The organism is Phreatobacter stygius (assembly GCF_005144885.1).
Taxonomy (GTDB): Bacteria; Pseudomonadota; Alphaproteobacteria; order Rhizobiales; family Phreatobacteraceae; genus Phreatobacter; species Phreatobacter stygius.
This window is the reverse complement of record NZ_CP039690.1, coordinates 618,576-674,912: the sequence shown is the minus strand read 5'-3', so window position 1 is coordinate 674,912 and position 56,337 is coordinate 618,576. Positions and strand designations below refer to the sequence as shown.

Sequence of the window (56,337 nt, the reverse complement as noted above, 5' to 3'; positions counted from 1 at the left end):
AAGACCAGCAGCGCGGTTTCACGCGCTATTTCTGGAAGGCAGCGCCGGCCGGCGCGGCCCAGAGCTAGAGGAGAGGCACCATGGCTACTGGCATTCGTGACAAGGTCGCAATCCTCGGCATGGGCTGCTCCAAGTTCGGAGAGCGCTGGGATTGCAACGCCGAAGACCTGATGGTCGAGGCTTATGAGGAAGCGCTCGGCGACGCCGGCATCGAGACCAAGCAGATCGAGGCCGCCTGGTTCGCCACCGGCATCGAGGAGCAGCATGTCGGCAAGTCCGGCGTGCCGCTCGCGGTGGCGCTCAGGCTCGGCTACATCCCGGTGACGCGGGTCGAGAACTATTGCGCCTCCGGTTCGGAAGCCTTCCGCGGCGCGGCCTACGCGGTGGCCTCGGGGGCCTGCGACATCGCGCTGGCGCTCGGCTGCGAGAAGCTGAAGGACACCGGTTATGGCGGCCTGCCGCAGCGCGGCCGCGGCGTGGTCAATTCGATGTATTGGCCGAACCTGTCGGCACCCGGCGTGTTCGCCCAGCTCGGTGCCGCCTATCGCGCCAAGCACGGCGTCGATGCCGGCGACTTCAAGCGGGCGCTGGCCCATATCTCGGTGAAGAGCCACGACAACGGCTCGCGCAATCCGAAGGCGCATCTGCGCAACAAGATCACCGAGGACACGGTGATGAATGCGCCGATGGTGGCCGAGCCGCTCGGGCTGTTCGACTGCTGCGGCGTGTCGGATGGGGCAGCCTGCGCCATCGTCACCACGCCGGAAATCGCCCGCAGCCTCGGCAAGCACGACCTCGTCACCATCAAGGCGCTGCAATTGTCCGTGTCGAACGGCACCGAGGCCCAGCACAATTCCTGGGACAGCACCTATTTCGCCACCACCCGGATCGCTTCGAAGCGGGCCTATGCCGAAGCCGGCATCACCAATCCGCGCGAGCAGATCTCGCTGGTCGAGGTGCATGACTGCTTCTCGGTCACCGAGTTCGTCACCATGGAAGACCTGCACATCTCGCCCGAGGGCGGGGCGCTGCGCGACGTCATGGACGGCTTCTTCGACGCCGACGGCAAGGTGCCCTGCCAGATCGACGGCGGCCTGAAATGTTTCGGTCACCCGATCGGCGCGTCAGGCTTGCGGATGATCTACGAGATGTACCTGCAGATGCAGGGCCGCGCCGGCGAGCGCCAGCGCAAGACCCAGCCGGTGTTCGGCGTCACCCATAATCTCGGTGGCTTCCCGCACCAGAACGTCTGTTCGGTGGTGGTCGTCGGTCTCGACGGCGCCTGATCCGGCGCTTCAGCGATCGATGCCCCGAGCCTGCCCCCTCCCTCCCGAGGGGGCAGGCCTTTTTGTGAGTGGGGTGGCGGGAGCGGTAGGCTTGGCAGGCGTGAGGCTGATGGTTTCGCGTTGATGCGGGAACCATCCGTCACCCCCGGCGAGCGAAGCGAGGGAAGGGGGTCCAGGAGTTGCAGAGCGGGATCCTCGACACGATGAAATCACGTCACCGACATGCACGGCAAGCGCCGATGAGGCGGCCCTGGACCCCCTTCCCCTCGCTGCGCTCGGCCGGGGGTGACGTCGGCGTTTCCCGCGCAGGCTGGCGCTGCATCGGCACCGCGCGATTACCTTCTCATCACGCGAAAATCGCCGACGCGCTCATCGCGGTCACCCCGCCTGGCCCGACCGCCTTCAGCTCCGCCCCAGCCTCACCAGCCGCCCGCCCGACGACTTCGAAGGGCGCCGTGACGAACAGCGGCGCTTCGGCGCGGAACTTGAAGAAGCTCAAGGGCCGGCCAGCCTCCACCCTCAGGAGGTCGGCGAGGCAGACCGCGATCAGCGGGCCGTGCACCACCAGGTCGGGATAATGCTCGACCTCGGTCGCATAGGGCCGGTCGTAATGGATGCGGTGGCTGTTGAAGGTCAGCGCGGAAAAGCGGAACAGCAGCACCGGATCCGGGTTGATCCGGCGTGACCATGACGCGCCGAAGGACGGGGTGGCTCCGGCCTCGCCGCCGGCGGCTTGCGGCCGGCCGGCGTCCTTGTAGACGATCGACTGGCGTTCGGTCAGGCAATGCCGGCCATCCTGGTGGAACTCGTAATCGACGGTGACGAAGACCAGCGGGCCGCTCTTGCCGGTCTTCGGCGTGACGTCACGGATAATGCCGCGCCGCTCGGCCGGGAGGCCGAAGCGCAGGGGTGCATGCACCGTGATCTCCGCGCCCGCGAACATGCGCTGGGGCAGCTCGACTGGCGGCAGGAAGCCGCCACGCTTCGGGTGGCCGTCCGGCCCGATCTCGCCCTGTGGCGCCGCAGGCAAAAAATACAGCCATTGCCAGCAGACCGGCACGGCGTCGCCGGTTTCGAACCGCGCCTGCCGGTCGTCGAGCGTCGCCGCCAGCAGGCGCGCCGGGGTCAGGCCCAGGCTGTCCCGGATCGTCTCTTCGCGGCCGATCCAGGCCTTCACATGATCATTGGCATCGCTCATCGGATAAGCCTTTCAGCGGGACCTTGCCTTGCCGGCGGCGAGGCCGACGAGATCGCCGAGATCGGTGCGAAAGTCCATCCCCCGGAGGACCGGGAGGGCGCGGTGTTCCGGCTCAGGCATGGGCCTCCTTTCAGAAATCAATTCCGCATATCCGTCGAACGACTGATGGCGATGCCGGCCGCTTGGCTGGTCTGCGCCGCCTGCGTGCTGGCCTGGCCGAAAGGAGGTGCTATTTTCGCGCTGCGGAAATATATTTCATGAAGCGCGAGTGGATCAGGCTCGCCGCTTTCGGGTCATCCAAGGGGTTTCGCAGTGTTGGCGCAGGCAGGTCGGGCTCATTCGACGGCAGAACGGCAAGGCATCGACCAGGGCGCATTGGCCGCCAGCGGCTGCGTCGCGCCGGCGCAGGTCGCCGCTGGCCTGTTCTCGGTCAGGCTGCCGGTCCCCTTCTCGCCCTGGCATGTCAATGCCTGGCTGGTCGAGGACGGCGCGGGCTGGACCATCATCGATACCGGCACCGGCGATGCCGCCAGCAAGACCCTGTGGGAACAGGTCTTCGCCGATCACCTGGCCGGACGGCCGGTGACCCGGGTGATCGTCACCCATTTTCATCTCGACCATGTCGGCCTTGCCGGCTGGCTCTGCGCGCGGTTCGGCGCGCCGCTCTGGATGGCCAGGACCGAATGGCTGCAGGCCCGCGCCGCGCTCAGCGAGGATGCCGGGCTGGCGCTCACGCAGCAGCAGAGGCTGCATCGCATGGCCGGCTGCTCCGACGGGTTCCTGGCCTATCTCGCCCAGACCCAGGCTTTCTACACCAGTGCGGTCAAGCCTCTGCCGGCCTGCTTCGTCCGGCTGCGCGACGGCGACGACGTGGTGATCGGCGACACGCGCTGGCAGGTGCTGGCCGCCGCCGGCCATGCACCCGAGCAGATCTGCCTGTTCGACGCCGGGCGCAATCTGTTGATCGCGGCCGACCACGTGCTGGAGACCATCTCGCCTTATATCGGCGTGGTCGCCGCCGAGCCGGAGGGCGATCCGCTCGGCGATTATCTTGCAGCACTCGACCGCTTCAAGGCGCTGCCGCCGGAAACCCTGGTGCTGCCCTCGCATGGCGCGCCGTTCCATGGGCTGCACGAACGCATCGACGCCCTGCTCGCCGGCCACGCGCGGCGGCTCGACCAGATCATCGGCATTTGCGACCAGCCGCGCACGGCGGCCGACATCGCCAGCCGGCTGTTCCGGCGCGCGCTGGAACATCGCCAGATGAAATTTGCGGTCGGCGAGACGCTCGCCCATCTCAATCTGCTGATCCGGCAAAAGCGGGTGGTGCGGAACGGGCTGGGCGAGGCCGCGCATCTCTACGCGGTGGTGTGAGCTGGAGAGGCTCGCCGGGCGAAAAGCGCAACTGAATCAACCCTCTCCCGATTGGAGAGGGTTGATCGCGTTGAGCTTTTTGCTTTCAGGACGGTCCACGGAACCATTCTCCGCTGCGTCGATCCGGATCCTTCACTCCCCTCAATCCGGGTTCTCCAGGCTGAACATGCCGGCCGCCTGGTCGAAGGCCAAGGCCTCGGCATAACGCGCCCAGGAGGTGACACCGCCGAGCGTCTGTTCGGCGAAATTCTCCGACATGTGGTCTTCCAGCTCGTCGCGGAAGCGGGCGGCCGGCGCGCGGTGGCTCGGCCGCTCGTCGAGCACGCGCCGGATATGGGCGGCGAGCGGCACATAGGCGATGAGGTGCTGGGCGAACAGGTTCTTGCGGGCGTCGACCTCGCTCGCGGCAAAACGCCGGCCTTCCTCGGTCAGCCTGACCGTGCCGGCGTCGAGTTCGGCGAAACGCAGCAGCTGCAGGGTCTCGGCGATCGGGAAGAGTTCGTCGACCTCGAGCTGCAGTTCCGAGGCGAGCGCCTGCAGCGCCGCCCGGCCGTGATGCGGCGGCCCCAGGACCGCCTCCATCAGGCCGGCCAGTTCATTGGTCGAGACCTGCGGCAGCACCATGCCGATGCCCGAGCCGAGGAACGTTCCGCCGCGCTGGGCCGGTGACGTCGCCTTGGCGGTCATGCGGGCATAGATGTCGTCGACGATCTGGCGGAACGCCGGATCCAGGCGGTTGCGCGGTTGCGGCAGTTCGACCTTGATCTCGGCGATGACCCGGCCGGGATTGGACGAGAACACCAGGATGCGGTCGGACATCAGCACCGCCTCCTCGATATTGTGGGTGACCAGCAGGATCGAGCGGATCGGCATGCGGCCTTCGCCCCAGAGATCGAGCAGGTCGGTGCGCAGGGTCTCGGCGGTCAAGACGTCGAGCGCCGAGAACGGTTCGTCCATCAGCAGGACCTGCGGGTGGACGACCAGCGCACGGGCCAACCCGACCCGCTGGCGCATGCCGCCGGAAAGCTCCTTCGGATAGGCGCTCTCGAAGCCGTCGAGGCCGATCAGGTCGATGGCGGCAAGCGCCCGCTTGCGCCGCTCGGCCGGCGCGACGCCCTGGGCTTCCAGGCCGATCTCGACATTGTCCAGGACGGTCAGCCAGGGAAACAGGGCAAAGGACTGGAACACCATGGCGACCTGGCGTGCCGGTCCGGCGACCGGCTCGCCGTCAATGGTGATCGAGCCGGCGCTTGCCGGCATCAGGCCGGCAATGATGCGCAACAGCGTCGATTTGCCCGAGCCGGAACGGCCGAGCAGCGAGACGATCTCGTTGTCGCGCAGCGCGAGCTGGACGTCGTCGAGCACCAGGAGGTCGCTCGCCGAGCCCTTCTGGTAGAGGTGGCGCAGGTTTTTCACCTGGACCAGGGCTTTCTGGCTGGTGGCGGCGGGCGCCGGCGGGGCATTCACGGTGTGGCTCATCATCGGTGCCTCCGTCAGTTCAGGGTGAGACGACGCTCGGCGAAGCGATAAAGCGGCCGCCAGAGCACCTGGTTGAAGATCACGACGAACAGCGACATGACCGCGACGCCGAGCACCACGCGGGGATAGTCGCCCGATGTGGTCGCCTCGGCGATATAGGAGCCGAGGCCGGCCGCCCGGAGCTTGGTGTCGCCCCAGCTCGCCACCTCGGCGACGATGCTGGCGTTCCAGGAGCCGCCCGAGGCGGTCAGCGCGCCGGTGACGTAATAGGGGAAGATGCCGGGCAGGATGACCCGCCGCCACCATTGCTGGGTCTTCAGCCGGAACAGGGTCGAGACCTCGCGCAGGTCGGTCGGAAAGGCGCTGGCGCCGGCGATGACGTTGAACAGGATGTACCACTGGGTGCCGAGCACCATCAGCGGCGACAGCCAGATATCCGGGTCGAGCCTGAACGAGACGATCAGCACGACGGCGAAAGGAAACAGCACATTGGCCGGAAAGGCGGCGAGGAACTGGGCGATCGGCTGGACCTTCTGGGCCACCGCCGGCCGGAGCCCGATCCAGACGCCGATCGGCACCCAGACGAGCGAGGCGAGCGCGATCAGCACGAGCACCCGGACGAGCGTGATCAGCCCATAACCGACCGCCGTGACGACATCGGCCGGCGCGAGAGTTGCCGAGAGATAGGCGACGATCTGCCAGAGCCCGTAGGCGACCGCGGCGCCGACCAGGACGAACCAGGCGGCGCCGGCGATCGGCCCGGCGAGGCGCGGCAGGGCGACCGGCGCCCGGCTATTGGTCCTGGCCGCCAGCCGGCCGATCAGGCCGACGACCCAGCCGAATGGCTGGACCAGGCCCTTGATCAGCCGGGTCTTGCGCAGGAGGTCGAAGACCCAGGATTGCGGCCGCTGCTGGGCGGCCGTCGTCTCGAAGCGGAACTTGTCGGCCCAGGCGACGATCGGGCGGAACACGAGCTGGTCATAGATCAGGATGGTGACGGCAATGGCGGCCACCGCCAGCGCCACGCCGGTCATGTTGCGCTGCTCGATGGCGAGCGCCAGCCAGGAGCCGATGCCGGGCAGGGCGATGGTGACGTCGCCGACCGAGATCGCTTCCGAAGCGACGACGAAGAACCAGGCGCCCGACATGGACATCATGGCGTTCCAGACGAGGCCCGGCACGGCGAAAGGCGCCTCCAGCCGCCAGAAGCGCAGCCAGGGCGAGAACTGGAACTGCCGGCTGACCTCGGCGAGGTCGCCGGGCACGGTGCGCAGCGACTGATAGAAGGAAAAGGCCATGTTCCAGGCCTGAGCGGTGAAAATGGCGAAGATCGCCGCGCATTCGGCGCCGAGCTGGCTGCCCGGGAACAGCCGCAGGAAGAACATCACGGTGAAGGTGAGGAAGCCGAGCACCGGCACCGACTGGAGAATGTCCAGCATCGGGATGATCACCATGGCGGCCCGGCGGCTCTTGGCGGCGAGCGTCGCGACGATGAAGGTGAAGACCAGCGAGGCGGCCATGGCGGCGAACAGCCTGAGCGCCGTGCGGGCGGCATATTCCGGCAGCAGCCAGGGGTCGAGACGCACCGGCGCGATGTCGAGGGCGGCGAGCGGCGCCCGCATGTCCTCGATCGAATGGGCGATCAGGCTCAGGACGCCGATCACCAGGATGAAGGCGACGAGATCGAACAGATTGGGGGCATAGGCGCCGAGGCGCAGGCCGAGCGGCGCCTGCCGCATGGCCCCGAAGATCGGGCGGGAATTCATGGCTCACCTTTTGGGCGTGATCGTCGGCCGCGACGATCACGGGTGAGCCGATCTCTGAGAGATCAGGCCGGCACGCGCGCCGTCAACGGCTTGGACAATCGACTGCTACTGTCGCTGGGCATTGTCGTTGAGGTCTCATCAGATCCGGCGGCGAGCAGGCTCGACCGCCGTTGCGGGCCCAATGCTCCCGCCGGGCGCTCAAGTCAAATAAAAAAGCGATAAGGACAAAGGGCGGCAGTCCCGCGCCGGGCGGCCGGCGCGTCAGGCGCGCCGCCGCTTCAGGATCGAGGCCTCGACAAAGCCGATCAGCGCCAGGGCGAAGGCCTCCGGGCCGACATTGCGTTTCCGGTATTTGGCGCGTTTGACATACCAGTCCTGGATCATCGGCTTGATCAGGGCGGCGGTCATTTCGATGTTGTCGACCCGGAAACGGCCCTTGGCCTGGCCAGCCTCCAGCACGGCCGAGATCATCGCCTCGGTGCGCTGTTCGCTGGCCGTCGCCTTCCGGCGCTCTCTCGGCGGAAAGGCCTTGGCTTCCATATAGGAGAAGACGAACCAGGGCAGCATGGTCTCCGACAGGAAGACATGGGTGCGGATGAACCAGGCGAGCCGCGCCACGGGCTCGTCGGCGACCTCGGCCGGTGGCTGGTCCAGCACCTCGGTGACGACGCCGGAGACGGTGTCGAGGATCATCGCCAAGAGCGTGTCCTTGGTGTCGAAATAGGCATAGAGCGCGCCCATGCTGAGACCGGTTTCGCCAACCAGGTCGCGCACCGTCATCGAATGGAACGAGGTGCGGTTCGCGAGCTTCAGCGTCGCATCGATGATGCGGGCGAGATTGGCGGTGGCGACATGCGGCTTCTTGACCCGGATGGCCTCGCGGTGACGCGCCAGGATGCGGGCGCAGAGCGCTTCGGTCGTCAGGTCGTGCTGCGCCTGAAAGGTCGAGAGCCGGTCCATGCCAATCCTTGCGCTGCGAGATTGTCAGCATGTTCAAGAGTCTTGCACTGCGGTTGGCCGTACCGCAGGACCTGCCATTCGTACCATTGCCTCACAGCAAATGCCAATTTATAAAGCGAGCGCTCGCTCGTATTTTTAAGCTGGAGGTTGGCTGATGGATTTCACGATTTCGCCTGAACTCGATGACCTGCGTGCCCGCATCGCGGCCTTCGTCGACACCGAGATCCTGCCGCTGGAGGCCGATCCCGCCGCCTATGATGCGCATGAGAATATCGAGCTCGGCCTGCTCGACCGGATGCGAGCCAAGGCCCGCGCCCAGGGGCTCTGGTGCCTGCAGCTGCAGCCGGATACCGGCGGCCTCGGCGTCGGCCGCATGGGCATGGCGGTCTGCTACGAGGCGATGAACCGCTCGATCTTCGGGCCGGCGGTGTTCAATTCGGCGGCCCCCGACGACGGCAACATGATGGTGCTGGAGGCGATCGCCACGCCCGACCAGAAGCGGCGCTGGCTCGAGCCGATCGTCCAGGGCAAGGTGCGCTCGGCCTTCGCCATGACCGAGCCGAGCCCGGGCGGCGGCTCCGACCCGTCGATGATCCAGACCACGGCGGACAAGCAGCCCGACGGCTCCTATCGCATCCACGGCCGCAAATGGTTCATCACCGGCGCCGAGACCGCCGCCCATTTCATCCTGGTGGCGCGCACCTCGGACAATCCGCGCAGCGGGCTGACCGCCTTCCTGTTCCATCGCGACCAGCCCGGCTGGCGCATCGTCCGGCGCATCGGCATCATGGGCCCGGAAGAACATGGCGGCCATTGCGAGATCGATTTCGACGGCCTGACCGTGCAGCCCGAGGATGTCCTGATGGGCGAAGGGCAGGGCATGAAAATCACCCAGATCCGGCTCGGACCGGCGCGGCTGACCCATTGCATGCGCTGGCTCGGTCTTGCCAAACGGTGTGTCGAGATCGCCAATGACTATGCCGCGGTGCGCCACGGCTTCGGCGTCAGGCTGGCCGACCGGGAAAGCGTCCAGCTGATGCTCGGCGGGCTCGCCATGAATATCGAGATCGGCCGGCTCCTGGTGATGAAGGCGGCCTGGGAGCTCGACCGTGGCAATTTCGCCCGCAAGGAGGTTTCGATGGCCAAGATCCAGGCGGCCAATACCTTGCACCAGGCAGCCGACGTGGCGATCCAGATCAATGGCGCGCGTGGCTATTCCAAGGATACGGTGCTCGAATGGATCTATCGTTATGCCCGCCAGGCGCGGCTCGTCGACGGCGCCGACGAGGTGCATCGCATGGTGCTGCACCGGGCGCTGAGCGGCGAGGGATCCGATTTCTGGCGCTGGCCGGTGGCGCAGGCGTGAGGGCAGGCCATGACGGATGACAAGACGGTCGAGTTCGACACTGCCAGGCTCGATGCCTATCTCAGGCAGGCGCTGGGCCTGTCCGGCGGGCGCCCGGAGATCGCCAGGATCTCCGGTGGACAGTCGAACCCGACCTTCTTCGTGTCGTATGACACGCGGCGCCTGGTGCTGCGCAAGCAGCCGCCGGGCGAACTCCTGCCCTCGGCCCATGCGATCGACCGGGAATACCGGGTCATCTCGGCGCTGGCGGGCACCGATGTGCCGGTGCCGCCGGCGCTGCTCTATTGCGACGACCGAAACCTGATCGGCACGCCCTTTTATGTCATGGAGCGGCTCGACGGCCGGGTGTTCCACGACTGCGCCCTGGACGGCGTCGCGCCGGACCAGCGCCGGGCCATGTACCGCTCGATGGCGGAGACCCTGGCGGCCCTGCACAATATCGACCCGGCGGCGCGCGGGCTTGGTGATTTCGGCCGCCCCGGCGACTATTTCGCCCGCCAGATCGGCCGCTGGACCAAACAATTGCAGGCGGCCCGCACCCGCGACGATGCCAATTTCGATCGGCTCATCGCCTGGCTGCCGGCCCATATCCCTCGGGATGATCTCTCGGCGATCGCCCATGGCGATTATCGCATCGGCAATCTGATGTTCCACCAGACCGAACCGCGGGTCATCGCCATTCTCGACTGGGAATTGTCGACGCTTGGCCATCCGCTCGGCGATCTCAGCCACAGCTGCATGGCCTGGCACAGCGCGCCGGACGAATATGGCGGCCTGGTCGGCCTGGATCTGGCGGCGCTGGGCATCCCCAGCCGCGCCGCCTATGAAGCGGACTATTACGCCATGGCCGATCATCCGGCGCGGCTCACGCCCTTCCACATGGCTTATGCCATGTTCCGCTGGGCGGCGATCTTCGAGGGCATCGCGGTGCGCGCCAAAGCCGGCACCGCCGCGGCCGACAATGCCGAGGCGGTCGGCCGGCTCGCCGCCGTCTTCGCCAGGCGGGCGGCCGAACTGACCTGATCGCCGCGCGGCCAGGCACCGCCGCCTTGCGCGCCGCCGCCGGCGGCCGAAACGAAAACGGGCCGCCCGAAGGCGGCCCGTCCGTCACGATCCCGAGGGGATCGGGAAGCTATCAGTAGCGAGCCACGGCGCCCGGGCCGGTCGAGAACAGGTAGTTCACGCCGACCTTGAACAGGTGGGCGTTGTTGTTGTTGACCCGGAACCGGTAGTTGAAGCCGTCCGAAGCCGCCGCGTTGATCGTCTGGTTGCCGAAGCTGACATAGTTGTACTCAGCCTTGACGGTCCAGTTCTGATAAGCCGCGTATTCGATACCGGCACCGATGGTCCAGCCGACATTCGACGAGCGCGAGCCCGAAGCCGTCAGAGGACCGCAAGGGGCCACGGTGCAGCTGTCGATGACGCGCGAGTTGCCGCCGCCGAGCGCGAGACCGCCCTTGACGTAGAACAGGGCGCGATCGAGCGTGAAGCCGGCGCGGGCCGTAACCAGGCCGTAGACGCTGTCATTGATCCGGCCGGAGGTGTCGAGACCAGCCGAGGCCGGGTCAGCGCGGCGAGCGCCGCCGAGATAGCCGACTTCGCCTTCGACGCCGAGCAGGAAGTTCGGCGTGATCTGCCAGTTGTAGCCGAGCGTCAGACCGCCGAGGAAGCTGGTCTTGTTGACGTTCCACGTGCCGGGGGTGTTGTAGCCGTCGATGTCGTTGAAGCGCGACTGACGCGAGGCGCCGCCGACGTAACCACCGATATAGAAGCCGGTCCAGTTGAAGGCCGGGGAAACGATGGCGGCCGGGACGGCGACGCGCTGGACGCCGAGGTCGGCGGCCTGGGCGCCGGACGCCAAAGCGGCGAGCGCAATGCCTGCGAGGAGAAATTTCTTCATGACGATGCCTTTCCTAATCCTGTTTGGACCGTACGCAATGCAGGCGGCCAGTGATCCAAACATGTCGCCGTCCAATGGTCCTTTGAGCGAACCCTCGGCGCCGAATATTGGGCTGCCCGATGTCGTTGTCAGGCCTGAGATACCCGACCGATCCGGGGCGTCAATCGGCCGGGCCGTGCAGGAGCGGCCTTTTCCGGCGCGGCCGCGGCGTTCGATGTCGCGCTGTGCCCCGGCCGACACATGTTTTGGCCGGAAACGGACGAGATTGTGGTGGATGTGCGGCGGGCGGCCCCCGTCCGGCTCTCCCCAACCGGCGTCTGCCGCCGGCGCAAGCCGAGGCGTGTCGGGCGATTCACCTGATCGTTGCGCCGCGGGTTTCGTCGGCGACGAGATGAGCCCATTCGGCCTGGGATGCGGCAAAAGCCTGTTCCAGCCGCTGGACGAACAGCGCGGCCGCCGCGGAGAGGGCGCGGCGGGCCGGATGGATCAGGTAGAATTCGAGATCGACCGGCGGGTCGGTGCGCCGGGCCGCCAGCTCGCCGCGCTCGAGTTCTTTCAGGATCGAGGTGATCGACAGGAGCGTCACCCAGTCGCTGCGCTTCACCACTTCCAGGATGCCATGCAGGCTGTCGATCTCGATCAGCCGGTCGATCGGCAGGTTCACCGCATGGATGTAGCGGTCGAGCATGGTGCGCAGGCCGTTGCGCGGCGAGGGCAGGACCAGCTTCAAGGGAGGCATGGCCGCGAGCGGGCCGGATGACGCGGCGGCCAGGCCGTCGGGCGCCGAGATCAGGAAGATCGGATCCGGGGCGAGCCGCCGGATCACCAGCCGCCGGTCGGCCGGCGGGACCGCCACCACGGCGAAATCGACGTCGCCCGACAGCGTCCATTCGGCGAGCGGACCGGAAAAAGCCTCGGCGATACGCAATTGGACATCGGGATAATCGGCGAGATAGCCGGCGATGAACCGCGGCATCAGGCCTTTGGCAACCGTCGGGGCGAGCCCGATATGGACCGGGCCGGCAACCCGGTCGACGCCGCTCATCACCGATTTGCGCGCGGCATCGACCTCGGCCAGCACGCGCAGGCAATGTTTGTAGAAGGTGTCGCCGGCACTTGTCGGGCGCGCGCCGCGCGCCAGGCGTTCGAACAAGGGGCCGCCGATCTCGGTCTCCAGGTCGCGCAGGATGCCGCTGACGCTCGGTTGCGCCAGGTTCAGCCGCTGGGCCGCGCGGTTGATGCTGCCCTCCTCGTAAGCCGCGACAAAAGCCGTGATGTGACGGAGGTCCACGAGCTATATCTCCAGCCTATAACTGACATCGTCTCTTATCGCATTCTCTAAGGAAGCGGAACCTCTAGCCTTGGATTGTCGCGTCGGTTTCGCCGGGCCTTGTCCGGGACCGCGCCGCGGCGGGAGGCTGCCATGGGATATGCCGTTTTGAGGGACGAGGGGCGCGCCCAGCCATTGGACCAGCGGGCCTTTCGCGATGCGCTCGGCCGTTTCGCCACCGGCGTGACGGTGGTGACCAGCCGCACCCGCAGCGGGCGCATCTGCGGGGTCACGGTCAATTCGTTCAGTTCGCTGTCGCTCGATCCGCCACTCGTGCTCTGGAGCCTGGCGGCGAGCTCATCGAGCCATGCCGCCTTCGACGAGGCGAGCCATTTCGTCGTTCATGTCCTGGCTGAAGGACAGGACGGCCTCGCGCGCCAGTTCGCCCGTTCCGGCATCGATCGTTTCGCCGGCATCGAGACCGAGGAGGGGCCGCAGGGCATTCCCATGCTGCCCGGGGTCGCCGCGCGGTTCGAATGCCGCATGCTCTACCGCTATTGGGGCGGCGATCACGTGATCTTCGTCGGCCGGGTCGACGGTTTCACCCAGGCCCCCGAGTGCGCGCCGCTGGTGTTTCATGCCGGCGCCATGCGGCGGCTGGAGGCGGACGAGCGCCTATAGCTCCAACCGATAACAGCCATAGCCTCACCCTTGATCTCAGGCGGGGAGGGGCGGGCTAAGGTTCTCTCAAAAATACCACGAAAGGGAGGCTCGCATGGCGCGGCCGAAGGTCATTCTCCAGCTTTATCCGATGTTTCCGAGCGACGGTTTCGACGACCGCGTGAAGAAGCGGCCGATGGGCGTCGATCGCGACCTGTATCAGGAGATCGTCCATGAATGGACCGATGTGGTGCTGGCCGCCGAAGCCATGGGCGTCTGGGGCGCCTCGACCATCGAGCACCATTTCCATTCCGAAGGTTATGAGGTCGGGCCCAATCCGGGCATCCTGAACGCCTATTGGGCGGCCAAGACCTCGACCATCAATGTCGGCGCCATCGGTTATGTCATGGCGACCCAGGATCCGATCCGGGTCGCCGAAGAAACCGCCATTCTCGACCACCTGGCCAAGGGCCGCTACTGGGTTGGCCTTGCCCGCGGCTACCAGTCGCGCTGGGCCAATGTGCTGGGGCAATGGGCCGGTTCGGTCGCCACCGTTTCGGACGGCAGCGCCTCCGACCAGAAGAACCGCGACGTGTTCGAGGAGCGGGTCGACCAGTTGATCGCCTGCTGGACCAAGGACGCGGTGGTGCTGGATGGACCGACCTACAAGGCGCCCTATCCGATCACCGGCATCGAGGGCTATCCGGCGGCCCATACCGCGCGCGCCGCCGGCGTCGAGGGCGAGGTCGACGACCAGGGCCGCGTCGCCAAGATCGCCGTCGTGCCGAAACCCTATCAGCGGCCGCATCCGCCCCTGTTCGTCGCCACCACCAAGAGCCGCGAGAGCGTCGAGTTCTGCGCCCGCCGCGGCTTCCACCCGACCTATTTCTCGCCGCTCGCCCAGGTCGCCGAGGGGGTCAGGCTCTATCACGACGTCGCGCGCCGCTCGGGCTTCGATTTCCAGCTCGGCGAGCGGCAGAACATCGTGCGTTTTCCCCACGTGACCAGCTCGCGTGCCCAGTTCGACGAGCGCCTGAGGCAATACGACCTGGACATCTACCGGAATTTCTACGGGCCGTTCTTCCCGCAATTGCCGCAGGGCGACGACGCCACCCTGGTCGAGGGCATGAAGAAGAGCGAACTGTTCATCGGCGGCACGGTGCAGGACAACCGCGACGTCTGGAGCCGCATCTACGACCAGGCGCCATGCGAATATATCACCCTGATCTGGCATTGGGCGCAGTGCCCGAAAGAGGTCATGCTCGAGGAGCTCGACCTGTTCATGCGCGAGGTGCTGCCGCAGCTCGAGACGCCGGAATATCGCGCCGCCGCCGAGTGACCCCGCCGTGAGGCATCGCGGCCGGGCCGTCGCTGGTCCGGCCCCGCATGGCATCCATACGCAAGCCGACGAGGGTTCCGCATCCCTTTAGCCCATAATCCGTGACCGACACCATCAGACGCTCAACGCGGCCAAAGACGCCGCGGCGTTTTCCCCGGGAGGAAACCATGACAAGACTCATTCAGACGCGGCGCGGCGTCATGCTCGGCGCGGCCGGCGCGCTGGCGCTCGCCAAGGCGCCTTTCCCGGCCCATGCCCAGTCGGCCGAGCCGATCAAGATCGGCGCGGTCCTGTGCCTGACCGGTCCGGGCGCCGGCCTCGGCCAGGCCGAGCGCTCGGCCATGCAGCTCGCCGAAAAGGTGCTGAACGAGGCCGGCGGCATCGGCGGCCGGCCGATCAAAGTGCTGATCGAGGACGACGGCTCGAAACCCGACATCGCCAAGAGCAAGGCCGAGGCGCTGATCTTCAACGAGAAGGTCGCCGTCATGATCGGCGGCTCGCTGACCGCCAGCACCGGCGCGATCGCGGCGCTGGCCGATGGCGAGAAAATGGCTCAGGTGGCGCTGACCGGCCTCGGCCCGGCGATCGAGCTGACCTACAAGTCGCTCTACCACGTGCTGCCGCCACAGCCGCTGAACGCCAAGGCCATGCTCGAATATACCAAGGCGCAAGGCTTCAAGAAGATCGGCGTGCTGCACGATTCCGGTTATGGCCAGCTGGTGTTCAACAGCCTGCGCACCATGGCGCGCGACTATGGCGTCGAATTCGTCTCGGTCGAGAAATTCGAGGTCGGCGCGACCGATGTCTCGACCCAGGCCGCCAAGGTGCGCGCCGCCAATCCGGAGGCGGTCTATGTGGTGGCGACCTCGCCGGTGCCGTTCCGCGGCGCCCGCCAGGTCAAGATCACCCAGCCGATCATTTCCGCCATCGGTTCCTCGCCCTATGACTATGTCCGCGGCATGGGCGAATTCGCCGACGACATCGTGTTCCCGGAATTCCTGGTCGGCGAAGACCCGGAGCCGCATCAGAAGGCTTTCGTCGAGCTCTATCAGAAGGCCTATGGCTCGCTGCCGAAGAACTATGAGGCCGCCGGCTGGGACGCCGTGCATATCGTCGCCGACGCGCTCAAGCGGGCCGGGCCGACCGACAGGGCGGCGATCGCCCAGGCCATGCGCCAGCCGTTCAAGGGCGTCATGGCGAGTTATGATTTCTCGCGCGACGACCTGACCGGCATCGACCTGTCCAGCTATGTCTATTCGAAGCTGGTCAAGCAGCAGTTCACCCGGCTGCCGTTCAAGGTGGCGCGCTGACCTTCGGCGCGCCGACCTTCGACACAGCGTTCCTTGGCGGGCGCCCGAGCGCGCCCGTCTCCTGCCATTGTCTGCCGCGAACGGGCCAATGACGACAACCCTGCTGATCCAATCGCTGTTGTCAGGTGTGACCAACGGCTTCGTCTACGGCCTGATCGGCCTGGGCATTTCGGTGATCTATCGCGGCACCCGCGTGGTCAACGCCATGCAGGGCGATTTCGCCCTGGTCGCCGGCATCGTCTCCTATCTCGCCATCGAACGGCTGGGCGCGCCCGTCCTGGTGGCCTTTCTCGGCGGCACCCTTGCCGGCGGAGCGGTCGGCTGGGCGGTCGAGCTCATGTTCGTCCGCCCGACCAAGCGGCGCGGCGGCACCGAGGATTCCTTCCTCCTGGTGACGCTCGGCGGGGCTTTCGCCGTCTCGGCTTCGACGCTGTTGTTCTTCGGTCGCGATTCCCACCCCGTGCGCGGCCTCGGCGGCAATGGTTCGCTCGACGTGTTCGACGCGGCGATCCGCGTTCATGCGGTCTGGCTGATCGTGTTCAGCGTGCTGGTCGTCGTCGCGCTCCGCCTGTTCTACACGCGCACCTTCATCGGCAGGTCGATCATGGCGGCGTCCATCGATGCCGACGGCGCGGCGACCATCGGCATCAATGTGCCGATGATGCGCACGCTCACCTTCGTGCTCGGCGGCGCGGTCGGCGGCATTGCCGGCGTGCTGGTCTCGCCCCTGATCACCATCCATTACGAGATGGGCCTGCTCTTGACGCTGAAGGGCTTCACCGCCGCGATCATCGGCACGCTCGGCAACCCCTTCGGCGCGGTGCTCGGCGGGCTGATGCTCGGCCTCGTGGAGGCGCTCGCCATCGTCTTCGTCTCGTCCGGCTACAAGGACGTCATCGCCATGGCCTTCCTGATCCTGATCATGATCGCCATTCCCAACGGCATTCTCGGCCGCAAGGGGCGGGCTGGCGGATGAGCATCGAACAGATCCCGATCACCCGGATCGCCGTCGCTCCGGCCCGCTCGCGCACGGCAGTCATTGCCATCCTGGCGGTCATTGGCCTGGTCGCCTGGGCCGCGGTGCCGCTCGTCGCCTCGCGCGGCATGGTCGATCTTCTGGTGTTCACCGCGCTCTATGCCATTGCCGGGCTGGGTGTCGCCTTCCTGCTCGGCCAGTGCGGCATCATCTCGCTGGCGCAGAGCGTGTTCTATGGCATCGGCGCCTATGCCACCGCCTATGGCGCGACCGCGCTCGGCTGGCACTGGCTGGTCGGGCTCGGCGCCGGCATGCTGGTCAGTGGCGCAACCGCTTTCCTGCTCGGCTGGCCGATCCTGCGCCTGTCCGGCCATTTCCTGGCGCTGGCGACACTCGCGCTGGCGACCATTGGCCATGTCCTGTTCCTGGAATGGGACTGGCTCACCGGCGGCACGCTCGGTATTGGCGGCGTGCCGCGCATCACCCTGTTCGGCCTGTCGCTGAACACGCCGCAGCGCTTCTATTATTTCGTCTGGCCGGTGGCGGGCCTGGTGTTCTGGCTGCATTACAACCTTTTGAAGTCGCGGGCCGGTTATGCCATGCGGGCGATGCGCGATGCGCCTCAGGCGGCCATGGTGCTGGGCATCGACGTGCACCGGCTGAAGGTGCAGGTCTTCGTGCTGAGCGCCATGGTCGGTTCGCTCGCCGGCAGCCTGTTCGCCAATTATGTCTCCTTCGTCAGCGTCGACAGTTTCGGCATCGACAAGGCGGTCAGCTTCCTGCTGCTGGCGGTCATTGGCGGCGTCCAGACGGTTGCCGGGGCGGTGTTCGGCGCGGCCTTCGTCACCATTGCGCCGAACCTCTTGAGCAAGCTCGGCGACGTCCATCCGCTCTTGTTCGCCGGCGCCCTGGTACTGGCGGTGATCTTCCTGCCGCAGGGCATTGGCGGGCTGGTCCGGGATGTCGCGAGGCGCCTGCTGCCGCCGGCCGGGGAGCGCACGCCATGACCGCGGTCGACATCGACACAAACGCCATGCTGCAGCTTCGTCGTATCTCCAAGGGCTTTTTCGGCCTGTCGGTGCTGCGCGACGTCACGCTCGACATTGGCAAGGGCGGGATCACCGGGTTGATCGGACCGAACGGCGCGGGAAAGAGCACGCTGTTCAACATCGTCTCGGGCTTCCTGACGCCTGATCAAGGCGACGTGCTCTATCACGGCGCCAGCATCGCGCGCGCATCCGTCGCCGAGCGCAGCCGCGAGGGCCTGGTCAGGACCTTCCAGACGCCGCAGGTCTTCGCCCACCTGAGCGTGCGGGACAACCTGATCGCCGGCTGCCACAAGCTCGGCACCTCCGGTTTCCTCGCCAATCTCTTCGGCCTGCCGTCGTCGCGCGCCGAGCGTCGCCGCATGGCGGCCCTGGCCGACGCGACCCTTGCCCGTTTCGGCCTCGGCGACATCGCGCAGATCCGGGCGGGCGACCTTCCCGTCGGCCAGCAAAGGCTGATCGAGCTCGCCCGCGCCGCCGTCGGCGAACCCGATATCCTGTGCCTCGACGAGCCCTCCTCGGGGCTCAATGCCGAGGAGACCGAGCAGTTGCGCCAGATGCTCGTCCGGCTCAACCGCGAGGGCATGACCATCTTCCTGGTCTCGCACGACATGGACCTGATGGGTGTCTCCTCTGATGTCAATGTGCTGTGCTTCGGCGAGATCATCGCGCGCGGCGATTTCGCCGCCATCCAGGCCGACCCGCGCGTGCGGGAAGCCTATCTGGGAGCCTGAGCGCCATGTTGTCGGTCGAGACCATCACGGCGGGTTATGGCGCGATCACCGTGCTGCGCGACGTCAGCCTGACGGTTGGCGCCAATGAGGGCGTCGCGGTGATCGGACCGAACGGCGCCGGCAAGAGCACGCTGGTGCGCGCGCTCTGCGGGCTCAATCCGGTCCGCTCCGGGCGCATCGTCAAGGACAACAGGGAGATCCATGGCCTGCCGGCGCATCGCCGGACGGCGGCCGGCATCGGCGTGGTGCTGGAGAACCGGCGCCTGTTCGGCGAGCTCACCGTGCGCACCAATCTCGATCTCGCCGCGCGCGAGGGCGACAAGCGCGGCAGCGCCGGGCGGCGCTTCTCGCTCGACAGCATCCTGGCGCTGTTTCCGTTCATCGAGCAGCGGCTCGACGCTCCCGTCGAACTTCTGAGCGGCGGCGAGCAGCAGATGGTGGCGATCGGCCGCGCCCTGCTGCTGCAGCCGGATTTGCTGGTCCTGGACGAACCCTCGACCGGCCTCGCGCCCAAGATCGTCAAGAGCCTGGTCGGCATCATCGCCAGGATCCGCGGCGAAGGCGTCAGCGTCCTCCTGATCGAGCAGAACGTCCAACTGGCGAGCGAAGCCGCCGACCGAGCCTATGTCATGAAGCTCGGCCGGGTGGTCGACGAGATCGGCCCGGAGAACTGGCGCGGCGCGGTCAAGGACGAGAGCCTGACACGGGCTTATCTCGGGGCGTGAGGGGGCGGGGCCAGGGTCGTCCTCAACGCGAAAAGCTCAACCAAACCAACCCTCTCCCAAAGGGAGAGGGTGCCCGCGTCAGCGGGCGGGTGAGGGGTTGTCCATTTCCGGATAGAGCTGCACGCAGCGTGAGCATCGGGATCAATTCTGAGCGCTTACGCCCCTCACCCGCCGGCTACGCCGGCACCCTCTCCCAATGGGAGAGGGTTGGTTCGGTTGAGCTTATTGCCCTTAAGCGTGCCCTTTGTCTGAGTTCCAACTCACCCGCCAACCGGCGTCTGGTGCTGGCGGGCGATGAGCTGCAGGCTGTTCAGCGTGATGGTGGCGGCGAGCAAGGCCGACATGCCGCCGACATCGTGCGGCGGGCTCACCGTGTTGATGTTGACGCCGACCAGGTTCAAGCCGCCGCAGGCCTCGAGCACGGCGAGGCCTTCGCGGGCCGAGGCGCCGCCCCAGGTCGGCGTGCAGACGCCGGGCGCGACCGAGGGATCGAAGAAGTCCATGTCGTAGGAGAGATAGACCGGCCGGTCGCCGATCGCTTCGCGGATCTCGGCGAACACCGCCTCGATGCCGCGCGCTAGGAGTTCGGCCATCGGCACGACGTTGTAGCCGAGCGACAGCCCGTGGCCGTGCACGCCCGGCACCATGGTCGAGCCGCGCATGCCGACCTGGTAGGAGCGCTTGACGTCGACCAGGCCTTCCTCGACGGCGCGCGAGAAGGCGGTCGCGGTGTTGTAGCCGGGGATCGGATAGGCGTCGGTATGGGCGTCGATATGGACGGTGACCAGATCCGGGTAGACCCGGTGCAGCGCCCGCATTTCGGGCAGCGCGATGGCGCCGTCGCCGCCGAGCGAGACGACCACGGCGCGCTTCGACGCAATGGTCTCGACCGCGTTTTCGATCGCGGCATAAGACGGCTCGATCTCGCCCGAGGTCACCCGGGCATCGCCGATATCGATGACGCCGAGCGCTTCCAGCGGATTGATGCCGGTTGTCCAGTCATAGGCGCGCAGGAGCTGCGACTGTTCGCGGATCGAGGCGGGCCCGAGCCTCGAGCCGATGCGGTGCGGGTGCGTGCCGCAATCGAAGGGCAGGCCCAGGATCACCGCCTTGGCGTCGCCGATCTCGGTGCGGTGGGGCACGCCCATGAAGGTGGGGGCGAACGCGAAAGGAGACGCGGTCATGAAACGGTCCTGCTGCCTGGAATGAGGATGCGCAGGCCGGCGACCAGCGCCGGCCCGCCTGTCGTGAGACCGTGATCAGGAGGCGATCACGTCCATGTAGCGGTTGAGGGCGGAAGCGTAGTGTTCGGCATACCAGTCGCTGTCGACCGCCACCTGCTTGGCGAAGTTTTCCGGCGAGCCGCAGTCGAGCGCCTTCATCTCGGCTGGCACCAGGGCTGCGGCGGCCGGATTGATCGGGCCATTGCCGACCCGCTTGAACAGTTCCACCTGGCTCTGCGGGTCCTGGGCCGCGGCGATGAAGTTCCAGGCGAGTTTGCCGGCCGGATTGCCCTTCGGCACGATCCAGGCGCCGGCGAACAATACGCCCTGGTCGAAGGTGAACTGGATGCGGTCGCCGACCTCTTTCGCCAGCAGCATGGAACGGGTGTGCCAGAGATTGCCCATCACCACCTCCTTGTTGCGGAACAGCTGCTGGCTCTCCGCGCCGGTGGTCCAGAAGATGGTGTGCTGCTTGATCTGCTTGATCTTGTCCAAGGCGCGGTCGACATTGATCGGATAGATCTTGTCCGGGGCCACGCCATCGGCCATCAGGGCGGCTTCCAGCATGCCCTCGATATTGTTGCGCAGGGTCCGCTTGCCGGGGAAATCCTTGACGTTCCAGAAATCGGCCCAGGTCTTGGGCTGGGCGCCCTTCAGGGCCTGGCGGTCATAGGTCAGCGCGAAGGAATAGAGATAGGCGCCGACGCCCCAGTCCGAGCGATGCGCCCGGCGCAGCTTGTTGTGCGCGACAATGGTCCAGTCGACCGCTTCGAGCAGGCCCTGGCGGCCGAGCTCGACGGAAGCCGGCATGGTCCGGTCGCAGACGTCCCAGGTCACCGCGCGGCTCTCGACCATGGCCTTGATCTTGCCGGAGGTCGGACCGGCGCCGTTGATCACGGCCTTGACGCCGGCATTGGCCGCGTTGAACGGCTTGGCCCAGATCTCGTCATAGGCCGGCACCGCGTCGCCGCCCCAGTTGACCACCACCAGCTCGCGGTCGGCGGCATGGGCCGGGGTGAAACGCAGCGCCGTCGGGATGACGCCGAGGGCTGCGATCGCCTGCAGGAACCGGCGGCGATGGACCCGCTTGCCTTCGGTCTCGGCGCGCAGGATGGCCAGGCAGTCTTCGCGGAATTCCTGATGTTCGGTCTTCGACATGCGTCTCTCCTCTGTCTGGTGGCTGGCCCGTTTTTCAGGCCTTGGCCGGTTGTGTTCTGACCGTCTTGACGGTGACGATGGCGATGGTCACCAGGATCATCAGCGTGCCCATGGCGGCGATCGCCGGGTCGATATTGTCGGCAAGCCCTTCCCAGATCCGGCGCGGCAAGGTGGCGACGCGCCGGCTGGTGACGAAGAGCGCGACCACGGTCTCGTCCCAGGAGGTGATGAAGGCGAAGGCGGCGCCCGAGATCACGCCGGTCATGATCTGCGGCAGGATCACCCAGCGCATCGCCTGCGAGGGCGTCGCGCCGAGGCTGCGGGCGGCCTGTTCCAGCTTGTGGTCGAGATTGGCGAGCGCGCCGGCAACCGTGAGCACGACGAAGGGCAGCCCCTTCATGGTGTGGATCAGGACGAGGCCGAGATAGCTGTCGAGCAGGCCGATGACCGCCCAGGCCTTGTAGAAGGCGATGGCATGGACGATCGGCGGCACGATGATCGGCGCCAGCATCAACAGCCGCAATCGCCTGGCGAGCGGCACGCCGAGCCGCCAGGCTCCGACCGCGAAGGCGGTGCCGAGCGACACCGCCAGCACGGTCGCGCCGATTGCGACCATCAGGCTGTCGACAATGCTCTTCGACCAGCGGGGATCGTTGGCGAGGCTGGCATAATGGCGCAGCGACAGGCTGCCCGACGGCAGCGACAGGTAGCGCTCGGGCGTGAACGAAATCGGGATCACCACCAGGATCGGCAGGATCAGAAAACAGGCGGTCGCCCAGGCGAGGATTTTCGCGAAGGACAGGCCGCGCGGACGTTCATCTTGCAAAGCCATGGCGCCCTCCCGTCACTTCTTCAACGCCGCTTCGACATCCATGAAGCGGCTGAGCCAGAAGACCAGCAGCAGGACGCTGGCGAGCAGGGTCGAGGCGAGCATGGCGGCGAGGCCCCAGCGCAGCGTCTCGGAGATCTGCACGCTGACATATTCGGCGACCATGATGGTCTTGCCGCCGCCGAGAATGGCCGGGGTGATGTAGAAGCCGAGCGAGAAGATCAGCACGATGACGCCGGCGCCGATCAGGCCCGGCAGGCTCATCGGCACGAAGACCCAGCGGAAGGCCTGGAACGGGGTCGCGCCGAGCGCGCGCGCCGCCGGCACCAGGCTTTTGTCGATGCCGCTCATATTGGCGTAGAGCGGCAGGATGGCGTAGGGCAGCATGTAGTGGACCATGCCGATCATCACGCCGAGCTCGTTGCGCACCAGCTGCAGCGGGCTGTCGATCAGGCCGAGCCCGATCAGGGTATTGTTGATCAGGCCCTGGGACTGCAGGATCGCCACCCAGGCAAAGGCGCGGATGAGCGCGCTGATCCAGAAGCTCGCCAGCACGATGGCGAGCAGGATCTGCCGCTCGCGCGGCCCGCATTGGACCAGCGCATAGGCCACCGCATAACCGAGCGCCAAGGTGATCGCCGTGGTGATCGCGCCGATCCTGACCGTGGTGATCAGCACCCGCTGGACCGCGCCATTGCTGGCGAGCTCGGCATAATTGGCGAAACCCGCCTTCGGCACGGTGACGCTCATGACCAGCACGTTGACCACCGGCACCACGTAGAACAGGCCGAGGAAGACGCAGGGCAGGATCAGCAGCAGCCAATAGAGCCGCTCGCCGCTCGCCCCCGGGCCCGCGGGTTTCAGGTCATTGGCCGCGAGCGCGGTCATCGGACCGGCTCCGGTTTCGGCTCGACCAGGATCGCCGCGTCGGGCGCCCAGGAGGCGACGATCTCGTCGCCTTCGGCCAGTGCGATGGCGCCGGCCGGCATGGTGGCGGTCAGTTTTGTGCCGGCACCGACCACGAGTTCGACCTCGACGGTGGAGCCGAGATAGGTGAGCTCGGTGACCCGGCCGCGCGCCGAGCAGGCATCGCCCGCGGGCTCGGTCCGGTGCAGCCGGATCTTTTCCGGCCGGAGCGCGGCGACCGCCTGGTCGCCCTCGGCCAGCGCTGCCTGCCGGCCGAGCGACGCCCAGCTCGACAGGTCGCTCGCGTCGAGTTCGGCGAGGCCGTCGGCTCGCCTGGTGATCCGGCCGCGCAGGAAATTGCTCTTGCCCAGGAAGCCCGCGACGAATTCGGTCGCCGGGCGCTCATAAAGCTCGCTCGGCGGCGCGCTCTGCAGGATCCGGCCCTTGTCCAGGATGACGATGCGGTCCGACATGGTCAGCGCCTCCTCCTGGTCATGGGTGACATAGATGAAGGTGGTGCCGACCTTGCGGTGGATCGCCTTGAACTCGGACTGGAAATCCTTGCGCAGCGAGCGGTCGAGCGCGCTCAGGGGCTCGTCGAGCAGCAGGAGTTCCGGCCCGAACACCAGCGAGCGGGCGAGCGCCACGCGCTGCTGCTGGCCGCCGGACAATTGCCTGGGAAAACGTTTGGCGAAGGCACCGAGCTGCGCCATCTCCAGCGCCGCCTCGATCTTCGGCCGGGCCTGATCGCCGCGCATGCCGCGGGCGCGCAGGGGAAAGCCGACATTGTCGTGGACGGTCAGGTGCGGGAACAGCGCATAACCCTGGAACACCACGCCGAAATTGCGCTGCTCGGGGGGCAGGCCGGTGACATCCTGGCCGTCGAGGAGGATGCGCCCGGCGGACGGCGCGACGAAACCGGCAATGCTCATCAGAATGGTGGTCTTGCCCGAGCCCGAGGGGCCAAGCAGGGTGACGAACTCGCCGGCCTTGATGTCCAGGTTGGTCTCGTGCAGCGCGACGAAATCGCCATAGCGCTTTTCCAGACCCGACAAGACCAGATTGTGTTTCACGGCACCGTCCCGTTCCCCATGCCCTTGGCGGGCAACTTGGCGAAAGTGTTGGTCAGCCGGCTCTGGAGGTCAAAACGAAATATGTGCGAAAGATATAATGATGGATTATAGGTTGGTGGACGGAGACGCCGAGTTGTCGTCATTTCGGCTCGAGAATGAACCTGGGGTTCGAGCTGTGTCTTCACCTCTCCCCGGCGGGGAGAGGTAAAGGCGGAGGTCCCCTGCGCGAACCCGAAGGATATCGCGCTGAACACCATTTCACTCCCTCCCACCCCCCGTAAACCCTCATGGACACCCGCCACCTCGAAGCCTTTCGCGCCGTCATCGAAACCGGTTCGATGACCGCGGCCGCAGCCCTCACCGGCAAGTCGCAGCCGGCGGTCAGTAACCTGATCACCCGGCTCGAGGACGAACTCGGTCTCGCCTTGTTCAAGCGGCGCAAGGGCAAGCTCGAGGCAACCCCGGAAGCCGCCCTGTTTTACGAGGAGGCGCGCCGCGCGCTCGGCGTGCTCGAGCGCACCGTGCAGGTGGCGCGCGATCTCAAGCGGGTGAAATCCGGCACGCTGGCTCTGGCGAGCCAGCCGGGGCTTGCGACCTATGTGCTGCCGCCGATCATTGCCGAGCTGATGAAGCGCTGGCCCGACGGCACGGTGCGTTTCATCACCCGCTCGTCGCCGACCGTGCGCGATCTCGGCCGTATCGACGCCTTCGATATCGGCTTCGCGGAACTGCCGATCGACAGTCCGGCGGCGATCATCGAGGTGTTCGAGATCGAATGCGTCGCGGTGCTGCCGGCCGGCCATCCGCTCGGCCGCCACCAGGTGATCACGCCGGCCTTGCTCGACGGCGTGCCGTTCATCTCGCTCTATGCCGACCACTTCCTGCACGAGGCGATCGAGCGGGCTTTCGCCGAGAGTTCGGTCCCGCTGAAAATGGCCGCCCATGTCGAGTTCTTCGGCTCGGCCTGCGCGCTGGTCATGGAAAATCTCGGCGTCACCATTGTCGATGCCTCGACCGGCGCGCATTTCGACAAGATCGGGCTGGCGATCCGGCCGTTCAAGCCGACGCTGTTCTACAAATTCGCCATGTTCCGGCCGACCAACCGGCCGCTGTCGCGCATCGCGCTGGATTTTGTCGCCGAATTCAAGCGCATGTCGACCGCCAGACCGGCCTGACGCGCGGCGAGATTCAACCGGTGCTTGATGGTTGCCGGCTCTGCCACCGCTCTCTACCGGTGGTCCGGCGACGCCATGCCGAAAGCGACAAGCCATGCCGCAGCCGCCGAGAAAGGTGCCGACCCGTGCCGGAGTGCCGATCGTCCGGGCCGTCGAGCGATCGATCGCGCTGCTGCGCGCCTTCCAGCCGGGACGGCCGCGCCAGACCACTGGACCGACATCTTCGGGCGACGCGGCCGGCCTGGCCGCGGCCGTCCGGTTCCGCCACCGGCGGGCCCGTCAGGCGACCCGCGAGCGCGACAGGACCACGTCACGCCTGGCGAGCCAGCTTTCCAGGTCGCCCGCCCGCTGCGCCGGCGCGAACAGGAAGCCTTGCAGGACGTGGCAGCGGAGCGCCTGCAGGAAACGCCGCTGCGCTTCGGTCTCGACGCCTTCGGCGACCACGTTCAGCCCCAGGCTGTGGCCGATGCGGATGACCGCGGAGGCCACCGCCCGGGCGTTCTGGTCGGTTTCCAGGTCGCGCATGAAGCTGCGGTCGATCTTCAGTTCCTCGATCGGCAGGCGGGTGATCGACGAGAGGCTGGAATAACCGATGCCGAAGTCGTCGAGCGACAGGCGGATGCCGAGGGCATGCACGGCCTGGACGGTCGCCGCCGTTTCCGGGCAGTCGTCCATCATGACGTTTTCGGTGATCTCCAGCGTCAGGGCCCGGGCCTCGAGGCCGTTGCGTTTGAGAGCGCTCGCGACCAGGTCGGGCAGGCGGCTGTTGCGGAAATGCAGCGGCGACAGGTTGACCGAGACGGTCGGAATATCGATGCCGCGGCGGCGCCAGTCGGCCATCTGCCGGCAAGCCTCGCCGAGCGCCCATTCGCCGACCGCCTCGACCAGGCCGGTTTCTTCGGCGAGCGCGATGAATTTGGCCGGCGGCACCTGGCCGTGGACCGGGTGGTGCCAGCGCGCCAGCGCCTCGACGCCATGCAGGCTGTCGTCCTCGGTGCGGATCTGCGGCTGATAATGCAGCTGGAGCGTGCCATGGCACAGCGCATCGCTCAGCGCCGCGCCGAGCACCAGGCGCTCCTGGGCGATCAGGTTCATGTCGTGGCTGAAGAAGCGATGGGTGCCGCGCCCGGCGGCCTTGGCCTCATACATGGCCGTATCGGCATGTTTCAGCAGGGCTTCCTTGTTCAGGCCGTCGCCCGGATAGAGGCTGATGCCGATGCTGGCCGAGACCGGCAGCGCCATGGCCTCGACCCGGATCGGCAGGGCCAGCGCCTCGAGGATGCGGCCGGCGACGCCCGCGGCATGGGCGACGCCGCAGTCGGACAGCATGACGACGAATTCGTCGCCGCCGAGCCGGCTGACGATGTCGCCCGCCCGCAACTGGTCCTGCAGGCGCCGGGCGATCTCGATCAGCAGCGCGTCGCCGGCGGAATGGCCGAGCGTGTCGTTGACGTCCTTGAAATTGTCGATGTCGAGGAAGAGCAGGGCCACTTCCTTGTGGCTCGCCGCGGCGGCGGCGATCTGCTGGTCGATCTTGTCGCCCAGCAGCAGGCGGTTCGGCAGGCCGGTCAAGGTGTCGTAATAGGCGAGCTGGTCGATATGGGCCTTGGCGTCGTGCCGTTCGATCGCCAGGGCGCAGAGATGCACGCAGGCTTCCACCAGGCGCTCGTGCCAGGCGCTCGGGCCGCGCTTCTCGCGGAAATAGAAGGCGAAGGTGCCGGCGACACGGCCGTCCTTCAGCTTGATCGGGCTCGACCAGCAGGCGAGCAGGCCAAGCGGCAGCGGCAGTGACTTGTAGGCCGCCCAGAGCGGGCTGGTCTCGATATCGTCGACCTGCACGGGCACGCCGAGATGGGCGGCGGTGCCGCAGGAGCCGACATCCGGGCCGATCGGCAGGCCGTCGAGGGCCTGGGAATAGTGGTCGGGCAGGCTCGGGCCGGCCAGGGGACGGACCAGGCCGCCGGCATCGACGCGCAGGATCGAGCAGACGACGCCAGGGGTGATCGCCTCGACCTGCCGGCAGATCAGATCGGCGACCTCGACCAGCGGTCGGTCATTGGCCAGCGCCTCCAGCACGCGCTGCTGCAGGACCTGGGTCTGCTTGGTCTCGGTGATATTGGCGATGACCGAGACCGCGTGGCGGAACTGGCCGGCCTGGTCGAGGATCGGGTTGATGGTGGCGGAGAGCCAGATTTCCTTGCCGGATTTGGTATAGCCGAGGACTTCTTCGTGCAGCCCGCGTTGGTGGCCGGCGAGCCCGTTCAGGCGTGCCAGGGCCCGCGGGTCGGTGTGCTGGCCGCGCAGCAGCGCGGTGGGAGACTGGCCCATCACCTCGGCGCGCTGATAACCGAACATTTCGGTGAAGGCACGGTTGCAATAGACGATCCGGTGCCTGACATCGGTGATGATCACCGCCCGGTCGGTCTCGTCGGCGACCAGCGACAGGAGGTAGATCTCCTCGCGCCGCTTCACGTCCTCAGTGACGTCCTTGACGAAGGCGGCATAGAGCGTCTTGCCGCCGGCGGTGATCCGCGACAGTGACAAGGATCCCCAGACCGGCGTGCCGTCCTTCCGCTCGATCGGCACTTCCACGGTCGTGCCGACCAGGGTGTCGGTGCCGCCGGCGCGGTTGCGGTTGATCTGGGCGTCATGAGCCGGACGCATGGGGGCGGGGACCAGCAGCCTGACATTCTGCCCGAGGACTTCGGCGCGGCTGTGGCCCCAGAGCTTTTCCGCGGCGGTGTTGAAAAACGTGACGTTGTTCAATTCGTCGATGATGACGACGGCGTCGATCGCCTGTTCCAGGACCGGGATGAGAACATCACCCGAGCTTTCTGCTATCTGGCTTCCGCGCATTGCAAGACCTGGAGACCGTGCGCACCGCTGTCGCGTCGCGACACGGCACCGAAGTGGACGATGGTGCCCAGTAACCGCAAAAAGTGTAAATATTCCACCATTTCGCGCAGGTGGATTGACGCGACACCGGTAAGTGTCAAACTTTACCTAAGGTAATAACTGCGTATTTACTGATCGGTTGCCTGGCCGGCTAGGCGCCATGCCGGCTCCACTCGAGCCAGGTCTTCATCCCTATCAGCAGTTCGGCTTTCAGGGCGGCTTTCACCGCTGGTCTTGACTCCGGCGCGCCGGCACTGTTTGATGAGAACGAAATAGGAACATAAGACATGAGCGCGGCACCGGAAACCGTCCGCGCGCTAAGGCTGAAGCTGGCGGCTCTGGAGCGGCCGGCAGCCTTTGGCGCGTCCGATCTTTTTTCTTTTGGACTGCCGGCGGTGGATGAACCGCTGGGCGGCGGGCTGGAGCGCGCGGCGGTGCACGAGGTGTTCGCACGGGCGCCGGTGGACGCTGCCGCGGCGGCCGGTTTCGCCCTGGCACTGGCGCTCAGGGCCGCCGGTGGCGGCAAGATCGTCTGGGTGCGCCAGGACTTCGCCGATCTGGAAGCGGGCCGGCTCGATGCCTCCGGCCTTGTCGAGTTCGGCCTCGATCCGGGGCATCTCGTGCTGGTCCGGGTGCGGGATGCGGCCGACGTGCTCAGGGCCGGCGCGGAGGCCGTACGCTGCGCGGCGCTCGGCGCGGTTCTGATCGAGCCCTGGGGTGATGCGAAGGTGCTGGATCTCAGCGCCTCGCGCCGCCTGTCGCTGACCGCGGCCGCCTCGCGGGTGACCACCTTGATGGTGCGCATCGCCGCGGCCCCTGTCGCCAGTGCAGCCTCGACCCGCTGGTCGGTCGGCGCGCTCGCTTCCAGGCCCCTGGAGGCCAACGCTCCCGGCTTTCCGGCTTTCGCCATCAGTTTGTTGCGTCACCGCGCCGGGGTTCCGCCCCGGCAATGGCGTGTGGAGTGGGATCGTGACCGCAGCCATTTCAAAGATGGAACTTTCCAAGACGGGATTGGCCGGGACGGAAACCGGCCCGTCGCCGCGCCGCTACCTGGCCGTCTGGCTGCCGTTCCTGCCGGCCGACCGGTGGAGGCGGCTCAACCCTTCCGGCGCGCCGGATGAGCTGCCGCTGGTCTTCACCGAAAAGGTCAGGGGGGCGCTTCGGCTGGCCGCGGTCGACCGGCGGGCGCTGGCGCTCGGCCTGACCCCGGGGCTGGCGCTGGCCGATGCCCGCGCCCGCGTGCCTGAAATCCTGGCCATCGACAGCGATCCGGCCGGCGACGGCCTCTTCCTGGCCCGGCTTGCCGAGGCCTGCGACCGCTATACCCCCTGGTCGCCTTCGATCCGCCCGATGGGCTGGTGCTGGATCTCACCGGCTGCGCCCATCTGTTCGGCGGCGAGGCGGCGCTGCGCGCCGACCTGAAGGCCCGTCTCGCCGGCATCGCGGTTCATGCGCGCGCCTGCGTCGCCGGCACGCCCGAGGCGGCGCGTGCGCTCGCCCGTTTCGGCCGGCTGGAGATCGTCGCGCCCGGCGGCGAAGCGCCGGCGGTCCATCCGCTGCCGGTCGCCGCTCTTGGCCTGCCGCCGGAAACGGTGCTGGCCTTGTCGCGGGCCGGGCTCAAGACCATTGGCGATCTCGCCGGCCGCCCGTCGGCGCCGCTCGCCGCCCGTTTCGGCGCCACCTTGGCGGCCGGGCTCAGGCGGGTGCTGGGAGCTGAGGATATCCGCATCACCCCGTGCCGGCCGGTGCCCGCCTGCATCGTCGAGCAGCGCTTCGCCGAGCCGATCGCGCGGGCCGAGGATATCGAGGGCACGCTCGCCGCGCTGATGGCGCGAGCCGGCGCGCTGCTCGAACAGCGCGGCGAGGGTGGCCGCGCCTTCGAGGCGAGCTTCTTCCGGGCCGATGGCGCGGTCAGGCGGATCGCGGTCGAGACCGGCCGGCCGGTTCGCGACGCCAAGGCGGTGATGCGGCTGCTCGTCGAGCGTATCGAGGTGCTGGCCGACCCGATCGATCCCGGCTTCGGTTTCGACCTGATCCGCCTGTCGGTGCCGGTGACCGAACCTTTCGCGGTGGCCCAGACCAGCCTCGACGGCCATGCGGTCGAGGACGACGAACTGGCCGAACTGGTCGACCGGCTGGTCGCCCGTTTCGGCGCCGACCGCGTGCTGCGTTTCGCGGCGCGCGACAGCCATGATCCCGATCGTGCGGCGCATCTCGTGCCGGCGGTTCGTCCGGTTCGATCTGGCGCTGATGCCGAAGACGCCCCCTGGCGCCCGGTCGAACCGGACGAGCCGCCGGCGCGGCCCCTGCATGTCTTCGATCCGCCGCAGCCGGTCGAGGCGATCGCCGAGGTGCCGGACGGGCCGCCTTTGAGCTTTTTGTGGCGGCGCTGCCGGCATCACGTCACCCGTGCCGAAGGCCCGGAGCGGATCGCCGCGGAATGGTGGCGGCAGGCCGACCGGCCGGCGCGCGACTATTACCGGGTCGAGGATGCCGAGGGCCGGCGCTTCTGGCTGTTCCGCAGCGGGTTTTATGGCAGCGATGCCGCGCCGCGCTGGTTCCTGCACGGGCTGTTCGCATGACCTGTTATGCCGAACTTGCGACCGCGACCAATTTTTCCTTCCTGCACGGCGCCTCGCAAGCCCAGGACCTGGTGCTGAAGGCGATCGAGCTCGGCCATACCGGCATCGGCGTCGCCGACCGCAACACGGTGGCTGGCGTGGTCCGGGCCTATGCGGCGCTCAATAAGGTCAAGGAGGCCATGGCCAGGGAGGTCGGCCCGGAGGCGCTGGCCGATTTCAAGCTGGCGGTCGGGGCACGGCTGGTCTTTACCGACGGCTCCCCTGACATCATCGCCTATCCCGCCGACCGGGCCGGCTGGGGCCGGCTCTGCCGGCTGCTCACCCTGGGCAATCGCAAGGCCAGGAAGGGTGACTGCATCCTGACGCTCGGCGATCTCCTCGCCGATACCCGCGGTCTCCTGTTGATCGTCATGCCGGGGCCGGTTTTTGACGGCTTGCCGGCCGCACTCGCGCGGATCGCGGAAGCGGCCGCCGGCGCCGTCTGGCTCGGTGCCGCCATGCACCGGCATGGCAATGACCGGCGCCGGCTTGCCCGCCTGTTCCGGATCGGCGAGGCCGCCGGTGTCGCCCTCGTCGCGGTCAATGACGTGCTTTATCACGCGCCCGAACAGCGCGACCTGCAGGACGTGCTCACCTGCATCCGCGAGGGCACGACGATCGAGGCGGCCGGCCGTCTGCTCGAGGTCAATGCCGACCGGCACCTGAAGGAGCCGAAGGAAATGGCGCGGCTGTTCCGCGATTGCCCGGAGGCGATCGACGAGACGCAACATCTGCTTGCCCGCATCGAATTCTCGCTGTCCCAGCTCACCTATGAATATCCCGACGAGCCGGTGCCGCCGGGCTGGACCCCGCAAAGCTGGCTCGAGGAGCTGACCAGGCGGCGGGCCGAAATGCGTTACCCCCAGGGCGTTCCGGACAAGGTCGTCGGCCTGATCAAGGCGGAGCTGAAACTCATCGAGACGCTCGATTACGCCCGCTATTTCCTGACCATCTACGACATCGTCCAGTTTGCCCTCAATGCGGGCATCCTTTGCCAGGGCCGGGGTTCGGCGGCCAATTCCGCGGTCTGCTACGTGCTCGGCATTACCGCCGTCGATCCGAACGAACACGATGTCCTGTTCGCCCGCTTCCTCTCGAGCGAACGGCGGGAGCCGCCCGACATCGATGTCGATTTCGAGCATGAGCGCCGCGAAGAGGTGATCCAGGAGATCTATCGGCGTTATGGCCGCGACCGGGCCGGCATTGCCGCGACCGTCATCAGCTATCGGCCGCGCAGCGCCATCCGTGATGTCGGCAAGGCCATGGGCCTGACCGAGGACATCACGGCACGGCTCGCCAGCATGATCTGGGGCAGCTGGGGCGAGGGCATCAGCGACGAACAGATCCGCCAGGCGGGCCTCGATCCGGCCAATGCGACCGTACGCCGGGCGGTCGACCTGGCGGTGCGCCTGCTCGGCTTCCCGCGCCACCTGTCCCAGCATGTCGGCGGCTTCGTGCTGGCGCGCGGGCGGCTCGACGAAATGGTGCCGATCGGCAATGCCGCCATGGCCGACCGCACCTTCATCGAATGGGACAAGGACGACATCGACGAATTGCGGCTGATGAAGGTCGATATCCTGGCGCTCGGCATGCTCACCTGCATCCGCAAGGCCTTCGACCTGTTGAGAGAGCACGAGGGCAGGGATCTTGGCCTCGCCGATGTCGAGCCCGATGACCAAAAGGTCTATGCCATGCTGAAGAAGGGCGATTCCATTGGCGTGTTCCAGGTGGAAAGCCGGGCGCAGATCAACATGCTGCCGCGGCTGAGGCCGGAAAAGCTCTATGACCTGGTCATCCAGGTGGCGATCGTCCGGCCCGGGCCGATCCAGGGCGGCATGGTGCATCCCTATCTGCGCCGCCGGAGCGGCGTCGAGAAAGTCGACTATCCTTCGCCATCGCCGGACCACGGTCCTCCCAATGAGCTGTTCGAGGTTCTGAACAAAACGCTGGGCGTGCCGCTGTTTCAGGAACAGGCGATGCGGCTCGCCATGGTCGCGGCAAAATTCACCGACGACGAGGCCAATGGCCTGCGCAAGGCCATGGCGACCTTCCGCAATGTCGGCACGATCCAGAATTTCGAACAGATGATGGTCGGGCGCATGGTGGCGCGCGGTTATCAGCCCGAATTCGCCCAGCGTTGTTTCGAGCAGATCAAGGGCTTCGGCAGTTATGGCTTTCCCGAAAGCCATGCCGCGTCCTTCGCCAAGCTGGTCTACATTTCGTCCTGGATCAAATGCCACTACCCGGCTGCCTTTGCCTGCGCGCTCCTGAATGCGCAGCCAATGGGGTTTTATGCGCCGGCGCAGATCGTCCGGGACGCCCGCGATCATGACGTCGAGGTGCGTCCCGTCGATGTCAACGAGAGCCGGTGGGACAATCATCTGCAGCGCCGGCCGGACGATGCGTTGGCGCTCAGGCTCGGCTTTCGCCAGGTCGACGGCTTCCATCAGGACTGGGCCAAGGCTCTGGAACCGGCGCGCGGCGTGGGCTATGCCAGCGTCGAGGAGCTGGCGGTGCGCGCCCGCTTGCCGAACCGGGCCATGCATATACTGGCCGATGCCGACGCCTTCCGCTCGATCGGGCTCGACCGGCGCGAGGCGCTGTGGGCGGTGCGCCGCCTGCCGGATGATCAGCCGCTGCCCTTGTTCGCCGCGGCGGACGCGCGCGAACTCGGCGAGGAGGCCGATGTCGGCCTGCCGGTCATGCCGCTCGCCGAACATGTGGCGGCGGATTACCAGACCATCCGGCTGTCATTGAAGGCCCATCCCATGGAGATCCTGCGGCCGCGCTTTCACGGCGAGGGCGTGACCACCTGCGTCGCGACCAATGACAAGCCGGACGGGAGCTGGGCGAAGGTAGCTGGCGTCGTGCTGGTGCGCCAGCGGCCGGGCAACGGCAAGGCTATTTTCATCACGCTGGAAGACGAGACCGGCATCACCAATATCGTGCTCTGGGAACGCAAGTTCGAGCAGTTCCGCCGCCAGGTGATGGGCGCGCGCCTGCTGCTGATCGAAGGATTGATCCAGAAGAGCCCGGAAAATGTCGTGCATCTGATGGCCGAGCGCATTGTCGACCGGACCGAGGAGCTCGACCACCTCTCCGACACCCACAAGACCCAGCCGGTGGTCGGCCGCGCCGACGAGGCGCTGCATCCGCAATATCCGCGCATCTCCGGCCACCCGCGCAATGTCCGCATCCTGCCGAAGTCACGCGATTTCCATTGAGGGGAGGGGCTTCAAAACGAACATGGGATTTTTGACTGAAGGATACGAATGGCCTTTCAGTCTGGCCAGCCACTTTCAGGGTTCGCGTTCGAACCACTGCTTTACCTCTCCCCGGCGGGGCTACCGGATTCACACATCTCGACAAACCGTATCTTGGCGCGGCGTTGCTCGCTTCGTCATGGCCGTGCTTGTCACGGCCATCCACGTCTCCCACGGTCAAGGCAATGCGTGGATGGCCGGCACAAGGCCGGCCATGACGAAAAAGGGCGGCGCACGCGCTATCCGTGGTTCTCGTGCGAAGCCTTGAAGGGCGGCGAATTCAGGCCCCTTTGAGAGATGTGTGCATCCGCTAGCCCCGCCGGCGCGAGGTAGGGTCGGTGGTTCCGGCGCGAGCCTCGAAGGACCAATGACCGGCGCGCAAGCCACCGCTCCCACCCCAAACCCTCACGCCTTGAAATAGGCGATCTGCTGGCTGGTCGCGAGCAGGCGGCCCGAGGGCGACCAGAGTTCAGCGGTCTGGTCGGCATAAGACTTGTGGAAGACATGGGCATCGGCGACGCCGAGCAGTCCGGTGATGGCCTCGGCGGCGAGATCGGCCGCATCGACATGGAAATAGGTGGTCATCGAGACCGTTCCGAACGGCACGAGGCCGCCCCGGACATGGAAGATGCGGCCGAAAAAGGCGTCGGCCATGGCGGCAAGCGACAAGGCGTCGACGGGCCTCGGTGGACTGTCCGACAGCCAGACCTCGGACCGGGCGCTTGCCGGCTGTTCGTTCAGCGTCGCGCCGAAGCGCGGATCGCCGGAGGCAAAGCGGAACTCATATTGCCGGAGCCAGGACGAGGATTTGTCATTGGGCAGTGCCGGCACCTCGGCTGCCGGCCTGACCTGCGGCATGGCGGCGGCCTGATGCGACCAGGACGGCCGGCGTTCGGCGAACACCGCCGTGGCGGTCGCCACCACGCCTTCGCCGGCCTGCGTGAGTTCGATCGCCCAATGCTGGGACGAGCGGTTGGCGCGCACCAGCCTGACATCGACAGCGAAGCCGCCGCGCTGGATCGGCGCGCAATAATTGACGGTCAGCGCCAGCGGCTCGCCGCGGCGCTCGCCATGGTCCAGCACGGCCCGCAGCATGGTCGCGGCGGTCGCCCCGCCGAACGGCCCGACAAAGGCCCAATAGAGGTCGCTGGTCGCCCCCGTCAGGTGGTCGCCTTCGGCCCGGATGCCGGTCGCCTGATCGAACGGATGGAGGGTGGTGAGATCGGACGGCACGGGTCGCTCCAGCGGCTGAAGGCCGCCGCCAAGGTCCGATGCTTCGCCGGTCATTTCAATGACGCCGGAGGTCATTCTCACAGGCCATCAGGCGGATGGCCGGGCCGGATCACCGCGCGCGCAATGCGCCGCTTCACACCTCGCGATCGTCGAACAGCAACATATCGACGCCGCCGGTCGCGAATTTTCCGACATCCGCAGCCGTTGCCCGCCCTTCCGGGCTCGCGAAAGCCTTCTGGATCGCGGCCAGATCATCGAAATGCAGGATGGCGATCAAATGAAAGCCCGAGGCGCCGGCGGGTGTCGCCACCGGGCCGCGGCTGACCTCGTATTTGCCGAGGCCCGGGATCGTCTTGGCGAGCGGAACATGGGTCTCGAAATAGTAGGTGTCGAAAGCCGCCATATCCTTGGGCGTCTTGTACATCACCAGCAGCCGAGCCATGGCATTCCTCCCTGTGATCGAGCCCGTCGAGATGGTCGGGGTCCCGTTGCGGCGACAGTGACGCACGGCGAAGGCTTGCTGTCACCAGGGACGGCGTTGCCGAGGCGGCGTGATGGCGCCAATCGGCGCCCAGTGATCATTGGAACGGCCTGCTTGCGATGATGATTCCGGCCAGCGCCGGGGTTCCGGCCGGATAATCGCCGCCAAACCGCCAATTCACCATATGGCTTTACCTCATCTCAATGCGGCTTGCCTCCTCTAGGCCCTTCGTTTGCCCCGAGCCTTCGTTCGAGGAGCCGCTGCATTGTCTCCACCAGCCCTGGTTCTCACCCACCTCGCCAAGGCTTTCGACCGTCCGGCGGTCGATGGCCTCGACCTCACCGTGCGCGCCGGCGAATTCTACGCCCTGCTCGGGCCGAACGGCGCGGGCAAGACGACGACCTTGCGCATGGTGGCGGGCCTGTTGCGTCCGGATGCCGGGACGATTTCGGTGTTCGGCATCGATGCGCTGGCCGACCCGGTGGCCGCCAAGCAGCTGATCGCCTGGGTCGCCGACGAGCCGATGATCTATGACAAGCTGACGCCGCTCGAATATCTCGCCTTCGTCGCGGGGCTGTGGGCTGTCGCGCCGGTCCATGCCGAGGCCCAGGCCCGCGAGCTGATCGATCTTCTCGGCCTTGGCCGCCATGCCAACGAGCGCTGCGAGGGTTTCTCCAAGGGCATGCGCCAGAAGGTGGCGCTGGCCGGCGCGCTGGTGCATGAGCCGCGCCTGATCATTCTCGACGAACCGCTGACCGGGCTCGATGCCGGCTCGGCGCGCCTGGTGAAGGACGTGCTGATCGCCCGTGTCCGGGCCGGCGCCACTGTCATCCTGACCACCCACATTCTCGAAGTCGCCGAGCGCATGGCCGAGCGGATCGGCGTGATCGCCCAGGGCCGGCTGGTCGCCGAAGGCACGCTGGAGGAACTGGCACGGCAATCCGGCCGGCGTTCCGGATTGTCCGGCGGCTCGCTCGAAGACGTCTTCCTGGAGCTCGTTGCCGCCCATGATCCCGGGCTGGCGGCATGACCAGCGCTTCGCTCACCTGGTTCGCCCGCCAGGAAATGCGGCTGACCTGGCGCGAATGGCTGTGGTGGCTGCGCGGCCATCGCCATGGCGTGCTGCGCGCGGCGCTGTTCGCGGTGGTGGCGCTGGCCGGCCTGCACCTGATCGCCGGTTTCAGCGTCGCCTCGCTGGCAAGCGTCGCCGACGCGCCGGATCGGGGCCGGTTCCTGCTGCTCACCGCCGCCGCCGCCATGGCCTGGATGCTGATGTTGTCCCAGGCGATGGAATCGGTCACCCGCGTGCTCTATGCGCGTGGCGACGTCGATCTCATCCTGTCGTCGCCGGCGCCCGCCCGCGCGCTCTTCGCGCTACGCCTTGCCGGCATCGCCGCGGGCAGCACGGCGATGGCGTTCCTGGTGGTCGGTCCGTTCGTCAACATGCTGGCGATCAAGGGCGGCGCGCAATGGCTCTGGGCCTATGGGGTGCTCGCCGCGATGAGCGCATCGGCGGCGGCGCTCGCCATTCTCGCGACCCTGGCCTTGTTCCGCATCGCCGGGCCGCAGCGCACCCGGCTGGCCGCGCAGATCGTGGCGGCGGTGGTCGGCGCAGCCATCGTCATTGGCCTTCAGGTCGTGGCGATCATGGGTCATCAAGGGCTCGAACGCTTCGACGTCCTGCGCAGCGAGGTGGTGATCGCCGCGACGCCGATGCTCGACAGCCCGGTGTGGTGGCCGGTGCGCGCGGCAACCGGCGAGGTGGCGCTGGTGGCTGGCCTGCTGGTCGCGGCGCTGGCTTTGCTCGGCGCCACCATTGCCGGGGCCTCGCGCCGCTTCGCCGACCTCGTCATCGCCGCCAGCATGACACGCACGACGGGGCGTGGCGGCGCCCGCCCGGCGCGTTTCGTCGCGGTCGGTCCGGCGGGCGCGCTGCGCGCCAAGGAATTGAAGCTGCTCGCCCGCGACCCCTGGCTCCTGTCGCAGACGCTGATGCAACTGCTCTACCTGATCCCGCCGGCGCTGTTGCTGTGGCAGAGTTTCGGCAAGGGCGCCAACCCGGCGCCGCTGATCGTGCCGGTGCTGGTCATGGCGGCGGGGCAGCTTGCCGGCGGCCTCGCCTGGCTGGCGATTTCGGGCGAGGACGCTCCGGACCTGGTGGCCACCGCGCCCTTGTCGGCCAGCGCCGTGCTGCAGGCCAAGATCCAGGCGGTGCTGATCGCCGTGGCGCTGCCGATGGCGCCGCTGGTCTTCGCCGTCGCCTTGCTGTCACCGGCCGCGGCCGGCATCGCGACCGTCGCGATCCTTGCCGCCGCCGCCAGCGCCACCGCCATCCAGCTCTTGTTCAAGACGACGGCGAAACGCGCCGCGTTCCGCCGCCGCCAGACCGCCTCGCGTGTCGCCACCTTCGCCGAGGCGCTGGTCTCGATCGCCTGGGCCGCCGCGGCCGGCCTGGCGGCCGCGGGCTCGCCGCTGATCGCCCTGGTGCCGGTGGCGGCGGCGCTCGGCGTGCTCGCCATCGCCAGGACCTTCGCGCCCAGCCGGGCCTGAGCCCTCCGTTGGCTCAGCGTTCGACAAAGGCGCGAAGCCGCGACAAGGCATCGTCCCATTGCTGCGACACCGCGTCGAGATAGGCCCTGACCTCGCCGATCGGTTCGGGTCTGAAGGCGAACAGGCTTTCCCGGCCGGCGCGCGTGCTGGCCACCAGCCCGGCGGTTTCCAGCACGCGCAGGTGCTTGGTGACGGCTTGCCGGGTCAGCCTGGTATCAGCGGACAGGCTGGCGATCGATCGCGTCTGCCCGTCGCTCAGCTTGGTCAGCAGCGACAGGCGGGTGCGGTCTCCGAGAGCCGCGAAGACCGGCGCCGGATTGGCCCGATCGGCCTGGGCCTTAGGGCTCAACATGGGCTTGAATATTCCTGAGCTGTTCGTCCCAACCGCCGTCGTTCATGCGCAGCGCGTCGGGCCGCCGGTGGCTCGGCAGCGCATCGAACCCGGATTCGACAATGGTCAGGCGGGTTCCCTTGGTGACCGGTTCGAGCCGGAATTCGACCAGCGTCGGGGGTTCCTTGGAATAGTCCACGTCGGGCTCGACCGCATAGGGGTGCCAGGTGAAGGAGAACAGGCGTGGCGCCTCCATCTGCTTGACCCGGGCCTCCCATTTGACGTGCTCATAACCGGGATAGGTGATCCGGCCGGTTGACACTTCACCTGGCGTGAACGGGCCGTCCAGCTTGACCCGGAACCATTCGCCGAACTCCTTGTGGTCGGTCAGCGCGCGCCAGACCCGCTCGACGGGAGCGTTCAATTCGATGGTCTTTTCGATGCGGTCGGACATATTGGCAACCTCCTGGTTGCCTTTACATGGCAGTGTCGATGCAGAAATGCAACCAAAAAGTTGCTCTTTTCGCGCCCCCTGCCGTGCGGACCTCATCCGTGCGACGCTGCCCCGCGACCCGACATCTGCGGGCAGGTCCGACCAGGCTGCGAGAGGCAGACGCATGACCCCAAGCATTGACCCAAGCATTGATCCGGCGATCACCCTGAAGATGGTGAAGGCCAATGGCATCACTATCCGTTATGCCGAGGCGGGGCAGGGCCCGCTGGTGCTGTTCTGCCACGGCTGGCCGGAGGGCTGGGCGTCCTGGCGCCACCAGTTGAAGGCGCTGGCCGCGGCCGGCTACCGGGCGGTGGCGTCCGACATGCGCGGTTATGGCGGCACCGATGCGCCAGCCGAGATCGAGCGCTATACGATCCTCGACCTGGTCGCCGACCAGGTCAGCCTGGTCAAGGCGCTCGGCGAGACCAGCGCGGTGGTGGTTGGCCATGATTGGGGCGCGCCGGTCGCCTGGCACGCGGCGCTGATCCGCCCGGATGTGTTCCGCGCGGTCGCCGGCATGAGCGTGCCCTGGACCCCGCCCGGCCATGTCGACTTCCTGACCGCGCTGGAAAAGCTCGAGATCCGCGATTTCTACATCCAGTACTTTCAGGCACCGGGCATCGCCGAGGCCGAGCTGGATCGCGATCCGGAAGACAGCCTGCGCCGGCTCTATTTCACCGGCTCCGGCGATCAGCGCGACCGGACCAAGGGCATGACCCGGCTCGGGACCGGCGGGGTGCTCGGCAATACCGTCGACCCGGAAGAACTGCCGGACTGGCTGCCGCGGGAGCACCTGGCCTATATGGCCGGCGAGTTCCGCCGGGCCGGCTTTCGCGGCGGGCTCAACTGGTACCGCAACCTGACGCGCAATTTTCACCTGACCGCGCCCTGGCGCGGCCAGCCGATCCGCCAACCTTCGCTGTTCATCGTCGGCGCCAAGGACGGCGTGATGCGCTTTCCGGCCTCGAAGGCGCAGGTCGAGGCCTATCCGCAGACCCTGCCGGGCCTGCGCGGCCTGCATGTTCTCGACATGGCCGGCCACTGGATCCAGCAGGAGCGGGCCGACGAGGTCAACGGATTGCTGGTCGATTTCCTGCGCGGGCTCTGAAACGGCCAGGATCGCACTTGCCGGGATCGCACTTGCCAGGATCGCACTTGACGGCCAGGCCCTCGAGGGTCTTGAGGAACCGCCCGTGCTCTCGCAACGAACCAACCGTCACAGCCGAACCACCCCAATGCCGAACAATCTTCGCTACGACTATGCCGGCGACAGCCGGCTCTTGGAGGGCGCCGACTGGATCGGCCGCCGCCCGGGGGGATTGCAGCTGCATTACCACGAGGAGGCGCAGGTTTCGGTGATCTGGAACGGCCACCGCGACTATCGCATCGGCGCTCATCTCCTGCGTCTGCATCCGGGCCAGCTTCTGATCATACCGCGCCTGAGGCCGCACCATGCCCTGCCGTCGCTGCAGGGCGAGGTCAGGTCGGCGGAGTTTTATCTCGCCCCCGATGCCCTGCCGGCGGTGACCCGCCAGGTCCTCGAAGCCTTCGATTATCTCATTGCCGACGCGCCGGAGTTGCTGGAGACCGCGCCCTGCGATGTCATCGCGTTCATCGCCGCCCGGATGGCCGAGGATCGGCTGCTGGCCGGGTGGTGTGGCCCATCCGCTTCGCACCTGACCGCCGACGGCCATCTGCTCGAAGCGGTTGCCCGGCACGACCGGGTTTGCGAGGCGGCCGCGGCGCTGGGTTTCAGCCGCGAAGGTTTCATCCGGATATTTTCGCGCAGTTTCGGCATGACGCCCCATGCCTACAGGATCAATGACCGGCTGAATCTCGGCCGCCGGCTGCTGCGCGACGGCGAGACCATCTCGGACACCGCCTATGCCGCGGGGTTCAGCGACCAGAGCCATTTCGGGCGGACCTTCCTCCGGCTGTTCGGCGCGACACCCGGCCAGTTCCAGGCCGCGCATACGACCTGACGACGATCACTTTCGTTCTATAGCCCTGGCGCCCTCCGGTGGTTCATCGCCGCCAGGAGCGCCCATGACCACCTTTGATATCGTCCTGCTGGCGGTTGCCGGCTTTGCCGCGGGAACGCTGAATGCGATTGCCGGCGGCGGCACCATCTTCACCTTCTCCGCCCTGCTCGCCATTGGCGTGCCGCCGGTGGCGGCCAATGCCACCAGCGCGGCGGCCGTGGTTCTCGGATCCGTGGCCTCCACCGTCGCCTATCGCCGCGAGGTCATGGCGGCGCTGAAACGGCTGCTGCCGCTGTGCCTGATCTCGGTTGTCGGCGGTGGTCTCGGCGCGATCCTGCTGCTGCGCTCCGGCGACCAGGCGTTTCGCGCTCTGGTGCCCTGGCTGCTGCTGTTCGCCACCGTGCTGTTTGCCGGCACGCCCCGGCTCCAGAGAGCCATCAGGACGGCCGCGGCGACCCAGAAGGCCAAAGGCGGCATGCGGCTGGCGGTGCCGACGCAGGGCCTGGTCTCGGTCTATGGCGGCTATTTCGGCGCGGGCATGGGCGTGATGATGCTGGCCTCGCTCTCCTTGACCGAAGATGGCGAATACCACGCGGTCAACGCCGCCAAGAACCTGCTCTCGATCGTCCTGCAGTCGATGGCGGTGGCGGTCTTCCTGGCCTCCGGCGTCGTCCATTTCGGGATGAGCCTGGTGATCGCGGTGGCGAGCATTCTCGGCGGCTGGATCGGGGTACTGGCGGCGCGCCGGGTGCCGGAGCGCCTGATGCGCAGCCTCATCATCGTCAGCGGCCTGGGGCTCTCGCTCTGGTATTTCGTCAATTGAGCGCGAAAGCGCGGGCGGGGCGGCCTCGGTCACCCCGGCCACATCGCGCCGCGGGTTTCGATGTTTCGGTCGGGCCCTTATCGAGGTGCGAGTCGTTGGCTGCGTTGTTTGCTCGCACCTACGTCACCCCCGGCGGAGCGCAGCGACGGGAAGGGGGTCCAGGGGTCGACATGTCACGCTTTCGGCGCATGCCTTCTTGTGATTTCGCAGCGTCGACAGCGCATGCCGGGCACGGCATTTGGCGGCGTCGGACCACAAGCCCTGCAACCCCTGGACCCCCTTCCCGTCGCTTCGCTCCGCCGGGGGTGACGTAGCGCATTTTCCGGCAGTCGTTCGCCCAGTCTCTCCTCAACCATATCGTCTCATCTCAACCACGCCCGCTCCGCCTCAACTCCTGACCATCTCGGCCTTGGCGATGTCGGCGACGCTCCGGCAGCCGGTCAGCGCCATGGTGATGTCGAGCTCGGCGATCATGTTCTGGATCACCTCGGTCACGCCCTGTTCGCCGGCCACCGCCAGGCCATAGACATAGGGCCGGCCGAGCAGCACGGCGCGGGCGCCGAGCGCCAGGGCCTTGAACATGTCGGCGCCCGACCGAACGCCCGAATCGAACAGCACGGGTGTCGCGCCGGCGGCGGCGACCACGCCCGGCAGCGCGTCGAGCGAGCCGATGGCGCCGTCGACCTGGCGGCCGCCATGGTTCGACACGACGATGCCGTCGACGCCGCGCTCAACCGCCTGTTTTGCGTCCGCGGCGCTCTGGATGCCTTTCAGCAGCACCGGCAGCCGGGTCATCTCCTTCAGCCGGGAGACGTCGTCCCAGACGAGATCCGGGCGCGAATAGATCTGGGTGAAACGGGCGACCGCCGAGCGGGCGGTCGTGAGGCTGAGGCCGAAGCGGCGCGCCGCCGACATCAGGTCGATCAGCGCGGTGACGAGATCGAGCCCGGAAGGTTTGATCGGCGACACCGGCGGGGTCGGCGGCAACGTCTTCAGGAACACCGGGTCGGTCAGATATTGCGCCAGTCCCTGGCCGCGCAGGAAGGGCAGGGACGCCAGATCGAGATCGCGCGGCCGCCAGCCGAGGATGGTCGTGTCGAGGGTCAGCACGATCGCCTCGCAGCCGGACTTTTCGGCGCGCGCCACCAGCGAGCGGGTCAGGTCGTCATCGGTGCTCCAATAGAGCTGGAACCAGCGCGGCGTGTCGCCGAGCGTTGCCGCCACCTGTTCCATGGCGACCGAGGCCTGGTTGGAAAAGACCATGCCGATGCCTTCGGCCCTGGCCGCGCGTGCGACTGCATGTTCGGCCTGCTTATGGGCCATTTCCAGCACGCCGATCGGCGCCAGCAGGAACGGCGCCTTGTGGGTGCGGCCGAACAAGGACACCGAAAAATCGCGCCGGGAGGCATCGACCAGCATGCGCGGCACGATGGCCAGACGGTCGAAGGCCGCCCGATTGGCCGCCATGGTCCGTTCCATGCCGGCGCCGCCGGCGACATAACCGAAGGCATTTTTCGCCATGGCCCGGCCGGCGGCGTCCTCGAGCGCTGCCGGCGCCACCGGCACCGCCGGCAGCTTGCCGCCGAGGCCGCGCAGGTAGATCGAGGTCTGGCGCGTCCGGCCAGGGCCGGGGGGCGGCGGGCTTCCGGCCGGGTCCGTCATGCTGTTTGTCCTGGTTCTGCCGTCTGTCGGTCGCTCAGCGGATCGGAGTGAGCCGTTCCTTGCCGACGCCTTCGGTGCCGGTGATCGTCCAGGTGCCGTCCAGCACGCCGTTGTCGCCGAGGCGGTAGACGACCAGGCCGGCCGAATTGCCGAGCTGGTAGGCGACCGCCAACACATCACCCTGGCGCATGCAGAAGCCCTGGCTCGGCGGTGTGTTGACCAGTGCCCAGCGGATGGCGCATCTGCCGCCGGCCGTGCCGGAAATCTCCGCTGTGCCGGAATAGCCGCTGCCATTGGCGTTTTCGCCCTGGACCTGGTAGCGGCCGGCGATCTCCTGGGCGCCGGCGGCGGATAGCGCGGCAAGGCTGATGAAGGCGGCCGAAGCCGCGACACGCAAGGTGCTCATGGCGGTTCTCCCAGGAGGCGACAAGCGTGGTTGGCTCGTCCTTGAGAACCAGTGTCGTCCTATCCTGTCGCAACGTCACGTCAGGAAATTTCCGGTGGTGCGGCTTGCACCCGGGCAGGTGGTGACGTTATCTGCGCCCCAAATCCTTATCACCGCTAAAGCCCGACAGGACGCGAGACCCCATGGCCCGTCAATTCGCCTATCATATGTCCGGCCTGACCAAGGCCTATCCGAACGGCAAGAAGGTTCTGGAGAACGTCCACCTGTCGTTCTATCCGGACGCCAAGATCGGCGTGCTCGGCGTCAACGGCGCCGGTAAATCGACGCTTCTGCGCATCATGGCCGGCATGGACAAGGAATATTCGGGCGAGGCCTGGGCCGCCGAAGGCGTGCGCGTCGGCTATCTCTCGCAGGAGCCGCAGCTCGACCAGAGCCTCACCGTGCGCGAGAACGTCATGCTCGGCGTTGCCGCCAAGAAGGCGATCCTCGACCGCTACAACGATCTCGCCATGAACTATTCCGACGAGACCGCCGACGAGATGGCCAAGCTGCAGGACGAGATCGAGGCCAAGGGCCTGTGGGATCTCGACAGCCAGGTCGATCAGGCCATGGACGCGCTGATCTGCCCGCCCGACGACTGGGCGGTCGACAAGCTGTCGGGCGGCGAGAAGCGCCGCGTGGCGCTGTGCAAGCTCCTGCTCGACCAGCCGGAAGTGCTGCTGCTCGACGAACCGACCAACCATCTGGACGCCGAGACCACCGCCTGGCTCGAGGGCCATTTGCGCAGCTATCCCGGCGCCATCCTGATCGTCACCCACGATCGCTACTTCCTCGACAATGTCACCGGCTGGATCCTCGAGCTCGATCGCGGCCGCGGCCTGCCCTATGAGGGCAATTATTCGTCCTGGCTGCAGCAGAAGCAGAAGCGGCTGATCCAGGAAGGCCGCGAGGAGGAGACGCGCCTGAAGGCGCTGGCTCGCGAGCAGGAATGGATGGGCGCTTCGCCCAAGGCCCGCCAGGCCAAGAGCAAGGCGCGCATCCAGCGTTATGACGACCTGGTCAAGCAGGCCGCCGAGACCGGCCCGACGACGGCCCAGATCATCATCCCGATCGCCGAGCGGCTCGGCCAGAACGTCATCGAGTTCAACGACCTGTCCAAGGCCTATGGCGACAAGCTGCTGATCGACGGCTTGTCGTTCCGCCTGCCGCCGGGCGGCATCGTCGGCATTATCGGGCCGAACGGCGCCGGCAAGACCACGCTGTTCCGCATGATCGCGGGGCTGGAAAAGCCCGACGGCGGCGAGATCCTGATCGGCGAGACGGTCAAGCTCGGTTATGTCGACCAGTCGCGCGACGCGCTGGCCGCCGACAAGACGGTCTATGAGGAAATCTCCGGCGGCAACGAGATCCTCTATCTCGGCAAGCGCGAGATCAATGCCCGGGCCTATTGCGGCGCCTTCAACTTCAAGGGCGGCGACCAGCAGAAGAAGGTCGGCCAGATCTCGGGCGGTGAGCGCAACCGCGTGCATCTCGCCAAGATCCTGCAGCGTGGCGCCAATGTCCTGCTGCTCGACGAGCCGACCAACGATCTCGACATCGACACCTTGCGTGCGCTCGAAGAGGCACTGGAGGACTATGCCGGCTGCGCCGTGGTGATCAGCCACGACCGCATGTTCCTCGACCGCATCGCCACCCATATCCTGGCCTTCGAGGGCGACAGCCATGTCGAATGGTTCGAGGGCAATTTCCAGGACTACGAAGAGGACAAGAAGCGGCGCCTCGGCATCGATTCGACCATTCCGAAGCGGATCCAGTACAAGAAGTTCTCGCGCTAAAGAGACAACCCATGGCGGGTGATGCGCTCGACATCAGCCTGACCGGTCCGGGAGACCATGCCGACATCGCCTTGCTGAACCAGGCGATGGACCGGCACTACAACCCGGACCTCGCGCCGAATTCGATCGAGGAGGTCACCGATCTCCTCGGTCGCATCGACCGCGAGCGGCGCTTCGGCACCCAGTTCGCGCTCGCCCGCCATGACGGCCGGCCGGTCGGTTTTGCCGCCTTCGCGGTGATCCATCCGGGCCGGCGGCTGAACGGCCTGATTTTCCTGAAAGACCTGTTCGTCCTGCCGGAATCGCGCGGCTTGAGCGTCGGCGAGAGCCTGATGCGCTTCCTCGCCCGTTTCGCCGTCGACAACGGCATCGGCCGGATCGACCTCACCGCCGAACCGCATAATCAAGGCGCCATCCGCTTCTACGAGCGCCTGGGCATGACGGTCCGGCCGGCGATCTTCTACCGACTTGACGGCGAGGCGGTCGAAAAGCTGGCGCGAATTTCCGAGGGAAAAGGCTGATAGATCGACCTTCTCCCAGAGGCCTGGCGGGTGCGCACATCTCTCGAAGGGATCTGAATTCGCCGCCCTTCGAGGCTTCGCACGAGAACCACGGATAGCGCGTGCGCCGCCCTTTTCGTCATGGCCGGCCTTGTGCCGGCCATCCACGCATGGCCTTGACCGTGGGAGACGTGGATGGCCGTGACAAGCACGGCCATGACGAAGCGAGCAACGCCGCGCCAAGACACGGATTGTCGAGATGTGCGAATCCGGTCGCCCTCCGGGAGAGGGTTGATCCGGTCCGGCTACCCCCGCCGCGCGAGGCTTTCGGCGCTGAGCCAGAACACCTCGCCTTCGCTCTCCGCCGTATCGATCCACAGGAAGGGCAAATACGGGAATTCGGCCTCCAGGATGTCGCGGCCGGTGCCGATCTCGCACAACAGGCCGCCGCCGGCGGTCAGATAGGTGCCGGCCTCGGCGAGGATGCGCCTGACGATGTCGAGCCCGTCGGCGCCGCCAATATGGGCCAGCACCGGTTCGCTCGCATATTCCGGCGGGAAGGCGGCGACTTCCGCCGCCGCGACATAGGGCGGATTGGTGATGATCAGGTCGTAGCGGCGGCCGGCGAGCGGGCCGAACAGGTCGCCCTGGTGCAATTTCACGTGATCGCCGGCCTGGTGATCGGCGACATTGAGCTTGGCGACCTCGAGCGCATCGGCCGAGAGGTCGACGGCATCGACCGCGGCGGCCGGAAAGGTCATCGCCGCCAGGATCGCCAGGCAGCCCGAGCCGGTGCACAGGTCCAGCACGGTCTCGACCTGATAGGGGTCGGCGATCAGGCCCAGGCCTTCGGGGCCAAGGGTGCCGGTGACGATCAGTTCGCCGAGATAGGAGCGCGGGATGATCACCCGCTCGTCGACCCGGAAGCCGATGCCCTGGATATAGGCCTTGCCGACCAGATAGGGCGCGGGCTTGCGCGTGGTGATGCGGGTTTCGAACAGATCCACCAATTTCAGCCGTTCGGCCAGCGTCAGGCGGGCGTCGAGCCAGGGACCGAGGTCGTCGATCGGCAGCGACAGGCTTTCGAGCACCAGGAAAGCCGCCTCGTCGAGCGCTGTCGCCGTGCCGTGGCCATAGCTGAGCCTGGCGGCGCCGAATCGGCTGACCGCGTAGCGGATCAGGTCGCGGACGGTCAGGAGCTCGTCGGCGGGCGAAGGCGAGCCAGAAGCCATGGTGTCGATATTCCCAAAAAACGTGCCGGAAAGCGCGGATGTGCGGTGCTAACCGCTCGCAAGGCCGGGTTCAAGCACCGTATCGTTTTCGGGCGCCGATGGGTGGTCCTGCCTTGGCATCGCCGCAGTCCGGCACCATGGTCGCCTTGCGGATCACTGCCTTCCTAGGCATTGTGGTTTGCATGAACGGCTGCGCCGGCTGACCTGTTTCGTATGCCGTGCGGCCCTCCCGATCGGGATGACGAGAGAGCGATAGTGACCTTGAGAACTCTGTTTCGAGCGCTCGTGCTCGCCGCGGGCGTGGCTGCGGTTTCCGCATCGGTCGGCGAGGCGCGCAGCGCGCCGAATGTTGTCCTGCCGCTGGGTCCGACGCCGGCGTTCCGCGAGGCCCTGCGCGTTTCGGTCTATGGCAATGTGCTGGCCGCCCGGCTGGCGGCAACCGTGCGCGACACCTCGGCCGCGTCGGTCTATTGGCGCGCCGCGCTGCGCCAGGATCCGCGCAACAACGAGATTCTCGAACGGGCCTTCGTCACCACGCTGGCCGACGGCAATGTCGAGGAGGCGATGCCGCTGGCCGACCGGCTGATCCAGGTCGACCGCCAGCATCGGCTGGCGCGCCTGGCCTTGGCCGTGCGCTCGATCAAGACCCGGCAGTTCCAGACCGCCCGCTCGCATCTGAGCGCCGCGCCGCGCGCCAATGCCGACCTGACCTCGGCGCTGCTGACCGGCTGGACCTTTCTGGGGTCCGGCGATGCGCCGGCCGGTGTCGCGGCCGTCGACCGGCTGACCGGCGCCGACTGGTTCCAGCTGTTCAAGCAGTTCCACGCCGGCCTGATCTTTGATGCCGCGGGCCGCAGGGCCGATGCCGGCCGCCGGCTCGAAGAGGCCTATAAGCAGGATCCGACCATCCTGCGCATCGTCGACGCCTATGGCCGCTGGGCGTCCAGGGCGCGCAATCTCGACGAGGCCCGCCAGGTCTATTCGGCTTTCGACAAGGTCGTGCCGAACCATCCGATGATCGAGGACGCCCAGCGCCGGCTGCGCGAGGCCCATACCCTGCCGCCGCTGGTGCGCAATGCCCAGAGCGGTTCGGCCGAAGTGCTCTATGGCCTCGGCTCGGCGCTGTCGCGCCAGGGCGGCGAAGACCTGGCGCTGATCTATCTGCAGCTCGCTCGCTGGCTCGATCCCGAGCACGAACTGGCGATCCTGTCGCTCGCCGATCTCTATGAATTCCTCAAGCTGCCGCAGCGGGCGATCGGCGTCTATGACGACATGCCCCAGTCGTCGCCGCTCTATCGCAATGCCCAGATCCAGCGCGCGCTCAACCTCGACCTGCTCGACAAGACCGACGATGCCCGCAAGGTGCTGCAGGACCTGATCGCCAAGAAACCGAACGACCTGGAGGCGCTGCAGGCGCTCGGCAACATCCTGCGCTCGCGCAAGATCTTCGCCGAAGCGGCGGAAGTCTATACCAAGGCGATCGCGCTGATCCCCAATCCCGACCGCCAGCACTGGGTCTATTTCTATTTCCGCGGCATTTCCTACGAGCGTTCGCAGCAATGGGCGAAAGCCGAGGTCGATCTGAAGCGGGCGATGGAGCTGGTGCCCGAGGGCAATGCCCGCGGCCGCGCCCAGGTGCTCAACTATCTCGGCTATTCCTGGGTCGACCAGGGCATCAATCTCGACGAAGGGCTTCGCCTGGTTCGGCGCGCCGTCGAATTGACGCCGGAGGACGGTTATATCGTCGACAGCCTGGGCTGGGCTTATTACCGCATGGGCCGTTTCGACGACGCGGTGACCGAACTCGAACGCGCCATCGAGCTGAAGCCCGAGGATCCCGTCGTCAACGACCATCTGGGCGATGCCTATTGGCGCGTCGGCCGGCAGGTCGAGGCCTATTTCCAGTGGAACCATGCCCGCGACCTGAAACCCGAGCCGGACGACCTGCCGCGTATCCTCAACAAGATCGCCAACGGCCTGCGCGACGATGCGAGCCCCGCCGGCCGGACCACCGGCCAGGCGGCGCAGACGCAGACCGCGCCGAACTGATTGCCGGCCTGCCGGCCGATCCGGACCGCGCGCCGGACCGGCCGGCGCGCCGGTTTTCCCTCGTGATCCTGGACCCGTGATCCTCTGCCCGTGATGGCCTTCGTCGATCACGCTCCCGCCAAGGTGAACCTGACGCTCGCCGTGCGGCGTCGGCGCGCCGACGGCTTTCACGACCTCGAAAGCCTGGTGGTCTTCGCCCGGACCGGCGACGAGGTTCGCTTCGCGCCCGGCGGCGCGGGTTATTCGCTCGAGGCGAGGGGCCGCATGTCGGCCGATGCCGGACCGGTCGGCGACAATCTCATCCTGAAGGCAGCACGGCTCCTGGCGGCGCGCGTGCCCTGGCTGCCGGGCGGCGCCTTCACCCTGGTCAAGCGGCTGCCGGTGGCAGCCGGCCTCGGCGGCGGATCCTCGGATGCGGCAGCCGCCCTGCGCGTCCTGGCGCGGGTCGCGGCGCTCGGGCTCGATGATCGAAGGCTCCAGGACGCGGCAAGCCTCACCGGTTCCGATGTGCCGGTCTGCCTTGCCGGCAAGGCGCGGATGATGCGCGGAACCGGGGCCGAGCTCGGGCCGGTGCTGCCCCTGCCGCGCCTGCCGGCCTTGCTGGTCAATCCGGGAGTCGCGGTGCCGACGCCCCAGGTGTTCGCGCAGCTTGGTCTCGCGCCGGGCCTGGAAGGGCAGGCCGATCCGGCCGCGGCGCTGGAACAAGGTGAGGAGGGCCAGCCGCGGGCCGGCCGCGCCGGGCTTCTCGCCGTGCTCCAGGCGGCGCGCAACGACCTGCAGCCGCCAGCTCTGGCGCTGGCGCCGGTGATCGGAACGGCGCTGAGGCATCTGGGAGACACCGATGGCTGCCGCCTGGCGCGCATGTCCGGCTCGGGCGCGACCGTCTTCGGGCTCTACGATACCTGCCGGGCAGCGGCGGCTGCGGCCAAGGCGATCAAGGCGCGAGAGCCCGGCTGGTGGGTCAAGCCGACCATGCTCGGCTGAGGTGGCCGTTGCGGGACGGCAATGGGGGCTGGCAGAGCAATTTGCACCGTGGCCGGCCGTTCTCATTTCGCTCAAGCTCTGGCACGAGAACCACCACCTTCACCTCTTCCCGGCGGGCTGGCGGATTCACACATTTCTCAAAGGAAGCCTGAATTCGCCGCCTTTCAAGGCTTCGCACGAGAACCACGGATAGCGCGCGCCACCCTTTTTCGTCATGGCCGGCGTTGTGCCAGCCATCCACGCATTGCCTTGGTCGCGGAAGACGTGGATGGCCGTGACAAGCACGGCCATGACGAAGCGAGGAACGCCGCGCCAAGACACGACACGGATTGTCGAGATGCGTGAACCCGGTAGCCCCGTCGGGGCGAGGTGGGGTCGGGGGTTCGCGCGCAAGATCAGGCTTGGTTTCTCACCCGCACCAATTCCAGACAACCGCCCCTTCACACCGCCGCCGCGACAAAGCGGCGATAACCTTCGGCGCGCAGCTGGCAGGCCGGGCAGGTGCCGCAGCCGAAACCCCATTCGTGATGGTGGCTGCGGTCGCCGAGATAGCAGGAATGCGACTGCTCGCGGATCAGCGCGACGAGCGGCTCGCCGCCGAGCCTGGCGGTCAGGGCCCAGGTCTCGGCCTTGTCGATCCACATCAGCGGCGTATGCAGCACGAAACGTCTGTCCATGCCGAGATTGAGCGCCACCTGCAGCGCCTTGATCGTATCGTCGCGGCAGTCGGGATAACCGGAATAGTCGGTCTCGCACATGCCGGCGACGATGTGTTTCAGGCCGCGCCGATAGGCCAGCGTCGCGGCGAAGGTCAGGAAGATCAGGTTGCGGCCGGGCACGAAAGTGTTGGGCAGCCCGCCTTCGCTCATTGCGATGGCGACGTCGCGGGTCAGCGCGGTGTTGGAGATCTCGCCCAGCGCCGCGAGGTTGACGGTGTGGTCCGGGCCGAGGCGGGCGGCCCAGCCGGCGTTGAGATCCGTGAGGCCCTGGCGCAGCGCGTCGCGGCATTCGAGCTCGACCCGGTGGCGCTGGCCATAGTCGAAGCCGAGCGTCTCGACCGTGCCGAAGCGCTCGAGCGCCCAGGCGAGACAGGTCGACGAATCCTGGCCGCCGGAAAACAGCACCAGCGCGCCGGAGCCGGCAGCGGCGGCGGCCTGCTCGCTCTCGATATCGGCCATGCTCAATGGGCCCGGGCGATGCAGAAGGCGACCGCCTCCATCAGGGCGTGTTTCATGGTACCGTCGGGAAACAGGGCCAGCGCATCATTGGCCTTGTCGCCATAGTGGCGGGCGCGCTCCACCGTGTCGGCCAGGGCACCGTGCTTGGTCATCAGGCCAATGGCGGTGTCGAGATCGCCCTCGGCGATCTGGCCCTCGACCAGGGTGCGCTTCCAGAAGGCGCGTTCCTCCTCCGGGCCGCGGCGGAAGGCCAGCACCACCGGCAAGGTGATCTTGCCCTCGCGGAAGTCGTCGCCGACATTCTTGCCGAGCTTCTGGGCCTTGCCGCCATAATCGAGCGCATCGTCGACGAGCTGGAAAGCGATGCCGAGATTCATACCATAGGCGCGCGCCGCGGCCTGTTCGGCCTTGGGCCGCTCGGCGATGACAGGGCCAACCTCGCAGGCGGCGGCGAACAGTTCGGCGGTCTTGCCGCTGATCACGGCGAGATACTCATCCTCGGTGGTGGCGGTGTTCTTGGCCGCGGCGAGCTGCATCACCTCACCCTCGGCAATGACGGCGGCTGCTGTCGACAGGATGTCGAGGGCGCGCAGCGAGCCGACTTCGACCATCATCTTGAAGGCCTGGCCGAGCAGGAAGTCGCCGACCAGCACGGATGCCTCGTTGCCCCAGACCATGCGGGCGGCCGGCTTGCCGCGGCGCATGTCGCTCTCGTCGACCACGTCGTCATGCAAGAGGGTTGCGGTATGCATGAACTCGACGGCGGCGGCGAGCCGGATATGGCCGTCGCCGCGATAGCCGGAGAGGGCGGCCGTCGCGAGTGTCAGCATCGGCCTGAGGCGCTTGCCGCCGGACGAGATCAGGTGGTTCGCCACTTCCGGAATCATGGTCACTTCGGATCCGGTGCGCGACAGGATCATCGCGTTCACCCGCTCCATATCGGCCTTGGTCGCGCGGACCATGGTGTCGATGGAGGCATTGACCTTCTCGAAGGGGACGACGACTGCCACGCCTTGCTCCGGGTTCGATTGCATTTCGCCGGACCATAGAAAGAAGGTGCTACCATCTCAAGTCGTTCCGGCTTCACGAAAAGTCGCACCTGCCGGGTATGGAGGTAACGTGGAAGAGATCATCCGCACGCCGGACCCGGTTCTGGTCACGGCCATCGAGGTTCTGTTCAATAGCGCCGGCATCTCCTTCTTCGTGGCCGACAGGCATATTTCCGCGATTGAAGCGCGGATTAGCGCCTTTCCGATGCGAATCCTGGTGCCCGATGATGTCGCGGCGCGGGCGCGCCGGCTGATCGAGGAGGCCGGCTTCGGCGACGAGTTGCGGCCGATCCGGGCCTGACGCGCGGGCCGGGCGGGGCCGATTGACTAAAATTGAAGCAGGCCACGGATGGGCGCAGGGCCGATTCCGTGCCACCTATGGGCTCTCAAACACACCATCGGGAGCCAAGCGATTGGAGCAGCCGATCACGGCGCAAGCGGACCTGACCACCGATACGGTGCTCGGCGGCAAGGTGCGGCTGATCCAGCCGCAGCGCGGCCACCGCGCCGGCCACGACGCCGTGCTGCTGGCCGCCGCCGTTCCGGCGGTGGCGGGCGACCGGGTGCTGGATCTGGGCGCCGGCGTCGGCACGGCCGCCCTGTGTCTCGCCAGCCGCGTCGCGGTCGGCTTCCTGACGCTGGTCGAGATCGACCCGGAACTCGCGGCGCTGGCCGAACGCAATGCCGCCGCCAATGGGCTGACCAACCGGACCCGGGTGATCGTCGCCGACGCCCGGGCACGTGGTGCCATGCGCGAGCGGGCTGGCCTGCTGCTCGGCCAGATCGACTGCGTGATGACCAATCCGCCCTTTCATGACGCGCTGCGCCACCGCGGCTCGCCGTCCGTGCCGAAACGCCTGGCGCACCAGGCCGAGGAGGGGCTGCTGGCCGCCTTCCTGCGCACGTCCGTGGCGGTGCTCAGGCCAGGCGGCACGCTGACCATGATCCACCGGGCCGACCAGCCGGAAGCCCTGCTCGCCGCCATGGCCGGCCGGTTCGGCGGCGTCACCTTGCGCCCGGTGCACCCGAAACCCGATATGGCGGCCGGCCGCCTGCTGGTCACCGGCATCAAGGGGTCGCGGGCGCCGGTGCAGATCCTGCCCGGCCTGGTGCTGGCCGATCGCGACGGCCAGCCATCGGCGGAGGCCGAAGCGGTGCTGCGTGGCGGCGCGGGGTTGAGCTGAACGGCCCGACGCAGCCTAACGTGTCGCCTTGCCCGTGGGCCGCAGGCGCCAGAGCGCCATGCCGGCGAACCAGATCAGCCCGGCGAGCGCGGTCCAGCGCGCCACCGCATAGATTTCGCCGGAGCGCTGCACCGCGCGCCGGTAGCGCAAGGCGACATCCGGCGGCATGTCCTGCGCCGGCCAGAGCGGATCGAACCAGATGAAGCCAATGGCGAAGATCGCCAGGCCGACCGCAAGCGGCGTCAGATGGGCCCATAATGGCAAGGTGCGCCGACCGCCGGTCGTCGGCGGTTGGCCGGGGTGTTCATGGGAGCTCGGCGACATCGCCGCGCTCATCCGCGTCACTCGTTCAGCGTATAGCGGCCGAGGCGGCAGACATTGATCCGGCGCTTCTCGACGACATCGCCGTCGGCGAACTTGAACTTGAAATCATAGACGCAGTCCGGCCGGCCGTCGGACATGTCGATGCTCATGGTCCGCCCGGCGGCCAGGGTGCGATCGCCGAGGATGTCGTTTTCCCAATCGTTGACGCTCGGCGGCGACGCCCAGAACGATTCGAGCTCGACGCTGGTATTGTTGAACAGCTGGAACGAGCAGACCTCGGTGCCGCGGTCGCAGGCCTGGGCGGCGCCGGCCCCCAGCAACATGGTGATGCCGGCTGCAAGGGCCAGGATGGTCTTCTTCATGATGGTCTCCTCGAAACAGGCCTTTGAATGGACGCGTTTCAACCCGACTCCCGAAGCGGAGGCAATCCGGCAAAGCGCTATGCTGGCGCTTATCGCCAGCCTGTGTTTCCGGTTGATGTCAAAACCCGGCGCTTGCGCGACACGAAAATGACCGGCGGCCGAACCGGGCCGGGCGACAGCGGCGGGCCACTGATTCCCGCGGCCGTCACCGGCTCCCCGCGCCTGGCGTCAGCCTTCGATGCGCGAGAAATCCGCCACCGCGGCGGTCGCCGTGCGCAGCTCCGCCAGCAGTTTCAGCCGGTTGACGCGGACCACCGGATCCTCGGCATTGACCGTGACCTTGTCGAAGAAGGCATCGACCGCCGGGCGCAATTCCGCCAGCACCTTCATGGCGCCGGCGAAATCTTCGCGCGCGACATGGTCGCGGGCATGGCCGGCGGCCGATTGCAGAAGCCCGAACAGCGCGCGTTCCTCGGCAAGGCCCTTGCCGTGGATCAGCGCCGCGTCCGGGACGCCGCCATAACTGACGCCGTCCTTCTTTTCCTCGATCCGCAGGATATTGGCGGCGCGCTTGGTGCCGGCGAGCAGGTTTTTGCCGTCCTCGGTCGCCAGCAGGCCGGCCAGGGCCTCGACGCGACGGACGATCAGAAGCAAGTCGTCATTCTTGTCGCCGGAGGCGAGCACCGCGTCGACCAGGTCGTGGCGCTGGCCCTGGTCGCGCAGCGACACCTTCAGGCGGTCGTGGAAGAAGGCGAGCAGGTCGGCATTGAAGCCGGCGACCTGGCCGAGCGGGAATTTCAGGTTGTTCTCGACGATCAGCCTGATCACGCCGAGCGCCGCGCGGCGAAGCGCGAAGGGGTCCTTCGAGCCGGTCGGCTTCTCGTCGATGCGCCAGAAACCGGTGAGCGTGTCGAGCTTGTCGGCGAGCGCCACCGCCACCGCCACCGGATCGGTCGGCACGCGGTCGTTCGGCCCCTGCGGCCGGTAATGGTCCTCGATCGCCACGCCGACGCTTTCAGGTTCGCCCTGCAGCACCGCGTATTTCCGGCCCATCAGGCCCTGGACCTCGGGGAATTCGCCAACCACCTCGGTCATCAGGTCGGCCTTGGCCAGTTCGGCGGCGCGTTCGGCAAGCGCCGGGTCG

53 protein-coding genes (2 of these 53 running past the window's edge) are annotated in these 56,337 nt (G+C 67.3%); 29 read left to right on the top strand and 24 right to left on the bottom strand.

Annotation, left to right across the window (positions count from 1 at the left end):
- Positions 1-68, top strand: partial view of a hydroxymethylglutaryl-CoA synthase family protein gene (locus E8M01_RS03180; RefSeq protein WP_136958783.1) — the end only. It extends 1,393 nt beyond the left edge of the window; the window shows 68 of its 1,461 coding nt (coding positions 1,394-1,461); the start codon falls outside the window, past its left edge; the stop codon is at positions 66-68.
- A 12-nt stretch (positions 69-80) separates the two neighbouring features.
- Positions 81-1,286, top strand: coding sequence for an acetyl-CoA acetyltransferase (locus tag E8M01_RS03175; RefSeq protein WP_136958782.1), 1,206 nt, complete (start codon positions 81-83; stop codon positions 1,284-1,286).
- A gap of 346 nt (positions 1,287-1,632) precedes the next feature.
- Here E8M01_RS03175 and E8M01_RS03170 read toward each other — a convergent pair whose 3' ends face one another.
- On the bottom strand, positions 1,633-2,484 hold the full coding sequence (locus E8M01_RS03170; RefSeq protein WP_136958781.1) for an HTD2 family dehydratase: 852 nt from the start codon (positions 2,482-2,484) through the stop codon (positions 1,633-1,635).
- Here E8M01_RS03170 and E8M01_RS03165 point away from each other — a divergent pair.
- A complete protein-coding gene (locus E8M01_RS03165) occupies positions 2,464-2,745 on the top strand; it encodes a hypothetical protein (RefSeq protein WP_136958780.1) in 282 nt (93 codons plus the stop codon). The genes E8M01_RS03170 and E8M01_RS03165 overlap by 21 nt on opposite strands.
- 54 nt (positions 2,746-2,799) lie before the next feature.
- Positions 2,800-3,858: an MBL fold metallo-hydrolase gene (locus E8M01_RS03160; protein ID WP_170181753.1), complete on the top strand. Its 1,059-nt coding sequence runs from the start codon at positions 2,800-2,802 to the stop codon at positions 3,856-3,858.
- Positions 3,859-3,999: 141 nt separating this feature from the next.
- Here E8M01_RS03160 and E8M01_RS03155 read toward each other — a convergent pair whose 3' ends face one another.
- The 3 genes from E8M01_RS03155 to E8M01_RS03145 form a co-directional block, all read right to left on the bottom strand.
- The gene (locus tag E8M01_RS03155; RefSeq protein WP_136958778.1) at positions 4,000-5,337 is read right to left on the bottom strand and encodes an ABC transporter ATP-binding protein; all 1,338 of its coding nucleotides are present in this window, start codon (positions 5,335-5,337) and stop codon (positions 4,000-4,002) included.
- A gap of 14 nt (positions 5,338-5,351) precedes the next feature.
- Positions 5,352-7,076: an ABC transporter permease gene (locus E8M01_RS03150; protein ID WP_170182202.1), complete on the bottom strand. Its 1,725-nt coding sequence runs from the start codon at positions 7,074-7,076 to the stop codon at positions 5,352-5,354.
- A 288-nt stretch (positions 7,077-7,364) separates the two neighbouring features.
- Complete coding sequence (locus E8M01_RS03145; RefSeq protein ID WP_136958776.1) at positions 7,365-8,063, bottom strand: TetR/AcrR family transcriptional regulator; 699 nt, start codon at positions 8,061-8,063, stop codon at positions 7,365-7,367.
- A 154-nt stretch (positions 8,064-8,217) separates the two neighbouring features.
- Here E8M01_RS03145 and E8M01_RS03140 point away from each other — a divergent pair, with 154 nt between their 5' ends.
- Both E8M01_RS03140 and E8M01_RS03135 read left to right on the top strand, forming a co-directional pair.
- A complete protein-coding gene (locus E8M01_RS03140; RefSeq protein ID WP_136958775.1) occupies positions 8,218-9,429 on the top strand; it encodes an acyl-CoA dehydrogenase family protein in 1,212 nt (403 codons plus the stop codon).
- Positions 9,430-9,438: 9 nt separating this feature from the next.
- On the top strand, positions 9,439-10,452 hold the full coding sequence (locus E8M01_RS03135) for a phosphotransferase family protein (protein WP_136958774.1): 1,014 nt from the start codon (positions 9,439-9,441) through the stop codon (positions 10,450-10,452).
- A 112-nt stretch (positions 10,453-10,564) separates the two neighbouring features.
- Here E8M01_RS03135 and E8M01_RS34950 read toward each other — a convergent pair whose 3' ends face one another.
- Positions 10,565-11,329 carry an outer membrane protein gene (locus E8M01_RS34950; RefSeq protein WP_170181752.1) on the bottom strand — a complete coding sequence of 255 codons (765 nt, stop codon included), beginning with the start codon at positions 11,327-11,329 and terminating at the stop codon, positions 10,565-10,567.
- Between the two features lie 352 nt (positions 11,330-11,681).
- On the bottom strand, positions 11,682-12,620 hold the full coding sequence (locus tag E8M01_RS03125; RefSeq protein WP_136958772.1) for a LysR family transcriptional regulator: 939 nt from the start codon (positions 12,618-12,620) through the stop codon (positions 11,682-11,684).
- A gap of 132 nt (positions 12,621-12,752) precedes the next feature.
- Here E8M01_RS03125 and E8M01_RS03120 point away from each other — a divergent pair, with 132 nt between their 5' ends.
- The 7 genes from E8M01_RS03120 to E8M01_RS03090 all read left to right on the top strand — a co-directional run bounded on the left by E8M01_RS03120 (position 12,753) and on the right by E8M01_RS03090 (position 19,389).
- On the top strand, positions 12,753-13,280 hold the full coding sequence (locus tag E8M01_RS03120) for a flavin reductase family protein (protein WP_136958771.1): 528 nt from the start codon (positions 12,753-12,755) through the stop codon (positions 13,278-13,280).
- A 94-nt stretch (positions 13,281-13,374) separates the two neighbouring features.
- On the top strand, positions 13,375-14,598 hold the full coding sequence (locus E8M01_RS03115; protein WP_136958770.1) for an LLM class flavin-dependent oxidoreductase: 1,224 nt from the start codon (positions 13,375-13,377) through the stop codon (positions 14,596-14,598).
- A 167-nt stretch (positions 14,599-14,765) separates the two neighbouring features.
- Positions 14,766-15,908, top strand: a complete 1,143-nt coding sequence (locus E8M01_RS03110) for an ABC transporter substrate-binding protein (protein ID WP_136958769.1) — start codon at positions 14,766-14,768, stop codon at positions 15,906-15,908.
- An 88-nt stretch (positions 15,909-15,996) separates the two neighbouring features.
- Positions 15,997-16,884 (top strand): branched-chain amino acid ABC transporter permease, encoded by an 888-nt coding sequence (locus E8M01_RS03105; RefSeq protein ID WP_136958768.1) that lies wholly within the window; start codon positions 15,997-15,999, stop codon positions 16,882-16,884.
- A complete protein-coding gene (locus E8M01_RS03100; RefSeq protein WP_136958767.1) occupies positions 16,881-17,891 on the top strand; it encodes a branched-chain amino acid ABC transporter permease in 1,011 nt (336 codons plus the stop codon). Before E8M01_RS03105 ends, E8M01_RS03100 begins: the two co-directional genes overlap by 4 nt.
- On the top strand, positions 17,888-18,664 hold the full coding sequence (locus tag E8M01_RS03095; protein ID WP_136958766.1) for an ABC transporter ATP-binding protein: 777 nt from the start codon (positions 17,888-17,890) through the stop codon (positions 18,662-18,664). Before E8M01_RS03100 ends, E8M01_RS03095 begins: the two co-directional genes overlap by 4 nt.
- Before the next feature lie 5 nt (positions 18,665-18,669).
- Positions 18,670-19,389, top strand: coding sequence for an ABC transporter ATP-binding protein (locus E8M01_RS03090; protein WP_136958765.1), 720 nt, complete (start codon positions 18,670-18,672; stop codon positions 19,387-19,389).
- Between the two features lie 260 nt (positions 19,390-19,649).
- On the opposite strand, the gene E8M01_RS03085 is transcribed toward E8M01_RS03090, so the two are convergent.
- From E8M01_RS03085 to E8M01_RS03065, 5 genes are all read right to left on the bottom strand, one after another.
- Positions 19,650-20,573, bottom strand: a complete 924-nt coding sequence (locus tag E8M01_RS03085) for an arginase family protein (protein WP_136958764.1) — start codon at positions 20,571-20,573, stop codon at positions 19,650-19,652.
- 75 nt (positions 20,574-20,648) lie between these two features.
- Positions 20,649-21,770 carry an ABC transporter substrate-binding protein gene (locus tag E8M01_RS03080; RefSeq protein WP_136958763.1) on the bottom strand — a complete coding sequence of 374 codons (1,122 nt, stop codon included), beginning with the start codon at positions 21,768-21,770 and terminating at the stop codon, positions 20,649-20,651.
- Positions 21,771-21,804: 34 nt separating this feature from the next.
- Positions 21,805-22,602 carry an ABC transporter permease gene (locus E8M01_RS03075; protein ID WP_136958762.1) on the bottom strand — a complete coding sequence of 266 codons (798 nt, stop codon included), beginning with the start codon at positions 22,600-22,602 and terminating at the stop codon, positions 21,805-21,807.
- A gap of 12 nt (positions 22,603-22,614) precedes the next feature.
- Complete coding sequence (locus E8M01_RS03070; RefSeq protein ID WP_136958761.1) at positions 22,615-23,487, bottom strand: ABC transporter permease; 873 nt, start codon at positions 23,485-23,487, stop codon at positions 22,615-22,617.
- A complete protein-coding gene (locus E8M01_RS03065; protein ID WP_136958760.1) occupies positions 23,484-24,578 on the bottom strand; it encodes an ABC transporter ATP-binding protein in 1,095 nt (364 codons plus the stop codon). Before E8M01_RS03065 ends, E8M01_RS03070 begins: the two co-directional genes overlap by 4 nt.
- A gap of 287 nt (positions 24,579-24,865) precedes the next feature.
- Here E8M01_RS03065 and E8M01_RS03060 point away from each other — a divergent pair, with 287 nt between their 5' ends.
- Positions 24,866-25,753, top strand: a complete 888-nt coding sequence (locus E8M01_RS03060) for a LysR substrate-binding domain-containing protein (RefSeq protein WP_136958759.1) — start codon at positions 24,866-24,868, stop codon at positions 25,751-25,753.
- A 279-nt stretch (positions 25,754-26,032) separates the two neighbouring features.
- Here E8M01_RS03060 and E8M01_RS03055 read toward each other — a convergent pair whose 3' ends face one another.
- Positions 26,033-28,609 carry an EAL domain-containing protein gene (locus E8M01_RS03055; RefSeq protein WP_136958758.1) on the bottom strand — a complete coding sequence of 859 codons (2,577 nt, stop codon included), beginning with the start codon at positions 28,607-28,609 and terminating at the stop codon, positions 26,033-26,035.
- 326 nt (positions 28,610-28,935) lie between these two features.
- Here E8M01_RS03055 and E8M01_RS35445 point away from each other — a divergent pair, with 326 nt between their 5' ends.
- Genes E8M01_RS35445 through E8M01_RS03040 form a run of 4 tightly spaced genes read left to right on the top strand, consistent with a single transcriptional unit; the run spans position 28,936 to position 34,493 of the window.
- Positions 28,936-29,769, top strand: coding sequence for an ImuA family protein (locus E8M01_RS35445; protein ID WP_136958757.1), 834 nt, complete (start codon positions 28,936-28,938; stop codon positions 29,767-29,769).
- The gene (locus E8M01_RS35855; RefSeq protein ID WP_342778667.1) at positions 29,660-30,070 is read left to right on the top strand and encodes a DNA polymerase Y subunit UmuC family protein; all 411 of its coding nucleotides are present in this window, start codon (positions 29,660-29,662) and stop codon (positions 30,068-30,070) included. The genes E8M01_RS35445 and E8M01_RS35855 overlap by 110 nt, the downstream gene beginning before the upstream one ends.
- A complete protein-coding gene (locus tag E8M01_RS03045) occupies positions 30,007-31,230 on the top strand; it encodes a Y-family DNA polymerase (protein ID WP_342778666.1) in 1,224 nt (407 codons plus the stop codon). Before E8M01_RS35855 ends, E8M01_RS03045 begins: the two co-directional genes overlap by 64 nt.
- Complete coding sequence (locus E8M01_RS03040) at positions 31,227-34,493, top strand: error-prone DNA polymerase (RefSeq protein ID WP_136958756.1); 3,267 nt, start codon at positions 31,227-31,229, stop codon at positions 34,491-34,493. Before E8M01_RS03045 ends, E8M01_RS03040 begins: the two co-directional genes overlap by 4 nt.
- Positions 34,494-34,937: 444 nt before the next feature.
- On the opposite strand, the gene E8M01_RS03035 is transcribed toward E8M01_RS03040, so the two are convergent.
- Together E8M01_RS03035 and E8M01_RS03030 are read right to left on the bottom strand one after the other, a co-directional pair.
- Positions 34,938-35,765, bottom strand: a complete 828-nt coding sequence (locus E8M01_RS03035; protein WP_425467699.1) for an acyl-CoA thioesterase — start codon at positions 35,763-35,765, stop codon at positions 34,938-34,940.
- Between the two features lie 133 nt (positions 35,766-35,898).
- On the bottom strand, positions 35,899-36,207 hold the full coding sequence (locus tag E8M01_RS03030; RefSeq protein ID WP_136958754.1) for an EthD family reductase: 309 nt from the start codon (positions 36,205-36,207) through the stop codon (positions 35,899-35,901).
- Positions 36,208-36,478: 271 nt separating this feature from the next.
- Between E8M01_RS03030 and E8M01_RS03025 the strand changes: the two genes are divergently transcribed.
- Positions 36,479-37,276, top strand: a complete 798-nt coding sequence (locus tag E8M01_RS03025) for an ABC transporter ATP-binding protein (RefSeq protein ID WP_136958753.1) — start codon at positions 36,479-36,481, stop codon at positions 37,274-37,276.
- Positions 37,273-38,796 carry a permease gene (locus E8M01_RS03020; protein WP_136958752.1) on the top strand — a complete coding sequence of 508 codons (1,524 nt, stop codon included), beginning with the start codon at positions 37,273-37,275 and terminating at the stop codon, positions 38,794-38,796. Before E8M01_RS03025 ends, E8M01_RS03020 begins: the two co-directional genes overlap by 4 nt.
- 13 nt (positions 38,797-38,809) lie before the next feature.
- On the opposite strand, the gene E8M01_RS03015 is transcribed toward E8M01_RS03020, so the two are convergent.
- The gene (locus E8M01_RS03015; RefSeq protein ID WP_136958751.1) at positions 38,810-39,148 is read right to left on the bottom strand and encodes an ArsR/SmtB family transcription factor; all 339 of its coding nucleotides are present in this window, start codon (positions 39,146-39,148) and stop codon (positions 38,810-38,812) included.
- The gene (locus E8M01_RS03010) at positions 39,135-39,581 is read right to left on the bottom strand and encodes an SRPBCC family protein (RefSeq protein WP_136958750.1); all 447 of its coding nucleotides are present in this window, start codon (positions 39,579-39,581) and stop codon (positions 39,135-39,137) included. The genes E8M01_RS03015 and E8M01_RS03010 overlap by 14 nt, the downstream gene beginning before the upstream one ends.
- Positions 39,582-39,744: 163 nt before the next feature.
- Here E8M01_RS03010 and E8M01_RS03005 point away from each other — a divergent pair, with 163 nt between their 5' ends.
- The 3 genes from E8M01_RS03005 (at position 39,745) to E8M01_RS02995 (ending at position 42,428) form a co-directional block, all read left to right on the top strand.
- Positions 39,745-40,731, top strand: a complete 987-nt coding sequence (locus E8M01_RS03005; RefSeq protein WP_136958749.1) for an alpha/beta fold hydrolase — start codon at positions 39,745-39,747, stop codon at positions 40,729-40,731.
- A 127-nt stretch (positions 40,732-40,858) separates the two neighbouring features.
- Positions 40,859-41,605, top strand: coding sequence for a helix-turn-helix domain-containing protein (locus tag E8M01_RS03000; RefSeq protein ID WP_170181751.1), 747 nt, complete (start codon positions 40,859-40,861; stop codon positions 41,603-41,605).
- Positions 41,606-41,669: 64 nt separating this feature from the next.
- Positions 41,670-42,428: a sulfite exporter TauE/SafE family protein gene (locus tag E8M01_RS02995; protein WP_170181750.1), complete on the top strand. Its 759-nt coding sequence runs from the start codon at positions 41,670-41,672 to the stop codon at positions 42,426-42,428.
- A 387-nt stretch (positions 42,429-42,815) separates the two neighbouring features.
- Here E8M01_RS02995 and E8M01_RS02990 read toward each other — a convergent pair whose 3' ends face one another.
- Positions 42,816-44,090: an alpha-hydroxy-acid oxidizing protein gene (locus E8M01_RS02990; protein WP_136958746.1), complete on the bottom strand. Its 1,275-nt coding sequence runs from the start codon at positions 44,088-44,090 to the stop codon at positions 42,816-42,818.
- A gap of 34 nt (positions 44,091-44,124) precedes the next feature.
- On the bottom strand, positions 44,125-44,496 hold the full coding sequence (locus E8M01_RS02985; protein ID WP_136958745.1) for a hypothetical protein: 372 nt from the start codon (positions 44,494-44,496) through the stop codon (positions 44,125-44,127).
- 182 nt (positions 44,497-44,678) lie between these two features.
- Here E8M01_RS02985 and ettA point away from each other — a divergent pair, with 182 nt between their 5' ends.
- Complete coding sequence (ettA, locus tag E8M01_RS02980; protein WP_136958744.1) at positions 44,679-46,331, top strand: energy-dependent translational throttle protein EttA; 1,653 nt, start codon at positions 44,679-44,681, stop codon at positions 46,329-46,331.
- 11 nt (positions 46,332-46,342) lie between these two features.
- Complete coding sequence (locus E8M01_RS02975) at positions 46,343-46,852, top strand: GNAT family N-acetyltransferase (RefSeq protein WP_170181749.1); 510 nt, start codon at positions 46,343-46,345, stop codon at positions 46,850-46,852.
- A gap of 284 nt (positions 46,853-47,136) precedes the next feature.
- On the opposite strand, the gene prmB is transcribed toward E8M01_RS02975, so the two are convergent.
- Positions 47,137-48,063, bottom strand: coding sequence for a 50S ribosomal protein L3 N(5)-glutamine methyltransferase (gene prmB / locus E8M01_RS02970; RefSeq protein ID WP_136958742.1), 927 nt, complete (start codon positions 48,061-48,063; stop codon positions 47,137-47,139).
- 255 nt (positions 48,064-48,318) lie between these two features.
- Here prmB and E8M01_RS02965 point away from each other — a divergent pair, with 255 nt between their 5' ends.
- Together E8M01_RS02965 and E8M01_RS02960 are read left to right on the top strand one after the other, a co-directional pair.
- Positions 48,319-50,112 (top strand): tetratricopeptide repeat protein, encoded by a 1,794-nt coding sequence (locus E8M01_RS02965; protein ID WP_246088582.1) that lies wholly within the window; start codon positions 48,319-48,321, stop codon positions 50,110-50,112.
- A 93-nt stretch (positions 50,113-50,205) separates the two neighbouring features.
- A complete protein-coding gene (locus E8M01_RS02960) occupies positions 50,206-51,096 on the top strand; it encodes a 4-(cytidine 5'-diphospho)-2-C-methyl-D-erythritol kinase (protein WP_136958740.1) in 891 nt (296 codons plus the stop codon).
- Between the two features lie 440 nt (positions 51,097-51,536).
- Here E8M01_RS02960 and queC read toward each other — a convergent pair whose 3' ends face one another.
- A complete protein-coding gene (gene queC, locus E8M01_RS02955; RefSeq protein WP_136958739.1) occupies positions 51,537-52,274 on the bottom strand; it encodes a 7-cyano-7-deazaguanine synthase QueC in 738 nt (245 codons plus the stop codon).
- Between the two features lie 2 nt (positions 52,275-52,276).
- Positions 52,277-53,284 carry a polyprenyl synthetase family protein gene (locus E8M01_RS02950; RefSeq protein WP_136958738.1) on the bottom strand — a complete coding sequence of 336 codons (1,008 nt, stop codon included), beginning with the start codon at positions 53,282-53,284 and terminating at the stop codon, positions 52,277-52,279.
- Positions 53,285-53,393: 109 nt separating this feature from the next.
- Between E8M01_RS02950 and E8M01_RS02945 the strand changes: the two genes are divergently transcribed.
- Positions 53,394-53,624 (top strand): putative signal transducing protein, encoded by a 231-nt coding sequence (locus E8M01_RS02945; RefSeq protein WP_136958737.1) that lies wholly within the window; start codon positions 53,394-53,396, stop codon positions 53,622-53,624.
- Positions 53,625-53,736: 112 nt separating this feature from the next.
- Positions 53,737-54,507, top strand: a complete 771-nt coding sequence (locus E8M01_RS02940; RefSeq protein ID WP_246088581.1) for a tRNA1(Val) (adenine(37)-N6)-methyltransferase — start codon at positions 53,737-53,739, stop codon at positions 54,505-54,507.
- Between the two features lie 15 nt (positions 54,508-54,522).
- Here E8M01_RS02940 and E8M01_RS02935 read toward each other — a convergent pair whose 3' ends face one another.
- The 3 genes from E8M01_RS02935 to glyS form a co-directional block, all read right to left on the bottom strand.
- Positions 54,523-54,831 (bottom strand): hypothetical protein, encoded by a 309-nt coding sequence (locus E8M01_RS02935; protein ID WP_136958736.1) that lies wholly within the window; start codon positions 54,829-54,831, stop codon positions 54,523-54,525.
- A gap of 17 nt (positions 54,832-54,848) precedes the next feature.
- Positions 54,849-55,193, bottom strand: coding sequence for a hypothetical protein (locus tag E8M01_RS02930; RefSeq protein ID WP_136958735.1), 345 nt, complete (start codon positions 55,191-55,193; stop codon positions 54,849-54,851).
- A gap of 228 nt (positions 55,194-55,421) precedes the next feature.
- Positions 55,422-56,337 carry the final stretch of a glycine--tRNA ligase subunit beta gene (gene glyS, locus E8M01_RS02925; protein ID WP_136958734.1) on the bottom strand. 1,187 nt of this gene lie beyond the right edge of the window, so the window shows 916 of its 2,103 coding nt (coding positions 1,188-2,103); its start codon lies beyond the right edge, outside the window; its stop codon occupies positions 55,422-55,424.

Coding starts and splice junctions, on each gene's coding strand:
- E8M01_RS03175 (WP_136958782.1), top strand. CDS start 81: ATGGCTACTGGCATTCGTGACAAGGTCGCAATCCTCGGCATGGGCTGC.
- E8M01_RS03165 (WP_136958780.1), top strand. CDS start 2,464: ATGATCATTGGCATCGCTCATCGGATAAGCCTTTCAGCGGGACCTTGC.
- E8M01_RS03170 (WP_136958781.1), bottom strand. CDS start 2,484: ATGAGCGATGCCAATGATCATGTGAAGGCCTGGATCGGCCGCGAAGAG.
- E8M01_RS03155 (WP_136958778.1), bottom strand. CDS start 5,337: ATGAGCCACACCGTGAATGCCCCGCCGGCGCCCGCCGCCACCAGCCAG.
- E8M01_RS03150 (WP_170182202.1), bottom strand. CDS start 7,076: ATGCGGCAGGCGCCGCTCGGCCTGCGCCTCGGCGCCTATGCCCCCAAT.
- E8M01_RS03145 (WP_136958776.1), bottom strand. CDS start 8,063: ATGGACCGGCTCTCGACCTTTCAGGCGCAGCACGACCTGACGACCGAA.
- E8M01_RS03140 (WP_136958775.1), top strand. CDS start 8,218: ATGGATTTCACGATTTCGCCTGAACTCGATGACCTGCGTGCCCGCATC.
- E8M01_RS03135 (WP_136958774.1), top strand. CDS start 9,439: ATGACGGATGACAAGACGGTCGAGTTCGACACTGCCAGGCTCGATGCC.
- E8M01_RS34950 (WP_170181752.1), bottom strand. CDS start 11,329: ATGAAGAAATTTCTCCTCGCAGGCATTGCGCTCGCCGCTTTGGCGTCC.
- E8M01_RS03120 (WP_136958771.1), top strand. CDS start 12,753: ATGGGATATGCCGTTTTGAGGGACGAGGGGCGCGCCCAGCCATTGGAC.
- E8M01_RS03115 (WP_136958770.1), top strand. CDS start 13,375: ATGGCGCGGCCGAAGGTCATTCTCCAGCTTTATCCGATGTTTCCGAGC.
- E8M01_RS03110 (WP_136958769.1), top strand. CDS start 14,766: ATGACAAGACTCATTCAGACGCGGCGCGGCGTCATGCTCGGCGCGGCC.
- E8M01_RS03105 (WP_136958768.1), top strand. CDS start 15,997: ATGACGACAACCCTGCTGATCCAATCGCTGTTGTCAGGTGTGACCAAC.
- E8M01_RS03100 (WP_136958767.1), top strand. CDS start 16,881: ATGAGCATCGAACAGATCCCGATCACCCGGATCGCCGTCGCTCCGGCC.
- E8M01_RS03095 (WP_136958766.1), top strand. CDS start 17,888: ATGACCGCGGTCGACATCGACACAAACGCCATGCTGCAGCTTCGTCGT.
- E8M01_RS03090 (WP_136958765.1), top strand. CDS start 18,670: ATGTTGTCGGTCGAGACCATCACGGCGGGTTATGGCGCGATCACCGTG.
- E8M01_RS03085 (WP_136958764.1), bottom strand. CDS start 20,573: ATGACCGCGTCTCCTTTCGCGTTCGCCCCCACCTTCATGGGCGTGCCC.
- E8M01_RS03080 (WP_136958763.1), bottom strand. CDS start 21,770: ATGTCGAAGACCGAACATCAGGAATTCCGCGAAGACTGCCTGGCCATC.
- E8M01_RS03075 (WP_136958762.1), bottom strand. CDS start 22,602: ATGGCTTTGCAAGATGAACGTCCGCGCGGCCTGTCCTTCGCGAAAATC.
- E8M01_RS03070 (WP_136958761.1), bottom strand. CDS start 23,487: ATGACCGCGCTCGCGGCCAATGACCTGAAACCCGCGGGCCCGGGGGCG.
- E8M01_RS03060 (WP_136958759.1), top strand. CDS start 24,866: ATGGACACCCGCCACCTCGAAGCCTTTCGCGCCGTCATCGAAACCGGT.
- E8M01_RS03055 (WP_136958758.1), bottom strand. CDS start 28,609: ATGCGCGGAAGCCAGATAGCAGAAAGCTCGGGTGATGTTCTCATCCCG.
- E8M01_RS35445 (WP_136958757.1), top strand. CDS start 28,936: ATGAGCGCGGCACCGGAAACCGTCCGCGCGCTAAGGCTGAAGCTGGCG.
- E8M01_RS03040 (WP_136958756.1), top strand. CDS start 31,227: ATGACCTGTTATGCCGAACTTGCGACCGCGACCAATTTTTCCTTCCTG.
- E8M01_RS03030 (WP_136958754.1), bottom strand. CDS start 36,207: ATGGCTCGGCTGCTGGTGATGTACAAGACGCCCAAGGATATGGCGGCT.
- E8M01_RS03020 (WP_136958752.1), top strand. CDS start 37,273: ATGACCAGCGCTTCGCTCACCTGGTTCGCCCGCCAGGAAATGCGGCTG.
- E8M01_RS03015 (WP_136958751.1), bottom strand. CDS start 39,148: ATGTTGAGCCCTAAGGCCCAGGCCGATCGGGCCAATCCGGCGCCGGTC.
- E8M01_RS03010 (WP_136958750.1), bottom strand. CDS start 39,581: ATGTCCGACCGCATCGAAAAGACCATCGAATTGAACGCTCCCGTCGAG.
- E8M01_RS03005 (WP_136958749.1), top strand. CDS start 39,745: ATGACCCCAAGCATTGACCCAAGCATTGATCCGGCGATCACCCTGAAG.
- E8M01_RS03000 (WP_170181751.1), top strand. CDS start 40,859: ATGCCGAACAATCTTCGCTACGACTATGCCGGCGACAGCCGGCTCTTG.
- E8M01_RS02995 (WP_170181750.1), top strand. CDS start 41,670: ATGACCACCTTTGATATCGTCCTGCTGGCGGTTGCCGGCTTTGCCGCG.
- E8M01_RS02990 (WP_136958746.1), bottom strand. CDS start 44,090: ATGACGGACCCGGCCGGAAGCCCGCCGCCCCCCGGCCCTGGCCGGACG.
- E8M01_RS02985 (WP_136958745.1), bottom strand. CDS start 44,496: ATGAGCACCTTGCGTGTCGCGGCTTCGGCCGCCTTCATCAGCCTTGCC.
- ettA (WP_136958744.1), top strand. CDS start 44,679: ATGGCCCGTCAATTCGCCTATCATATGTCCGGCCTGACCAAGGCCTAT.
- E8M01_RS02975 (WP_170181749.1), top strand. CDS start 46,343: ATGGCGGGTGATGCGCTCGACATCAGCCTGACCGGTCCGGGAGACCAT.
- prmB (WP_136958742.1), bottom strand. CDS start 48,063: ATGGCTTCTGGCTCGCCTTCGCCCGCCGACGAGCTCCTGACCGTCCGC.
- E8M01_RS02960 (WP_136958740.1), top strand. CDS start 50,206: ATGGCCTTCGTCGATCACGCTCCCGCCAAGGTGAACCTGACGCTCGCC.
- queC (WP_136958739.1), bottom strand. CDS start 52,274: ATGGCCGATATCGAGAGCGAGCAGGCCGCCGCCGCTGCCGGCTCCGGC.
- E8M01_RS02935 (WP_136958736.1), bottom strand. CDS start 54,831: ATGTCGCCGAGCTCCCATGAACACCCCGGCCAACCGCCGACGACCGGC.
- E8M01_RS02930 (WP_136958735.1), bottom strand. CDS start 55,193: ATGAAGAAGACCATCCTGGCCCTTGCAGCCGGCATCACCATGTTGCTG.